This is a genomic window from Comamonas sp. GB3 AK4-5 (assembly GCF_041320665.1).
GTDB lineage: Bacteria > Pseudomonadota > Gammaproteobacteria > Burkholderiales > Burkholderiaceae_C > Comamonas.
On sequence record NZ_CP166730.1, the window covers coordinates 1,202,636 to 1,257,095 of the forward strand.

A 54,460-nucleotide genomic window follows, 5' to 3' on the forward strand; every position below is an offset into this window, starting at 1 on the left:
CGGCTGCTGCAGGACGCAGGCATTGTGCGCCACCGCGGCAAGATCGAAGCGGTGATCAACAATGCCCAGCGCGCCATTGAGATGGTGGCGGCTGAGGGATCGCTGGCTGCGTTTTTCTGGCGCTACCAGCCTGCCGTGCCCTCCACCGGTGCAGAGTTTGTGGCCCAGAGTGCCGAGTCCCAGGCCCTGTCCAAGGAGCTGAAAAAGCGCGGCTGGAAGTTTGTGGGCCCCACCACCATGTATGCGCTGATGCAGGCCATGGGCCTGGTCAATGACCATGCCCCGCATTGCATCACCCGCGCGGCGGTGGAGCAGGCGCGCAAGGTGTTTGCGCTGCCCAGATAAGAAAGAGGGGGTGCAGCGCAGCCGCTGTCTGCGCGGCCTAGCTTGCCTACAGCGACGTCCCCGTGGCGTAGCTGTGCGCCACTTCCAGTCCGCCGTCAATGACGAATTGCACGGCCATGCACACCAGCAAAAAGCCCATGACGCGGGAGATGGCCTCGACGCCGCCGGCGCCCAGCAGCTCGGCAATGCGGTCGGCAAAGCGCAGCACCACCCAGAACAGCAGGCCCAGCAGGGCAAAAATCAGCAAGGGCGCCACCGTCAGCACCCAGGGCGCATAGCCGTCCGTGACCGAGGGGCGCAGCGAAGCCGCGCCGCTGATGATCATGGCAATGGTGCCAGGGCCTGCAGTGCCGGGCAGTGCCAGGGGCACAAAGGCGATATTGGGTGGTTTGCGCTTGCCTTGTTGCTGCGATACGGCATCGGCCTCGGGCGTCTCATCCAGGCGGGAAGAGGGGAAGAGCATGCTGAAGCCAATGCTGGCCACGATCAGGCCACCGGCAATCTGCAGGCTGGGAATGGAGATGCTGAAGGTCTGCATGATCCACGAGCCGCCGTAATAGGCCACCAGCATGATGCCCACCACATACATGGTGGCCTCCTTGATCTGGCGCTGGCGTTCAATATGGGGCAGTTGCCCGCCCAATGACAGCAGCAAGGTCATGGAGGTCAGGGGGTTGGCCAGCGGCAGCAGCAGCGCCAGTCCCAGACCCACCAATTGGATCAGCTGGGTGATTTCTTTCATTGCGTCACTCCTTCAATGCAGCGCGTAAAAAAGCAACGCCGGGCGAACCCGGCGTTGCACAGTCAATGAGACCGATGAGGTAGGGGATGAAGAGATTTACAGCGTCTTGAACACTTCGCGTGCGGCTTCGATGGTGCGGTCGATGTCGTCGTCGGTATGGGTCGCGCTGACAAAACCGGCCTCGTACAGCGCGGGTGCAAAGTAGTGGCCGCGCTCCAGCATGCCGTGGTAGAACTTGTTGAAGACCTTACCATCGGTCTTCATGACCTCGGTGTAGGTCGTGGGCAGTTCGGGCAGGAAGTAAAAGCCGAACAGGCCGCCTTGCCAGTCCACCGAGAAGGGAATGCCGGCGGCGCGGGCTTCGGCCTTGAGGCCTTGCATCAAATGGCCGGTCTTGAGGTGCAGCTCGGCGTGAAAGCCGGGGCGGCTGATCAGCTCCAGGGTCTTGAGGCCGCAGGCCGTGGCAATGGGGTTGCCCGACAGCGTGCCGGCCTGGTAGACCGGGCCCAGCGGCGAGAGCTTTTCCATGATCTCTCGGCGTGCGCCAAAGGCCGCCATGGGCATGCCGCCACCAATCACCTTGCCCATCACCGTGATGTCGGGGGCAAAGCCGGGGATGTCCTTGGCATACACGCTTTGCGCGCCGCCCAGGGCCACGCGAAAGCCCGTCATCACCTCGTCGTAAATCATCAGCGCGCCATGCTCGCGCGTGAGCTCGCGGATGCGGTGGGTGAAGTCCAGGCTGGCGCGCACAAAGTTCATATTGCCGGCAATGGGCTCCATGATCACGCAGGCGATGGTGCTGCCCATCTTGGCAAAAGCCTCTTCCAGCTGGGCCACATCGTTGTACTCCAGCACCACGGTGTCCTTGGCCACATCGGCGGGCACGCCGGCCGAAGACGAGGCGCCGAACGTGGCCAGGCCCGAGCCGGCCTTGACCAGCAGGGCGTCGGCATGGCCGTGGTAGCAGCCGTTGAACTTGATGATGGTGTTGCGGCCGGTGTAGCCGCGTGCCAGGCGCAGCGCGCTCATGCCGGCTTCGGTGCCGGAGCTGACCAGGCGCACCATGTCCATGCTGGGCATGAGTTCACGGATTTTTTCGGCCAGCACCACTTCGCGTTCGGTGGGGGCGCCATAGCTGAAACCTTCCAGCACGGCGGCCTGCACGGTGGCAATCACCTCGGGGTGGCCGTGGCCCAGGATCATGGGCCCCCAACTGCCGATGTAGTCGGTGAACTGCTGGTCGTTCTGGTCCCAGAAATGGGCGCCCTGGGCACGCTTCACAAAGCGCGGTGTTCCGCCCACGGCGGCAAAGGCCCGCACGGGCGAGTTCACGCCGCCGGGGATCACGCCCTTGGCGCGTTCGAACAAGGCAATATTGAGATCAGTGTTTGGTGTCATGGGGTGGCATCACAAAGCCCTCCAGTGGCTGGGGGGTCAAGGCATTGGGCGCGGCTGCGTCGGTGTCGGAGGATTCGTCTTCTTCGCCATCGGGCTGGGCCCAGAACATACGATCCGGCAGGAAATGCCCCATGCCGGGGCGGAAACCGTGGTCCAGGCAACGGTCCAGGTATTCCAGCGCCTCGTCGGTGGCGGCACCCAGGTCGTTGCCCGTGGCCAGCAGGGCGGTGAGTGCGGCCGACAGCGTGTCGCCCGCGCCCACAAAGCTGCCGTCAAACAGCTCGAATTTGCTGCTGCCCAGCACCGTTTCGGGCGAGGCCAGCACGTTGTCTACATATTGCTCGGGCAGGGGGATGCCGGTGACCAGCACATAGGGCACATCTTTTTCCTGCGCGGCACGGGCCAGGTCGCGGGCCGTGGGGGGGCGGCTGTGTGTCCAGTCGGGCAGCAGCCAGCGCCACAGCGTGCCGTGGTTGCCCACCAGCACCGAGGTCTGGGGCAACACCAGCTCCTGGAAGGCGTCCAGATACTGGTCCTGCAAATCATCTTCCCACCACGACAGGTCGGGCATGTAGCTGATGATGGGGATCTCGGGGTAGTCGGAGGAAATCTCGGCAATCGTGCTGAGGATTTCGGGCGAGCCCACAAAGCCCACCTTGATGGCGCGCACCGGCAGGTCTTCCAGCACGGCGCGGGCTTGTTCGTTCACCCATTCGTCATCGAGGCGATGGTGGTCGAAGATGCGGTTGGTGTCGCGCACATAGGTGCCGGTCACCACGGCCAGAGGGTGGCCGCCGACGCTGGCGATGGTGGTGATGTCGGCCGTCAGACCCGAGGCACCGCAGGGGTCGCAGGCATTGAAGGTCAGCACGCACACCGGGTCGGTGGAGACCGGTTCGGTGTCGTCCACAGGCGTTGGGGATGCGGGGGGTGAAGAAGTGAGAGCCATGTGCGGTCCGGGTGGCAGACCCCTCAAGAACAGCACCGGCCGGCGCTGCATAGGGTCCAATGCATTCTATGTGAAGGACTTCTGTACCGTGGGCGCCTCGCGGGCGGGAGGGCCGGGGGCTGGCACATGGCCCGGGGAGGGGGCTGCCAGGGCCGCCGGAACGGTGTATGGCGTAAACCATAGCATTGTCAGCTTTTGTATATTGAGTTTCATGCGGTTTTAAGTCGGAGAATGAAGCCGCAGGCGCTATGGTTGCTCCTGTTTTTGGGCGACGGCCATGACCCCATGTCCTGCAGCGGCTGCTGCAGCGGGCGGCGCAGCCTTCGTACGTTCACCGCTAAAATCCCCATATGCCCGCTGAATCTGCGCCTATCAATCTGACGCACCACTTCCTGATCGCCATGCCTGGCCTGGAGGATGAATCTTTCTCTCGCAGCGTGGTGTACCTGTGTGAACACAGCGAGCGCGGAGCGCTCGGACTGATCATCAACAAACCCATGGAGCTGAGCCTGGAAGGGCTGCTGCACAAGATCGACCTGCCCATGGGGCGTGACGATCTCAGCGCCGCCCCGGTCTACCAGGGAGGCCCGGTGCAGACCGACCGGGGCTTTGTGCTCCATGATCCCATCATTGTCGAGGGGGCTGAGCCGGATACGGCCATCTACGCCTCCACCATGACGATTCCCGGCGGCCTGGAGATGACCACCTCCAAGGACGTGCTCGAAGCCCTGTCTACCGGCGCCGGCCCGCGCCGCGTGCTGGTCACGCTGGGCTATGCGTCCTGGGGTGAAGGCCAGCTGGAATCCGAGCTGGGCGAAAACGCCTGGCTCACCGTGGCCGCCAACGCCGATGTGATTTTCGACACCCCGCCCGCACAGCGCTACGACAAGGCCCTGGGCCTGCTCGGCCTGCAGGCGTGGACGCTCTCGCCCGACGCGGGGCACGCATGAACCATTCCACGCCAGACACCCGGCCCGGCAGCGCAGCTGCCCCGGCCGTGGCATTGGCCGCGACCCCCTCGGCCGCACCGGCCCCTGTGCCGGCTGCCCCTGTCGTGCCGGCGCATTTCCAGCAGTTCCTGGCCTTTGACTTTGGCACCAAGCGCACGGGCTGTGCCTCGGGCAACCGGGTGCTGGGCGGAGCCAGTCCGTTGCGCACCATACAGGCCGAAGGCGCGGATGCGCGCTTTGCTGCTGTGGAAAAGCTGATCAAGGAATGGCAGCCCCAGGCCCTGGTGATTGGCGTGCCCTACCACCCCGATGGGGCGGCGCATGAGAACACGGCCCGCGCCAAGAAGTTCGGCCGCCAGCTGCATGGGCGTTTTCGCCTGCCTGTTTACGAAGTGGATGAGCGCTACAGCACCACCGAGGCCCTGGCCGGTGGTGCCAAGGACGCGGATGCCGCCTCCGCCTGCATCATCCTGGAGCAATTTTTGAGGAGTCTTTCATGAGCGTTTCCGTCGCCGGTTCTGCCGGTTCCCTGGTGCTGGATGCCGAGGCCCTGTACAAGGAGCTGCTGCGCGGCGTGCGCAGCCTGATGGGCCCGGCCACGCAGCTGGTGGGCATTGCTTCGGGCGGCGCCTGGCTGGTGGAGCGCCTGCACCAGGACCTGGGCCTGTCGGGTACGCCCGGCGTGCTGTCCTCGGCCCTGCACCGCGACGACTTTGCCCAGCGCGGCATGGCACAAAGCGTGCAAACCCAGCTGGACTTCGATGTGAATGGCGCCGACATCCTGGTGCTGGACGATGTGCTCTACACCGGCCGCACGGTGCGCGCCGTGCTCAACGAGCTGTATGACTATGGCCGCCCAGGCTGCGTGCGCCTGGCCGTGCTGGTGGACCGTGGTGGCCGCGAGCTGCCCGTGGCCGCCGAGTTCGCCGCCGCCCGTGTGGCGCTGCCCGCCAGCCAGTCGCTGGCCCTGGTGCGCGCCGAAGACGGCACCTTCCAATTTGCAGTCAAAGAGGCCTGAACGTGCTGTACAAGCGCAATCCCCAGCTGAACAAGAACGGCGAGCTCATCCACCTGCTCTCCACCGAAGGGCTGTCCAAGGACATCCTCACCCATATCCTGGACACGGCCAGCAACTTCGTCAGCGTCAACGACCGCGAAGTGAAGAAGGTGCCGCTGCTGCGCGGCAAGAGCGTGTTCAATCTGTTCTTCGAGAACAGCACGCGCACGCGCACCACCTTCGAGATTGCCGCCAAGCGCCTCTCGGCCGACGTGTTCAATCTGGACATTGCCCGCAGCTCCGCCAGCAAGGGCGAGACCCTGCTGGACACCATAGACAACCTCTCGGCCATGGCGGCCGATGTGTTTGTGGTGCGCCACAGCGAGTCGGGCGCGCCCTACCTCATCGCCCAGCATGTGGCCCCGCATGTGCACGTGGTCAACGCCGGTGACGGTCGCCATGCCCACCCCACCCAGGGCCTGCTGGACATGTACACCATCCGCCACTTCAAGCAGGACTTTGCCAATCTGCGCGTGGCCATCGTGGGTGACGTGCTGCACTCGCGCGTGGCGCGCTCGGACATCCATGCCCTGACCACGCTGGGCGCGGCCGAGGTGCGTGTGGTGGGCCCGCGCACCCTGGTGCCGGCCGATATGGCCAGCATGGGCGTGCGCGTCTTCCACAACCTGGAAGAGGGCATCAAGGACTGCGACGTCATCATCATGCTGCGCCTGCAAAACGAGCGCATGAGCGGGGCGCTGCTGCCCTCCAGCCAGGAATATTTCAAGAGCTTTGGCCTGACCGAAAAACGCCTGGCCCTGGCCAAGCCCGATGCCATCGTCATGCACCCCGGCCCCATCAACCGTGGCGTGGAGATCGACTCCGCCGTGGTCGACGGCCCGCAGGCCGTGATCCTGTCGCAGGTCAGCTTTGGCATTGCGGTGCGCATGGCGGTGATGTCTATCGTGGCGGGCAACGAGGCTTGATGCGGGCATCAAGCCACCCCCTGAGGCGCTGCGCGCCTTCCCCCTCTCTGCTTCGCGGAGGGGGACGACACCGGCGCTGCGGGGCGGCCCTTGCGCGGTGTCTCCTGCGAAAGTGGACGCTGGAAGCGGCAGGGCGGGGTAGAGGGCCGTGTGGTGATGAAGTCTTGCTTGGTATGTTTTTGATAGCTGTTGGTGCTTGTGTATCAAGCGTTGGCAGCCAATTTGGTGTGAAACCATGAAAATCTTGATTCAAAACGGCCGCGTCATCGACCCGGCCCGTGGGTTTGACCAGGTGTGTGATGTGGCGCTGGCTGCCGGCCGGGTGTTGGCCGTGGGCCAGGCGCCGGCGGGTTTCGAGGCCGATCGTGTGATCGATGCCACGGGCCAGTGGGTGGTGCCCGGTCTGGTGGACCTGGCCGTGCGTCTGCGCGAGCCGGGTTATGAGCATGAAGGCATGTTGGCTTCCGAAATGGCGGCCAGCGTGGCTGGCGGCGTGACCAGCCTGGTCTGCCCGCCCGACACCGATCCCGTGCTGGATGAGCAAGGCCTGGTGGAAATGCTCAAGCTGCGAGCCGAGAAGCTGCACCAGTCACGCCTGTTCCCCATGGGCGCGCTGACGCTGGGCCTCAAGGGCGAGGTGCTGACCGAGATGGCCGAGCTGACCGAGTCCGGCTGCGTGGCCTTTGGCCAGGCCGATGTGCCGCTGCCCAACATCCAGACGCTGCAACGCGCCATGGCCTATGCCAATACCTTTGGCTATGCCGTGTGGCTGCGCCCGCAGGACAAGGACCTGGGCAAGGGCGTGGCGGCCAGCGGTGCGCTGGCCACGCGCATGGGCCTGGCCGGTGTGCCGGTGGCGGCCGAGACCATTGCCTTGCACACCATCTTCGAGCTGATTCGCGGCTCGCAGACCCGCGTCCACCTATGCCGCCTTTCCAGCGCCGCCGGCGTGGCCCTGGTGCGCCAGGCCAAGGCCGAGGGCCTGAACGTGACGGCCGATGTGTCCATCAACAGCCTGCACCTGACCGAAAACGACATCGGCTATTTCGACAGCAGCGCCCGCCTGGTGCCGCCGCTGCGCCAGCAGCGCGACCGCGACGCGCTGTCGGCCGCGCTGGCCGACGGCACCATCGACGCCCTGGTGTCCGATCACTGCCCGGTGGATGCCGATGCCAAGGTCCTGCCCTTTGCCGAGTCCGAACCCGGTGCCACCGGTGTGGAGTTGCTGCTGTCCCTGGCCGTCAAATGGTCGCAGGACCAGGGCGTGCCGCTGCTGCGGGCCCTGGAAGTCGTCACTGCTGCCCCGGCCCATGTGTTGGGCGGAGCCCTGGGCACGCTGCAGGCCAGCCTGGGCCAGTTGGTGGAAGGCGGTGTGGCCGATCTGTGCGTGGTCAACCCTCAGGCCGCCTGGACGGTGGGTGCGGGCGAGCTGCTCAGCCAAGGCAAGAGCACCCCCTTTGCCAGCTACGAGCTGCCGGCCCGTGTGCAGCTCACCGTGGTGGGCGGCTATATCGCCTTTGAACGCAGCTAAAGCCACCATGCCCAAGCCATTGCGGGCCATGGCCCGCGCACTGGGCCTGCTGGGCCATGTGCTGTCCGGCATCTGCACGGTGTGGGTGCGCTTTCCTCGGATGACCCCGGCCGAGCGCCATCAGCGCGTGCAGGCCTGGGCCGGCGCCATGCTGGTCAAGGTCGGCATCCGGCTGGAAGTGATAGGCCAGCCTGTGGCCAGTGGCCCGGCGCTGCTGGTGGCCAACCACATCTCGTGGCTGGACATTCCCGTCATGCATGCGGCGCGGTTTTGCCGCTTTGTCTCCAAGGACGAGGTGCGCAGCTGGCCGCTGATTGGCCGCCTGGCCTCGGCGGCCGATACCCTCTATATCGCCCGCAGCTCGCGCCGCGATGCTTCGCGCATGGTGCAGACCATGGCCGACAGCCTGGCCCAGGGCGATGTGCTGGCGGTCTTCCCCGAGGGCACGACCAGCGAAGGTCTGGGCTTGCTGCCGTTTCACAGCAATCTGCTGCAATCGGCCGTGGTGGCCGATGCCGTGGTGCAGCCCGTGGCGCTGCGCTTTGTGACGGCTGCCGACGGCCAGACCAGCACTGCGCCCAGCTATGCCGGCGATACCGCGCTGCTGACCTCTATCTGGCGCACATTGTGCGCCGACCAACTGGTGGCCCAGCTGCATTACGGCCCACCCCAAAAAGCCCAGGGCCGTGACCGGCGTGCCTGGGCCGAAGACCTGCATGCCGAGGTGAATCGGCTGCGTCAGCCTGTATCCATGTCTTGTTCTGCACCCCCCGCGCTGCGCCTGGCCGCGTCCGACGATGCCCAGGCCTTGCGAGCCATTTTGTGGGCCACCTACGAAACCACCTGGAAGCCCGAAGTCACGGCCGCCAAGCATGCGCAGATCTGCGAGCAGGACAAGCCCGCAGCCTATGTGCAGTCGCGCGGGGAGCTGTTCTGGCTGGCCGAGTGCGACGGCGTGGTGGCCGCCATGGTGGACTGGGAGGATGACTTCGTACACGCCCTGCATGTGCTGCCCGGCTTCCAGGGGCGTGGCCTGGGGCAGGCTCTGCTGGTTCATGCCGAGGCCGCCATGCGTGCGGCCGGCCATGCCAAGGCCAGGCTGGAAACCGACACCTTCAACCAGGCCGCCATTGGCTTTTATGAGCGCCATGGCTACCAGTGCGAAGCCACCTACCCCGATGAGGAATGGGAAAGCGGGCTGACCACGGTGCTGATGACCAAGGCCTTGTAAACACACTCCTTGGGGATCTTTTCGTCCCAGGGGATGTCGTACCCTGTGCGGATGCTGCGGCATCGGGAGGGCTTGCTGCGAAAACAGTGAGTCCATCCACCAACCAAGGAGTGCGATATGGGAGTGAATGTGCAAGTGGATGTGGCCGTCATCGGCGCAGGGACCGCGGGCATGAATGCCTACAGCCAGCTGCGCAGGGCCGGGGCCAGCAGCGTCATCATCGACCAGGGCCCGTTGGGTACCACCTGCGCCCGCGTGGGCTGCATGCCCTCCAAGGCCGTGCTGTTGGCCGGCAAGCGCTGGAGTACCTTGCGTGGTCTGCTGCCTGCTGCCGACCGGGAGCACGCGCTGGAGGCACTGCCTGCCGGCAGCACCAGCCCGCAGCAGCTGTGGGAGCAGGCCCTGGCCACGCGCGATGAACTGGTGGGTGGCAATGTGCGCCAACTGCACAGCCTGGCGGGCGACGCCCTGCTGATGGGCCAGGCCCGCTTCACCGGCCCGCAAACCCTGCAACTGGACAATGGCAGCACCGTAGAGGCCAAGGCCTTTGTGCTGGCCACCGGCTCCGAAGCCGTGCGCCCCCAGGCATTGCAAGACGCCCTGGGCGACCGCCTCATCACCACCGATGAGCTGTTCTACCTGCCCGAGCTGCCGCGCAGCATGGCCATTGTGGGTCTGGGGCCGATTGGCCTGGAAATGGGCGTGGCCCTGACTCGCCTGGGCAGCCAGGTGGTGGGCAGCAACCGCTCGCCCAAGTTGGGGCAGATGGATGACCCCGAGGTGAATGCCGCCGCCATGGCGCATTTTGGTGCCCTGTTTCCCATGGTGTTTGGTGAGCCGGTGCAGGCTGGCCGCCGCAGTGCAGGGGGCGTGGATTTTCAGGCCGGCAGCCTGCAGGCCCAGGTGGACTGGGTGCTGGCCGCTGCAGGCCGTGCCCCGCGTGTGGGTGCGCTGGCGTTGGAGCAGGCCGGTGCACAGTGGGACGACAAGGGCAGACTGCGCTGGGATGCAGCCACCCAGCAGCTGACAGGCATTCCCCTGTTCCTGGCGGGCGATGTTTCGGGCGACCGGCCCTTGATGCACGAAGCCGCCGTGGGCGGCACCATGGCTGCCCAGCATGCGCTGCGGCATCTGGGCCTGATGGGCACAGACCAAGCCCTGCGCCAACGCGCTGCGCCGCTGTCCATCGTCTTTAGCGATCCCGATCTGGCTTGGGTGGGCCAGCGCTTTGCGCAGCTGCCGCCCGATGCCGTGGTGGCCACCACCCAGGGCAGCGGCAATGGGCGTTCCAAGATCATGCAGGCGCCTGAGCATATGCTGCGCCTGTATGCCGACGCCAGCAGCCGCAAGCTCCTGGGCGCCAGCATCTTCTGCGCCGGCGGCGAGCATCTGGCCCACCAACTGGCCTGGGCCGTGCAGCGTGGCGAAACCGTGGAGAGTCTGCTGGACCTGCCTTACTACCATCCCACGGTGGAAGAGATGATTGACAACGCGCTCAAGGCGCTGCGCCGGGAATTCCAAAAGCGCAACCCCAGTACAAAGGAATGAATGCCATGAATGGACGGGTATGGATGGTGCTGGCAGGCCTGCTGGGTGCCGTGGGTGTGGGCATGGGGGCTTATGCCTCGCATGGCCTGGGTTTTATCGCCGACGCTGCGCTGCGCGAGGCCATGCGCGCCACGCTGCAGCAGGCGGTGCAGCAGCAGCTGTTCCACGCGCTGGCGCTGTTGGGCGTGGGTGTGCTGGCGCAGCGGGCCGAGGCGGCCACGAGCCGCTGGCTGGCCCTGTCCGGCCTGCTGTTCGCCGTGGGCGTATTGCTGTTCAGCGGCCTGATCTATCTGCGCATTCTGGGCGGGGTGGACAGCCTGCGCGCCTTGGTGCCCTGGGGCGGCACCAGCCTGATTCTGGGCTGGCTGGCGCTGGCCGTGGCAGGGTGCAAGATGCCGCGCTCGCATTGAGCATTTTCTGCTTTCGCCACATGCTGCGTAGGAGTGGGGCAGGGCCTACACTCGCGGCATGAGCGACATCACCATTTTTCACAACGCCCGCTGCAGCAACTCGCGCGGCGCGCTGGCCCTGCTGCAGGAGCGCGGCATAGAGCCCAATATCGTCGACTACATCGCCACCCCGCTGACCGCCCCTGAACTGGCCGAGCTGGTGGAGCATCTGGGTGTGCCGGTGCGTGATCTGCTGCGCAGCAAGGAAGCCATTTACAAGGAGCTGGGTCTGGACCAGCCCGGGATCAGCGATGCCCAGATCATCCAGGCCGTGGCTGCCCACCCGGTGCTGTTGAACCGCCCCATCGTGGTCACGCCCAAGGGTGCGGCCCTGTGCCGGCCGCCGGAGAAGGTGCTGGAGCTGCTGTAACCCCTGATCCGGGTCTACTGGTACGTCATGGTGAAGGTCAGCGCTGCATTGGCGCTGCCCGGCGTGACCGTGGCGGCGGTCTGGCGGTAAGCCGCTTTCAGCGGTACTTTGTAGGAACCACCGGCCGCGCTGTTGTAGCCCGTCAAGGTGTACTGGGTGTTGAACTTGAGCGGGGCATCACTGCTGTCTTTGAGCTGCAGGGCAATGCCTGTGGCAGTGGCGGTGCTGGAGAGTGCAAGCAAGCCATTGTTGGCATCAATCACCGCATTCACCGGTATGAATTGGTACTGGATTTTGGTGAGACTACCGGCGGGACAGGCGTTGATGCTGACATCAAAGCTCACCACGGGCGTGGAGTAGCCGATTCCCGTGAATTTCGACAGCTGTTGCTTGCCCATGTTGACGGTCACATTCGGCGTTTCGCAAGCAGCGATGTTGATGATGGTGGGCGTGAGCGAGATGAACTTGTGAAAGCTAGACTGCACGGCATAGGTTCCCGTCTGAAACCGACCGACCCAGGCAGTTTCTGAGGCTGCGCCGCCTGCGGTGGTGCCCGGGGTCACGGCGCCGGTTTTGACATAGGCAAACTCCATCTGGAAGCCGAGGTTCATGACATCGCTTCCATTGTTGGAGGTGCACGCTTGGTATCCCCAGCTTGCGTCTGCGTGCAAAGAGACCCAGGCATACCAGCCGCTGCAGGCACTTTTTTGCGTGAGGATATAGGAGCGTGCGCCTATCGCCACCCCAATGCCGGGCACGGTGGTATTCCAGACTTGGTAGGGCACTCCGGTAGAGCCGTTGACAGTCATGCCCACGACGGGGGTGAGTAGGGACTTGTAGGCTGGGCCGACCCCAGCATTGGTGACCGGGCAGCTGTAGTAGTTGGTGGCCGCCGGCGTGGAGGTCCACGGCGTCAGTCGGGTGCCGTCCACTGCATCACGTGGCACGGTGATGGAGGCCGGCATGGCAACGGAAATGGTCTCCGCGGCGCCGTTGCATGAAAAGCTTTGTGCCAGCGCTGTTTTGCAGGCAAGACCAAGCACCAGGGCTGTGACCAGCAACAGGCATCGTGCCAGCCCGCTTTGGCCGCTGGATGCCTGGGCCGGAGGGGAGGATGCCAATGTTGCAGCAACCGCAGGCCGTGTCTTTTTCAATTGCGGCATATTGCCTCCATCTGGGTCCACGGCTGCGTGCCTGGCGGGTTTTCTTTGGGCAAGGTGTACTGCAGCACACAGCGCTCTGTCGCGGCCTCTCCCCACAGGATGTGCAGCGTGGCCGCATCGCTGCGTACCCCGCGCAGCACAATGCGGCCGGTTTGCGCCACGGTGCCAACGTTGTGGGCCTGGGCATCCAGCACCTGGGCGCCAAAGGGCACGGGCTGGCCATCGGCCAGGCTGGCGCGCAGCAGCACGGCGCGGCCTCCGCCATCCACCTCGAACTTGAGCGGGACCACGGCGCCGGCCGTTGGGGCCACACGCTGCGTGGTGGACTTGAGTTCCACGCTCAGGGGCAGTCCCTTGGGGTCAAGCTCTACCTCGTTGCTGGCAAAGGGTGTGAGGCCCGAGACCAGTGCATGGCCGAAGCGGTCCACACGCAAACCGCTGCCGGCGGTCACGCGTGCGCCGCTGGCGCCTTTGGCTTCCACAATGCCTACCGTCTCGCCCACGGAAGGCGTGAGCACCACGCCGCCGCCATAGACCACCGCGCTGCCAGAGATGCCGGCGCCATATTGCGTGTAACCGGCGCCCTTGGAGGCATTCGCCGTCAGGGCGGCATAGGGCGACAGATAGGACAGATTGGCGCCCACTGTGTTGGTGGTGGGCATGCTGTCATTGCTGTCATTGCTGGCGCGGCTGGCGTTGACGCCATAACCCAGGGTGTTGTCCACGCCCAGAGAGCCCGACACAGACTGCTGGATCTGGGTCTCTCCGTTGGAGCTGCGCTGCAGATTGGTGGAGGCGTAAAGGTGGCGCTCGCCCAAGCTCAAGGGAACCGAGACATTGAGCATGATCCGGTTGTCCCAGCGGTTGCGCATGGCATCGAACTGGCGCCCCGCCGAGATGCCATAGCTTATGGAGCGGTAGCTGTTGTTGTAGCCGGCCTGGAACTGGATGTCTCGGCTGCTGCGATCCCAGTAGTCCACCGCAGAGCCTGTGAGGTAGAACGAGCCCCAGCCGGCTTGCAGGCTTTGGTTGAGCACGGCCTGGAACTGGCCACGGCGAATGCCGCTGTGTCCCATGTAGGAGGGGTAGTCCAGGTTCTTGCTGCTCTGCTGCAAAAGAGCGTCTTGCAGGCTCATAAAGCCCTTGCTGGAATAGCGGTAGGCCGCCAGGGTGACGTTGGTCGCGGTTGGGGCAATGAGCTTGCTATAGGAGAGTTTGATGCTGTGGCCGTTGTGCCGCTCTTGCCCGGGCAGGCTGGCGAAGGCGTGGGTGATGTCCAGGCCCAGGGCCCCGAACGTGGTGTTGAAAGCGGCGCCAACCAGGGCAGAGGCGTAGTGCCTGGCAAACGTCAGCCCCCCATAGCCGGTGAACAGATTGCTGAAGCCATGCTTGATGCCCCCCTGGACCAAGCCGGCGTTGCTGGTGAAATAGGCGTTGCGATACTGGCCGGCAGAAAGGCTGTATTGCGTGACGTCGGGACGCAGTGCATTCACGACCGTGGCGAATGGGACCTTGAAGCTCTGGATGCGGCCGTCGGCCTCGGTCACGCTGACATCCAGGTCACCGCCATAGCCCGTGGGGTAGAGGTCGTTGATCTCGAACGGGCCGGGGGCCACGTTGGCGGTGTAGATGATGTTGCCGCTCTGGCGGACCTGCACCAGGGCGTTGCTGTAGGCCATGCCGCGAATCGTGGGGGCATAGCCGCGTTGCGACTCGGGAAACATGCGCTCGTCGCTGGCGAGCTGCACGCCGCGAAAGCCCACGCTGTCGAACATGCTGCCATCGGTGAAGGCGTCACCAAGCACCAGACGCGACCGTATGCTGGCCAGGGAGCGCTGCAGCGAGGTTTGTGAACCCTGGTAGCCAGAACCGTTATAGGAGGAGTGGCTGAAGTTACCGCTGTGGCGCAGACGCCAGGGGCCCAGGTTCAGGCCTGCGGTCACACCCACAAAGACCTGTGTGTTGGAGCGGCCCACGCCCTCGCTGCGGTAGATATTGGTGTTGTACTGCAGCAAGGTAGCGGGCACTCCATCACTCCAGAACTGGGGATCGACATAGCCTCGGGCCGAGCGTCTGGTGATGGCCTGTGGCAGGCTGGTGTCGAGCCGCTGCTCGCCATTGTCGAATGTGGCGCTGGCATTGGGAATGAGAGCGTCCAGGGGCAGGCAGACATGGGTCTTGTCTGTCAGCAGTTGCATGGCCTCGGGGGAGAGCTTGCTCAGATCGACACCGATATGCAGCAGCAAATGCTGGTCGAAACAAGGATGGACGTTGTTCGGGTTGGCATCGACCTGGCGCAGCGTGATGGTGCGTCGGCCCAGCCAGGCATTGTTGACAAACAAATCGCTGCTGTATTCGCCAGGTGTGGCCAGATTGCCTTGCTGAAAGCGGCTGGCATCGATGCGGAATCCGCTGGGTTGCTGGAGAAACTGTTCGTTGAATTCGACCTGTGCCAACTGCGTCGTCCCGGTCGACGCTTCTGCGGCCATGCCTATGGGGGTGAGTGAGTACAGGGCGAGCAGGCTCCAGGCACCAAGGCTTCTGGAAGCGGACAAGTGCAGCAAAAACAGGTTCTCCACAGACCGCCAGGGAGGCGAGAAGCTGGTTGTGAAAGAAGGTGTGGATGCCCAGTACACGGTGGAGAAGATGAGCAGGTCAAAGCCAAGGCGGGTCTGCCAGGCTTATGGCGGCGGGTTCTTGGCGTGGGGGCGCAGCAAGGTCTCGCCCTCTATGGGGCCGCCGTAGTCGTTCAGCGCGCGGTGGCGCACGCTGGCTCCGGGGGTGTCGGCGGCCTGGCCCTTGAGCGGGAACACCCGGGTCTTACCGGGGCCGACCATGTCGCCCTCATCGAAGCTGGCAACCTGGCCGTCGGAGTGCACATGGACTTCGGTCAGTGAGACATGAAAAGGCGTGGGGTTGTGGGTCTGGATGGCGAGCTTGCCGTCCTTGTGAATGAGCTGCCAAGAAAGCTGGGCGGGTGCTTCCTCGGGCTTGCCTTTAAGCCCTATGGGGCGAAAGAACAGCTTGATGCGCGTGCGAAACGCCAGCTGAATCTTGTTGGAATCGGCCTCCTCGGCGCTGGGCTTGGGCGGGATGTCCAGCACATTGAGCCAGAACACCGATTCGCGGTCCGTGGGCAGAGGCTCGCCCGTGTAGACGATGCGCAGGGTCTGGGCCTTGCTCGGGTCTATGCGCGACATGGGCGGCGTGACGATGAAGGGGACATGGACATTCGAGGGCGCACTGCTGGTGTCGCCCGAATCCACCCAGGCCTGGACCAGGGCGGGGGCTGGCCCCGGGTTGGTCAGCCTGAGCGTGACCTCGGGCTCCTTGGCCGCATAGATCACGCGTGTGGCGCCTATCACCACGGAGGCCTGCGAGAGCGTCGGCATGCCGCCCAGCCATGCCAGGCCTGCCGCAGTGATCACATGTCTGATGGTTTTTCCGATGTTCATGGGTGAGAGGCTGGGCGGTCGCTGGTGCCGCGGGTGCAGATGAAAAAAGGCGGACGCGCGTCCGCCCCGGGTGGGGAGCGCGCCCATCCATGCGTTATGGGTAAATCAGCGTGTAGCGCACGCTGGTGTTGACCGGGCCGGTACCGGCTGCACCGGCGAGGGCGTTGTATTCGGCAAAGTAGGGCAGCGTTGCCGTGCCTGTACCGCTGATAGGGACGGTCTGGGAGTTTTGGGTGGTGCCCGGAGTGGAGCCGTCGGCGGCGCCAATCTTGATGTTGCTGAAGTCGGCGTTGAGCAGGCCGATTTCCACATTGGTCACGGCGGTGGTCAGCCGGCCCGTGCCGAGATTGACCGTGGGGCCCGGTTCGAAATAGGTGCGGACATTACCGCCGGTGGGGTTGCAGGCCGTCAGTGCTATGTTGAATGCGGTGCGGCCCGCCACATGCTCAGGGGCTGTATTCAGCGCCGTGGCCGATACCCTTGGCAGAGTCACGGTGAAGTTGTTGCTGCCACCATTGCCGCTGATGGTGCAGGTGTTGCTGGTGACTTCGCCCGTAAAGGTGATGGTGCCGTCAAATGCAGAGGCGAGGGTGGTGACTCCACAGAGGACCAAGGCGGTAAGGATTTTGGATTTCATAGTGGCAGTGGGTTAACAGTGGAGTCAGCACAAGGCTTGCGGCCTTCTGGGGCACGCAAAGTGCGGTCTTGTGCCAGCGTGGCTGGTCCGCCGCAGTGCCCGGTCCTGTGTATCCATGCCCTGCAATGCAAGAGCGCACTGATGAAGCCCGGCGCTGTGCACACTGCGGCGGCAAGCGCTGCTTCACTCTAGGCGCAGGCAAGCAATAAGTTGTTACCGCTGAAGCGTTTGAGAACGACCGGGTAGGCTGCGTTACTCGATGAAATCCTGCTTTTATGCAATGCACAAGCGCTTGTATAGCTATGCTTTTGATATCTTCCGCGCATCCGGTTCGGGGCGGGAACCCACCACCCAGCGGTGCAACGTGTTCCGGTGGTGGCTTAAGTTCGATTTAAGTCGGGGCTTTCACACTGCAGTCCATTCCCACACCGGCTATTGCAGCCAGGACTTTCAGGAGAAACCGTGATGGACAAGCTGCTCTCTACCCCCCGTCGTCTCGTATTGGCCCTGGTGGCCGCAGGTGCCATAGGTGCTGCGGGTGCCGGCCTGGTTTCCGGCATGCACCACAGCGCACAGGCCAGCACGCCGGTGGCTGCGGCCACGGCCACTGCAGCCTCGGCAGCAGCCCCCGTGCCCACGGTGGGTATGCCTGACTTTGCGGCCATCACCCGTGCCAATGCCCCGGCCGTGGTGAACATCAGCGTCGTGGGCGATGCCCGAGCCATGCAGATGCGCGGCGATGACAGTGCGGATGACGGTGACAGCGGCGCAGGCCCGCAGATCGACCCCAACGACCCCTTCTTTGAATTCTTCCGCCGCTTTGGCTTGCCTGGCATCCCGGGCATGCAAGGCGGCCAGGCCCAACCGCGCGACACCCCGGCGCGGGGTGAGGGCTCGGGCTTTATCGTCAGCAGCGACGGCCTGATTCTGACCAATGCCCATGTGGTCTACGGCGCCAAGGAGGTCAGCGTCAAGCTCAACGACCGGCGCGAATTCCAGGCCAAGGTGCTGGGCCTGGACCCCAAGACCGATGTGGCCGTGCTGCGCATCCAGGCCAAGGATCTGCCCGTGGTGAAGCTGGGCAATACCAAGGACTTGCAGGTGGGCGAATGGGTGCTGGCCATTGGTGCACCCTTTGGCTTTGAGAACAGCGTCACCGCCGGTGTGGTCAGCGCCAAGGGCCGTTCGCTGCCGGATGACAGCCTGGTGCCCTTTTTGCAGACCGATGTGGCCATCAACCCCGGCAACTCTGGCGGCCCGCTGTTCAATGCTCGCGGCGAGGTGGTGGGCATCAACAGCCAGATCTACACCCGCTCGGGTGGCTACCAGGGCGTGTCCTTTGCCATCCCCATCGAGCTGGCCTCGCAGATCCAGCAGCAGATCGTGGCCCATGGCAAGGTGGAGCATGCTCGCCTGGGCGTGGCCGTGCAGGAGGTGAACCAGGGCTTTGCCGACTCCTTTGGCCTGAGCGCACCGGAAGGGGCATTGGTGTCCTCGGTGCAGGACGGCTCGCCCGCCGCCAAGGCAGGCCTGCAACCCGGTGATGTGGTGCAGACCGTGGACGGGCAGCGCATTGTTTCCTCGGGCGACCTGCCGGCCTATGTGGGCCTGCGCCAGCCCGGCGACAAGCTGCAACTGCAGGTGTGGCGCCAGGGCAAGGCCGTGCAACTGACGGCCACGCTGGCCAATGCCGATGATGGCAAGACCCAGAAGGCCGCCAAGGCCGAGGCTGAGAAAGGCAAGCTGGGCCTGGCCCTGCGTCCGTTGACGCCGCAGGAGCAGCAGCAGGTGGGCGTGCAAGGCGGCCTGTTGATCGGCCAGGTCAGCGGTCCGGCCGCCCAGGCCGGTGTGGCCCCTGGTGATGTGCTGCTGTCCATCAACAACCAGGCGGTGAACAGCGTGGAAGCCGTGCAGACCGCCATGGCCAAGGTCGGCAAGACCGTGGCCCTGCTGGTGATGCGGGGCGGGGACAAGATCTTTGTGCCCGTGCACCTGGGCTGATGGCGGTTGTCTCCACGCTATGCTTGCTTCATGCGACTGTTGCTTGTTGAAGACGACCCCATGATCGGCGAAGCCGTGCAAGACCTGCTGCGTGGCGAAGGCCATGCGGTGGACTGGGCGCACGACGGAGTGCAGGCCGACACCGCCTTGCGCGGCACGGCCTATGACTTGGTGCTGCTGGATCTGGGCCTGCCCAAGAGGGATGGTTTGGACGTGCTGCGCGCCCTGCGCGCCCGCAAGGACCGCACGCCAGTGTTGGTGGCCACGGCCCGCGATGCCGTGGCCCAGCGCATTGCCGGTTTGGACGCGGGGGCCGACGATTACATCGTCAAACCCTATGACCTGGACGAGCTGCTGGCCCGTATGCGCGCCCTGCACCGGCGCAGCGGCGGCCGGGCCGAGCCTGCCTACTGCCATGGCGACGTGACGGTGGAGCCTGCCACCCGCAGCGTGACGCTGCAGGGCGCCAGCGTGGCCCTGTCGGCCCGCGAATGGGCGGTGCTGGAGGCGCTGACTGCCAGGCCAGGTCAAGTGCTCAGCCGAGCCCAGCTGGAGGACAAACTCTACGGCTGGGGCGAGGAAGTGGGCAGCAATGCGGTGGAGGTTTATATCCACGGCCTGCGCAAAAAGCTGGGGGCCGAATTGATTTTGAATGTGCGTGGACTGGGGTATATGGTGCCGAAAGACTGACCCCCCTGAGCCGCTTCGCGCCTTCCCCCAGGGGGACGACACCGGCGCGGCGGGGCGGCCCTTGCGCGGTGTCCTGGCAAAAGGGGCGGGGCAGGCGGCAGGGGCACATTTCCCCCTTGTCTTGGGTGTTGCCCCTTCCCCCGCCGGGGGAAGGCGGGGATGGGGGCCTGCCTTCCTGTTTTTCTCCCTCGCACCGAAGGGGAGAGGGCAGGGGTGAGGGGCTGTCCCAGCGATTGGAATGCTGGGGCATCAAGAATGGAAAAATGCTATGACTTCGCTGCGTTTGCGGCTCATTGTGTTGATGGGGCTGGCCATTGTGTTGGCGGCGGTGCTGCAGGGCGCGCTGGCCTATCGCAATGCCTTGCAAGAGGCCGATCTGCTGTTTGACTACCAGATGCGCCAGACCGCGCTGGCACTGCGCGCCGGCCTGCCGGTGGATGCGCGTGCGGCCTCACCTTTGTTGCCGCCCGAGGACGAGAACCACGAGTTCATTGTCCAGGTCTGGACCAATGAGGGCCTGCGCATTTTTGAATCCGCCTTTGGCGCCGCCTTGCCGCAGATGGCGGTGCTGGGCTTTGCCGACGTGCGTGTGCGCGGCAGCATCTACCGGGTGTTTTCGCTGCAGTCACCGGCCCAGGTGATCCAGGTGGCGCAAGACCTGCAGGTGCGCAGCCATATGGCGCGTACCCTGGCCTGGCGCACGGTGTGGCCCATTGCCTTGCTGGCCCCCTTGCTGGCGCTGGCCGTGTGGTGGGTGGTGGGCCATACGCTGCGCCCGGTGGACCGCGTGCGCCGCGAGTTGGCCGAGCGCGATGCCACCTCGCTGGAGCCGGTACAGGAAAACGATGTGCCGCAGGAGGTGCAACCCCTGGTGCAGGAGCTGAACCTGTTGTTTGCCCGCGTGCAGCAGGCCTTTGAAAGCCAGCAGCATTTTGTGACTGATGCTGCCCATGCCCTGCGCTCGCCACTGCAGGCGCTGAAGCTGCAGCTGCAAGGCCTGCAGCGTGCTCCTGATGATGCCGCCCGCCAGTTGGCACAGCAGCGGCTGGCAGCCGGCATAGACCGCGCGGCCCAGCTGGTGGACCAGCTGCTGCTGCTGGCCCGCGAAGATGCCCAGCAGGGCGCACGCAACCCCACGCCCGCGTCCAGGGTGGACCTGGCACCCTTGGTGGCCCAGCAGCTGGCCGACATGGCGGTCCAGGCCCAGGCGCAAGGTGTGGATCTGGGCTTGGGCACAGGCAGCGCAGCCGCTGCCTGGGTGCGGGCCGAGCCCGCGAGCCTGCAGGTGCTGCTGCGCAACCTGGTGGACAACGCCGTCAAATACACGCCCGCAGGCGGCCAGGTGGATGTGCGCCTGGAGCTGCGGCCCGCTGCAGAGGGGGCAGACAGCACGCCGGCCCAGGTGCTGTTGGTGGTGGAAGACAGCGGCCCGGGCATTCCCGAGGCCGAACGCGACCATGCGCTGGAACGCTTTGTGCGCGCCGAAGGTGCGGCTGCCTCCGGTATCCAGGGCAGCGGCCTGGGTCTGGCGATCGTACAAACCATTGCCCAACGCCAGGGCGCGCAGGTGGCGTTGCATGGCTCCAAGAGCTTGGGTGGCCTGTGTGTGCAAGTAACCTGGCCGGCAACGCAACCCGTGGCTTAGCGCCGCGCTAGATGCTCATGGTTTGATAGCTTCTTCAGTGCTATCTGTCTATGTCTCAAGGCTTTTTCTTGAGTGACTTCACAGTGGCTTGCGTGCCGCGCTGCACCGCATCGGCGGCGCGGGCGGTGTGGTCGGCCACCTGCAACGTGGCTTGCTGCAGCTTGTCTGTGGCCTGGTCCACCCAGGCCCCTGATGTGCTGGCGGCCGAACGTGCCACGCCCTTGGTGGCGTCGACCACACCCTGGCCGGCCTGGCGCACGCTGTTCACGGTGGACTGGGCCGTGTGGCTGACGGCATCGCGCATGCGGCCATAGACGGCCTGGCTGACACGGCTGCCCACTTCACGCACCAACTGACCCAGCAGGCTGGCGGCATGCACCGTAGCACTGTGGCGCACACCGGCGCGCTCGGGCTGCAGCAGCGGTGCGCAATAGGCCTGGGCCACCAGGCCCACGCGCAGCGTCAAAAAAGCATTGGCGGCGCCACTGGCCAGGCTGTTGGTCAGCAGGCTGCCCACGGCACCCAGGCCGGGCACGCTGGCCAATGCGGCGGGCGTGGTGGCCTGCACCAGCGGGGCGGCCAGCTCGGCAAAGTCGATGGCGTCCATGCTGCTGGCCACCAGCATGCAGGCGCCCACATTGCCGTACAAATAGCCCAGCTGGCGCAGCGAAGGTCGCAGACCGTAGATGCGCGCCACCCGCCACACCAGTCGGACCTGGGTGGCCAACACCACCAGGGCGTCGAGCTTGCCGTTTTGCAGCAAGGCGGTGCTGGTCAGCACGGTGGTGGCCAGGCTGCGGGTTTCGGCCTCGGCCAAGGCTTGCAACTGCTGCAATGCCTGGGCGATGTCGGCCTCGCTGTCCAGCGGCTGATTTGCCAGGTGCGGGTTGCGCGCCAGGTGCTGGCGCAGCCGGGCCTGGTAGGCGACCTGAGCGGCAGCATCGTCGCTGCCAGGGGGCTTCAGGGCCGGCGGCAGGCGCAGCAGCCAGAACGTGGGGAGCAGCACCGCCACGGCCAGCAGGCCCAGCAGCCCTACAAAAGTCCATTGCCCCGCCCCTGCATGGATGCGGTCGGCCGCATCGGCCAGCTGCGAGACCATGGCTACAGTAAACACGGCCATATAGGCCAGAAAGGCCAGCAACAAGGCCAGCAGAATGCGGCGGGTGGTGCGGTGCATAGAGTGGGCTTTCAGGTATCCATGTCCTTGCGTTGTACCGGCGGCTGCTGGGCGTTTTTGCGGCTGGCACCGGCGCGGCCGGCCTTGCTCCAGTCGTAGCGCTCGCCATCGGGGGTGTGCCCGTCTTCCACGGCTGCCACGCCCACGGGGCCGACCATGTCGCGCAGCTCCGAGGAAATGGTCACATGGGCATGGTGTGGGTCGGCGCGCAGGCGCTGGCACTGGGCCAGGGCTTCGCCCATCTGGGCGTCGGTATAGGGCAGGCAATGCGGCAGCCAGGCCGGCTCCTCGCCCTCGGGACAGGTGTTTTGCAGGTAGTAAACAACAATGCTCATGGCGCCATTTTCAGGGTTTTATGTGCTTGTACCCCAACTGGGGTGATGCGGTGCAAGACAGGGCTGGGCCTGCTTTCCTGTGCTTCAATGGTTTCCATGACTTCTTCTGCCCTGGTGTGGCTGCGGCGCGATCTGCGCTGTGATGACCATGCCGCGCTCTACCATGCACTGCGCCGCTTTGAGCGGGTGTATTGCGCCTTTGTGTTTGACACCGAGATTCTGGACGCTTTGCCCAGCCGGCAGGACCGGCGCGTGGAGTTCATCCACGCCAGCGTGCTGCAGCTGCATGCGGCGTTGCAGGATCTGGCGGCGCGCAGCGGGGCCGAGGGCGGCGGCCTGATCGTGCGCCACGGCGTGGCGTTTGAGTGCGTGGTGCAGCTGGCGCGCGAGCTGGGCGTGCAAGAGGTGCTGGCCAACCGCGACTACGAGCCCCAGGCCATGGCCCGCGACCAGCAGGTGGCCCGTGAGCTGCAGGCCCTGGGCATTGCTTTCAGCGACTACAAAGACCAGGTGCTGCTGGACCGCGACGAGGTGCTGACCCAGCAGGGCCGTCCTTACAGCGTGTTCACCCCCTACAAGCGCGCCTGGTTGCAAAAGCTCGATGCCTTCCAGCTCAAGCCCTATCCGGTGGAGCGCCATGCCCGCCACTTGGCTGCCCTGCCTGCGGGCGAAACCCTGCCCAGCCTGCAAGACCTGGGCTTTGCCCCGACCAATCTGGCAGCGCTGCCCCTGCCAGTGGGCATGCAAGGCGCACAGCAGTTGCTGGCCGATTTTCTGCCGCGCATGGAGGCCTACCAGGAGGCACGGGATTTTCCGGGCCGCAAGGGCGTGTCCTATCTCTCGGTGCATCTGCGCTTTGGCACCGTGTCCATACGCCAGCTGGCCAGGTTGGCCCAGCAGCGGGCGTTGCAAGGTGATGAAGGTGCCCAGACCTGGTTGTCCGAGCTGGCCTGGCGCGACTTTTATTTCATGATTCTGTGGCATCACCCCCATGTGCTGACCCAGTCATTCCGTGCGGAATATGACCGGGTGCTGTGGGACGATGCACCCGAGCTCTGGCAGGCTTGGTGCGAGGCCCGCAGCGGCTACCCGCTGGTGGATGCCGCCATGCGCCAGCTGCACCAAACCGGCTATATGCACAACCGCTTGCGCATGGTGGTGGCCAGCTTTTTGACCAAGGACCTGGGCATTGACTGGCGCCGGGGCGAGCGCTATTTTGCCGAGCACCTGAACGACTATGACCTGGCCGCCAACAACGGCGGCTGGCAATGGGCGGCATCCACCGGCTGCGATGCACAGCCCTGGTTTCGCATCTTCAACCCGGTCACGCAGTCACAGCGTTTTGACCCGGATGGGCGCTTTATCCGCCGCTATGTGCCCGAGCTGGCGCGGCTGCCGGACAAGCACATCCACTTCCCCGCGGGCATGAAGCCGCTGGAGCTGCAGGCCTGTGGGGTGGAGCTGGGGCGGGACTATCCCCAGCCCGTGGTGGACCATGCCAGCGCGCGGCAGCGCACGCTGATGCGCTTTCATTTTCTGCAGCAGGACGGGCTATAGGCGCAGCAAAGAGAGGGCTAAAGCACGTCTGCTCACGGCGATCTGGATCTTGTTTTTTGTGTTGATTCAATATTTCAACTATTATTGAATTATGAATGAAGAGCAAGTCATCAAATCACTGGCAGCGCTGGCACATCCGGTGCGGCTGCGTGTCTTTCGCGCGCTGGTGGTGGCAGGGGCAGAAGGGCTGACGCCTTCTGTTCTGGCGGAGCAGCTGGAGGTGGCATCCACCGCGCTGTCCTTTCACCTCAAAGAGCTGGTGAACGCCGGCCTGGTGACGCAGGAGCGCATCAGCCGCAACCTTTTCTACAGGGCCGACTTTAGCCAGATGGATGGAGTCCTCGGCTATCTGACGGAGAACTGTTGTGCCGGTGCCGGCTGTGGGATTTCTGCACCCAGCTGCTGCCCCACCCACGACCAAGGTGGCCAAGCATGAGCACACATATTTTGGTGCTCTGCACCCACAACGCGGCGCGCAGCGTGCTGGCGGAAGCCATGTTCAACCACTGGGCCAAGAAGCTGGGCGTGGATGCCAAAGCCTTCAGCGCAGGGGCAGCGCCCAGCGGCCGCATCCACCCCCAGGCCCTGCTGGCCCTGGATGCCGCAGGCGTGGAGCGTGCGGGCCTGGCCAGCAAACACATGGACTTGTTTGCCCAGGCAGGCGCACCCGAGATGCGGGTGGTTCTCACGGTATGCGACAGCGCTGCAGCGCAGCCCTGCCCGATATGGCCTGGCGCGCCGGTGCGTGGCCACTGGAGCTATCCCGATCCTTCGGCCGCCCCCGCGCACGAACAGGCCCAGCGCTTTGCGCTGACGCGCCAGGCCCTGGGCTACCGCATGCTGCAGCTGGTGCAGCTGCCTTTTGCCAAGCTGGACAACCAGGCATTGCAGGCGCTGGTGCAGCGCATAGGGGAGTCTTGACATGCAAGCTTCCGCTCCAGCTCCTGCCAAGCCCGCCATGGGCTGGTTTGAACGCTACCTCACGCTCTGGGTGCTGCTGTGCATAGGCGCGGGCATTGCCTTGGGCCATGGCTTGCCCGAGCTGACCCACGCCGTGGCCGCCATGGAAGTGGCCAAGGTGAACCTTCCGGTGGGCATGCTCATCTGGGTGATGATCATTCCCATGCTGGTCAAGATTGACTTCTCTGCCCTGTCGCAGGTGAAGTCCCATGCGCGCGGCATCGGTGTGACCTTGTTCATCAACTGGGGCGTCAAGCCTTTTTCCATGGCCTTGCTGGCCTGGTTGTTCCTGCGGCATCTCTTTGCCCCATGGCTGGACCCGGCCCAGGTGGACAGCTATGTGGCGGGGCTGATCTTGCTGGGCGCGGCGCCTTGCACGGCCATGGTGTTTGTCTGGAGCCAGCTGTGCAAGGGCGACCCGTATTTCACCCTGTCCCAGGTGGCCTTGAACGACGCCATCATGCTGCTGGCCTTTGCGCCCATCGTGGCCTTGCTGCTGGGTATCTCCTCCATTACCGTGCCATGGGCCACCTTGCTGGTTTCGGTGCTGCTCTACATCTTGGTGCCCGTTGCCTTGGCGCAAATGCTGCGCAAGCATTTGTTGGGCAAGGGGGAGGCTGTTTTTCAGCGGGCCACGGCCGCCATGGGGCCGATGTCCATGCTCGCATTGCTCACCACGCTGGTGCTGCTGTTTGCCTTCCAGGGCCAGTCCATTCTGGCCCAGCCCCTGGTGATCGCCTTGCTGGCCGTGCCCATCCTCATTCAAGTGGTGCTGAACTCGGGGCTGGCCTACTGGCTCAACAAAAAACTGGGCGTGGCCCATTGCGTGGCCGGACCTTCGGCCTTGATTGGCGCCAGCAACTTTTTTGAGCTGGCGGTTGCCACCGCCATCAGCCTGTTTGGCCTGCACTCCGGTGCCGCGCTGGCCACCGTCGTGGGGGTGCTGATTGAAGTGCCTGTCATGCTGGCCGTGGTGGCCGTCGTCAACCAATCCCGGCGCTGGTACGAAGGCCAGCTTCCAGCCGTACAACCCTGAGCACCACCATGTCCCTTGAATCCATGGCCTCCCATGTGGATGCTGCCAGCTTTCACATTCCCACTTCGCAAGTGCTGCAGGCGCTGCAATCGCGCAATGCCTCGGCCCATGGGCCGCGCATTCTGATGCTTTATGGCTCGCTGCGTGAGCGTTCCTACAGCAAGCTGCTGACGCAAGAGGCCGCGCGGTTGCTGGAGGGCATGGGGGCCGAAGTGCGCATCTATGACCCAGAGGGGCTGCCCCAGCCCGATGCGGCACCGGTGGAGCATCCCAAGGTGCAGGAGTTGCGTGCGCTGGTGCGGTGGAGTGAAGGCATGGTGTGGACATCGCCCGAGCGCCATGGCGCTATGACCGGCATCATGAAGACCCAGATCGACTGGATTCCGCTGTCGGAAGGCGCGCTGCGCCCCACCCAGGGAAAGACGCTGGCCGTCATGCAGGTGAGCGGCGGTTCCCAATCCTTCAACGCAGTCAACCAGCTGCGCATTCTGGGCCGCTGGATGCGCTTGCTCACCATCCCCAACCAAAGCTCGGTCGCCAAGGCCTACCAGGAGTTTGAAGAGGATGGCCGCATGAAGCCCTCCTCCTTTTATGACCGGGTGGTGGATGTGATGGAGGAGCTGGTGAAGTTCACGCTGCTCACGCGGGACGTCGCCCCGTATCTGGTGGACCGCTATAGCGAACGCAAGCAAGCGCGTGCGCTGCAGCCTGCCCGAATGCCAGAGCTCTAGTACCGCCAAGACCACCGTCGATACGTTGTTGTGCGCCCGCAAGAGCGGGCGCGGCTGCTCAGCTCCGCCGGGCGAAAGCCGCCTTCAGGCGCTGCAGCATGTCACGGTTGAGGCTGCGCTGCTGGCTGCTCCAATGGGTCATGGACTTTTCCAACTCGGCCTGCAACTGGTCGGCGGTGCGCCAGTCACCTTGCTCTGCGGCCCAGATGGCGTATTCGGCCGTGACGTCAAAGCTGCTGGATTGCTGGTGGGCGAACGCAAAAGACTTGCGCGCCATTTCCTGGTCGCCCAGGGCCGCATAGGACTTGGCCACCAGCAGGCCCACGGGCTCGGCGCGGTAGTGGATATCGGTCTGGGCAATGGCCTGCAGATGGCGCAGTGCCACCTGGGGCTGGCCGGCCTCATACGCGGCCTGGGCCGTGCCCCAGCGTATGTCCAAATCGTTGGCAAAAGGCCCCTTCATGCTGGCCTCAAAGTGCGTCAGCGCGGCCTGGGCCTGGCCGGTGGTCAGCAGGGCCTGGGCCAGGCGGATTTCGTTTTGCGCGGTGGGGCTGTAGTCGAAGGCAGCCTGGGCTTCACGCACTTCACGCTGCGGGTCCAGCGCCCGCACGGCGCTGCTGGTCAGCTGGCGCGCCTGGTGCTGCAGGCGCGAGTTGGGCAGGTAGACCGCAAAAAAATACACCACGCTGCCCAGAAAGGGAAAGGCCAGGAGGATGAAAATCCAGTAAGTGTTCTGGCCCGAGCGCACGGCGTGCACGGCAAAGAAAATGGCAATGATGATGTGCAGGCCAAGTCCGGCGAATGGCATGAAATTCCTTGTTATGCGTGTGCCGGAATTGTAAGAGCGTGCTTGCGATCTCTACGTTGGCGGGGCACGAGGAGCGCGCTGCAGAGGCTTTGCTTTCGCCTGGCTGCCGGCATCGCTGCGGCGAACCCTGTTGAATAATTGGACTGACTGGTCTATATTCATTGCATGCACCATGCACCCACCTCCAAACCACGGCGCGGCCGACCCCCCAAATCGCGGGGGGAAGATGCCGACACACGCGAGCTGTTGGTGCGTGCCGGCCTGGAAGTGCTGACCGAAAAAGGCTTTGCCGCCGCCGGCATCGACGAAATTCTGGGCCGGGTGAACGTGCCCAAGGGCTCGTTCTATCACTACTTCGCCAGCAAGGAAGCCTTTGGCCTGGAGCTGATCGAGCGCTACGCCACCTACTTTGCCCACAAGCTCGACAGCCACTTTGACAACCAGGCCGCTGCGCCGTTGGCCAGGCTGGAAGGCTTTATTGCCGATGCGGTGAGCGGCATGGAGCGCTTTGCATTCAAGCGGGGCTGCCTGATTGGCAACCTGGGCCAGGAAATGGGCGCGTTGCCCGAGTCCTTTCGCACGCGGTTGGTCGAGGTTTTTACCGACTGGGAGCAGCGCACGGCGGCCTGTCTGGAGGCCGCCAAGGCGCAGGGGCAGATTGCGCCCCATGCCGACTGCCAAGCCCTGGCCACGGCCTTCTGGATTGGTTGGGAGGGTGCCGTGCTGCGGGCCAAGCTGGAGCGCAGCGCCCAGCCGCTGAGCGCATTTGCCCGTTTTTTTCTCTCGGGTCTGCCCAGGGCCTGATTTTTTGCCTTTAACTAGACGATGGGTCTAAACAAACAGGAGTGTGGATGTTCCAAGCCATCTTGATCGCCAAGGACGACGCCGGCTACCAGGCCCGCTTGCAGCGTCTGGAGGAATCCCAGTTGCCGGAGGGCGATGTGCTGGTGCGCGTCTCGCATTCGACGTTGAACTACAAGGACGCGCTGGCCATCACCGGCAAGGCGCCGGTGGTGCGCCAGTTCCCCATGGTGCCCGGCATCGATCTGGTGGGCCAGGTGGAATATTCCGCGCATGCCGGCTACCAAAAAGGTGACTGGGTGTTGCTCAACGGCTGGGGCGTGGGCGAGGCCCATTGGGGCGGGCTGGCGCAAATGGCACGCCTGAAAGGGGATTGGCTGATTCCGCTGCCCGCCGGGCTGACGCCGCAGCAAGCCATGTCCATCGGCACGGCGGGCTATACGGCCATGCTCTGCGTCATGGCGCTGGAGCGCCATGGTCTGCAACCCGGCGATGGCGAGATCGTGGTGACCGGCGCGGCCGGTGGTGTGGGCAGCGTGGCCATCGCCATCCTGGCCAAGCTGGGCTATAGCGTGGTTGCCATCACCGGGCGCACCGAGGACGCAGCCTATCTGCAAGGTCTGGGCGCCACCGAAGTACTGCCGCGCGCCCAGTTCTCAGCTCCCGGCAAGCCCCTGGCCAAGGAGCGCTGGGCCGGTGCGGTGGATGTGGTAGGCAGCCACACCCTGGCCAATCTCTGCGCCACCACACGCTATGGCGGTGTGGTCACGGCCTGTGGGCTGGCCGCCGGCATGGACCTGCCCGCCAGCGTGGCCCCCTTCATCCTGCGTGGCGTGACCCTAGCCGGCATAGACAGCGTGATGCGCCCGCGCGCGGACCGCATTGCGGCCTGGGGCCGATTGGCCCGCGATCTGGACCTGGACAAGCTGGCCACCATCAGCCAGGAGCTGCCGCTGTCCCAGGTGATTCCGCTGGCAGCGGAGCTGCTGCAAGGCCGCGTCAGAGGCCGCATCGTGGTCGACGTGAACCGCTAAGCCACCGATATTTTTTTCACCATCGCATCCACAACAGGAGACAAGACATGCACCCCAGCGACACCGCCGCCATCAGCCGCTTTCCCATTCCCCGGCTGGAAGACATGCCCGAAGACATACGCGCCCGCATCGTGGCCGTGCAAGAAAAGTCGGGCTTTATCCCCAATGTGTTTTTGACGCTGGCCCACCGCCCCGACGAGTTTCGTGCCTTCTTTGCCTACCACGACGCCCTGATGGAGCGCCCCAGCAAACTCACCAAAGCCGAGCGCGAAATGATCGTGGTGGCCACCAGCGCCGTGAACCAATGCCAGTACTGCGTGATCGCCCACGGCGCCATCTTGCGCATACGCGCCAAGAACCCGCTGATGGCCGATCAGATCGCCACCAACTACCGCAAGGCCGACATCAGCCCCCGCCAAAAAGCCATGCTGGACTTTGCCATGAAGGTCTCTGCCAGCGCCCATCTGGTGGGCGAGGCGGACTTCGAGCTGCTCAAGCAACACGGCTTTGACGATGAAGACATCTGGGACATGGCCGGCGTGTCCGCCTTCTTTGGCATGTCCAACCGCCTCGCCAATGTGACCAATATGCGGCCGAATGCGGAGTTCTACGCCATGGGACGGGGGTGAGGGGAAGGGCCATGTGATGCGCTGCTGCGGTGGTGCATCGCACAGCCCAGTCTGTGATGCCTCTGAATATTTAGCCGCAGTCCACCTGAAGACGGCTGAAGTCCTTGGCGCGTAGCTTGTCGTCCTCCACAAAGGCCATCAGCCGCGCGCCATCCTGCCAGCACCAGTTGAATGCGTCGTGCGACTGAAGCGTCAGCAGCGAGCGCCAGTGCGAGCTGCTGGGGTGCTCCTCCAGATTCGGCGTGGGGTCATAGCCCAGGCTGTCCCAGGAAGGGCGACCCAGCAGATAGTCGCGCGGCAGATCACCGCTTTCTTCCAGTGCATCGAACCAGTCGTAGAGTTCGTCAAAATCCATGGGCCAATCGTTGCGCAGTTCTTCGTGGCGCGGAATGTCGATGCTGGTTTCAAACAGCAGTTCGCAGCTGTCCGTGACCCAACGGTGGGGTACCTGAATTTCGTGCAGATCGCGGGTGTCGGGCCAGTAGAAAGCCTTGAGATAGTTCTCATCACGCCAGAAGATGGCGTCGTCCTCGTCAAAGCCATAGAACAGCGACAGCAGCCCGCTGGTGGGCAGCTCTGCCGGGCGATCGGGCCCATCGGGTAGCTCTGCAAAATTGATCTGTCCGACAAACAAATAGTGGCCGTCCGGATGCTCGGGCCAGGCAAAGCCTGCGGGCACCATGGGCTGGCCGCCAAAGCGGCTTTGCAAAGGCTTGCCCTTGGTGCCTCCCAAGCGAATGGCAATAGCAGGCCGGGCCAGGTTCAAGAAATATTGCTTGTGCGCTTGCAGCGGCGGCGAGGCATCAAGGTGTTTTGCAAGCGTGTTGAGATCCATGTCGCTTTGGGCTGTGAGATTGCAGGCCATTCTGGCTCAGACCGCACTCAAGCTCAGCCAGATGCCGCCTGCCAGACGCAAAAAATCGTCTCCCTGATTCTGCCTGCGGCATTGCCATTTGTAATTTTCTGGGGCCGTCATCAATCAAGTCGGATGACGGCGGCGACCAGATGGATGCGAGCAACACAGCAGCAGCTTTGAGGTCTGGTCTAGGGCCGCCGATGTGGCCAGACCTTTGAGTGGAAGGTTTTTAACTTGCTCCTACTGGCGGTCAGTCAAAGTGTATATACGAGTCGTGCTGCATATAACGTAGCGCGGCAACTATTCGCAGGCATACCCTAAGAAGCAATTGAAGAAAACGATTGGCCGGGCTGGGAGGCCATGCAGCATCAAAGCGGCGGCCGCTCCAGTGCAAGCCATTGCTGTACCGAAGGCCTCTCCCATTGGCGAGCGGCATAGCTTGCCAATTTGGTTGGCACCTTGTCACCGTTCAGAATGAGGCGGTTGAGCATCAAGGCCAAATCGGTGTCGGCAATACACCATGCGCCAAAAAGATGCGATGCCTCTTGCGAGAGCAGCGCATCGGCTGCAAAAAAGAGCTTGTGGGCCGCGGTCTGGGCTGCGCTCGATAGTGGCGCTGCCGCTCGAGCGTAAAAAATGACCTCGGTGGAGCGCTCTTGCCGGATGGGCATGAGGTCGCTCCTCAACCAAGCTTGAAGTTGGCGAGCTCTGGCACGGGCTTGCAGATCCACGGGATAGACCTGTGTTGCTGGAAACGCTTCATCGAGGTACTCGGAAATGGCCGATGACTCAGACAATGCAAAGTCCCCGTGGACCAGCGTTGGCACACGCTGCGTCAACGAGGTCGTGGCATAAAGCCCGGCGACATTTTCTTGTCGGCCAAGATCTATCGTGGAAAGGTCAAACGGCAGCTGCTTTTCTTGCAATGTCACAAAAACAGACATGGCATAGGGGCTGGCAAATTGCGCATCGGCATAGAGATGTAGTGGGCTGAACTGCATATCACTCCTCCATGAAAGATTTGGCATGGTGGCTGTTTGCGCTGACTTCGGTGTGACAGCTTGCTGCAGGGCCTGTGTTTTTGAAGGCGGCTGCAACCGCTTTGCTTGATAAGCCAGCGACAAAAAAGGCCGGCAGGTGATACACCTGCCGGCCTTGCGTTTGGTCCCTCCAACAGGAATCGAACCTGTATCTAGCGCTTAGGAGGCGCTCGTTCTATCCATTGAACTATGGAGAGGGAAGCCGGCCATTCTACCTGGGTCTACCTCGCGGCTTGGGGAAGCTGAAGGCCCAGACCAAGGAACCCACGAGGGCCTTGAGCGCGGGTGAGGCGGCATAAAACCGACGCAGCCCATGCCAGGACACCGCGCAAGGGCCGCCCCGCCGCGCCGGTGTCGTCCCCCTGGGGGGAAGGCGCGTCAGCGACTCAGGGAGTGCTTATTTCAATCCCTCCGCATGGTGTAGATCAAATCCACCGCGGTCTGCTCTCCGGTCTGGGCGCGCAGCGTGAGGCGGCGCGAGAGGTCGTAGAGCACGTAGAGCGTGCCCATGGCGCCGTTCAGGCTTTGCTCGTAGGTCACGTACAAGTCCTTGGACAGGCGCTTGCCCACCGTCAGCGCGGCGCCGGAGTTGGCGTCGTTGGGGTCGGCAGAGCCCTTGAAGCCGATTTCATCCAGGCCCACGCGGCCGGCAAAGTTCTCGCTGGTGCCGCCGCCGCTGAGCAGGGCCAGGGCGGCCTGTTGCAGCAGCGCAGCCTCGGCACCGCCATTGGTGGTGTCGCGGCCCATGACGATCCAGGAGAGCTTTTCGGCGTCCGACATTTCCGGGTCGGAGAACAGCGTGACTCGCGGCGCCGAGGCGCTGCCGGTGACGCGCACGCCGGCGCGCACGGTGATGTTGGGGCGGATGGCGGTGATGTCCAGCGAGGGGTTGTCGTAGGGGCCGTTGAAGCGGATCAGGCCGGTTTCCACGTCCAGCGACTGGCCCCAGGCACGGTAGCGGCCTTGTTCGGTGTGGATCTCGCCGGTGATCTGCGGCGGTGCGGTGAGGCTGTTGCCGCCGCGCACCTGCAGCTGGCCCTTGAGGCGGGTGGTGATGCCAAAGCCTTGCAGGGCAAAGTCCTGGCCCAGATCCAGCTTGAGCAGAATGTCCGGCACGCGGGTCGTGGTGGGCGTGGCGCCTTTCTCGGCCTGGGCCTGCTGGGCCATTTGTTTGGCTTGCTGCTTGGCCTCTGCTTCGCGGCGTTCGGCTTCGAGCTTGCGGGCGGCGGCGGAGCGCACCACCACATCCTTGTCCAGCGAGGGTGCGGATTCATCGGGCAGCAAGATGGCGGCCCGGTCGACGGTGAGGTCGCCGCGCAGCACAAACTGGCCTTGTTCCAGCTTGGCCTGCATGCCGCCCGAGGTGCTGAGCTGGCGGTCGGCCCGCACCAGCACCTGCAGTTTTTCGGCCTTGAGCTGCAGGTCCATGCGCATGCCGGACTGGCCTTCCGGTGCCTTCGGATCCCAGGCGATGTAGCCGCTGCCGCTCAGTTGGCCGCCTTGCTGGGGGGCAGGCGTGAGGTTGCCGCTGTAACCCAGGATGCGGGCCGTGCTGCCCTTGCCGCCTTGCAGGGACAGCTCGGTGATGTCCAGGCGTGTGCCTTGCAGGCGGGCGCGCAGGCGGCCGTCTTGCAGGTCCAGGCCGTCGAGCAGCGAGACGATGGAGAGCTGATCGGCGCCCAGATTGCCATCCCAATGCGGGGCATTGCGCGTGCCGCTGATGCGCACATCGGTCTGCAGGCTACCGGTCACGCGCCAGCCTGGCGGAGCAAACATGGCCCAGATGCCGATATTGGGTAGCTCGGCCTTGGCGCTGCCATTGAGCGGGGCGTTTTCCGGCCAGCTCCAGCCTTCGGCCTTGTGCTGCAGGCGGGTGCGCAGATCGGCGCTGAGCTGGCCGGCGCGCTCGGTGTCCCACAGGAACTGGGCGCGCACTTCCTGGCCCTCGGTCTGCAGTTGCAGGCGCAGATTGCGGATGCGGGCGCGCAGCCCACGGCCGGGCACACGCTCGGGGCGCACGCTGCCATCGGCGCGGCGGGTGACCACGCCTTGCGAGCGCACTACGGTGACGCTGGCGTGGCTTTCCTCTTCCACCACGGCCAGGCGGATGTCGCCGCTGGCGCGTTCCAGCACCACGTCGGTCACCGGCGTACGGGCCATGGTGTCGATGTTCCAGTGGCCTTGCAGGCTCAGGTCGCCACTGATGCCCGCGGTTGCCAGCGGGCCCTTGCTGGGGTCGGCGCTGAAGGCGTCTGCCCAGGCCAGGGGGATGCCTTGCAGCTTGCCCTGGCTTTGCAGCTGCCAACTGCCATTGCCGCTTTGGCGCAGCAACGTGGGCTGCCATTGCACACCGGCCGGGGCGTTGCCCGTGGGGGCGGTTACGCGCAGCTGGCCTGCGCTGGTGTCGATGCGCTGGCCGCGCACGGTCTGGCCGGTGCTGCGTTGGCTGACCGTCAGGGGCTCGGCCAGTTCCACCTTCCAGGTGTTGGCATCGCCGGCATTGGGGCTCCACTGGGCCTGCAGGCGTTCCACACGGGCCTGCCAGTCCAGGGCTGCGGCGCCGCGCTGGGTCAGCAGGCCAGCCTGGAGTTGGGTGTCTACGGCCATGCGTTGCGTGCCCAGCTGCAGCTGGCTGCGCAGGCTGGCCTGCATCTGCTCAGGGCTGCCTTGCAGCTCCAGTGCCAGCTGGGTGATGCGTGTGCTGCCAGCCTGGGCGCCTGCCGGCGTCCAGCTCAGGCCATCGCTGCGCAGCTGTGCCACCAGGCGCAGGCCCGAAGCGGCAATGGGAGCAGCGGGGTTTTGCAGCCGCTGCTGCAGCTTGCCCCAGCCGCCTTTCCATTGCAGCTGGGCGTTGGCCGTGCCTTGCAGCTGGGCGCCTTTCAGGTCGTTGCCCATGCCGGGCAGTTGTTGCAGCCATGCCAGCAGCTGGGGCGCGGAGGCCAGTTGCAGCGTGGCCTGGCCGTTGCCTTCGTCGGGGCTGATTCCGCCGCTCAAGGTCAGTTGCACGCCGGGCACCTGGGCGTTGATGCCCGGGGTGTGCAGGGCCAGGGTCTCGGTGTTGAAGCTCAGGGCCTTGCTGTCCAGTTGGGCCTTCAAGGCCTGCAGGTGCACATCGTGCAGTGACAGCAGCGGTGCTTTCCAGTTGCCCTGGGCACGCACGGTGTCTATGCGCAGGGCCGATGCGGCCTGGGCGGTGCGCCCCACACGGCCTGTGGCCGGGCCGCTGGTGGTGGCCAGGTCCAGGGTGAATTGCACGCTGGCGGTCTGGCCTGCGGCCGATGGGTCTGCCGCCTGGGGGCCGGCCGGGGCTGCGGTCTGGGCGGTGAGCTGGCCCTTGAGGGGCGTGGGGTCCAGCGTGCTCCACAGCGCGGCGGGGCTGACCTGGTGCAGCATGACCGCGCCCTGCACGGCCTGGCTGTCGCTGTCGTAATTGCCCTGCACGCTCAGGTGGCCGGTGCCCAGGTTGATCTGGGCTTCTTCCACGGTCCACTGGTGGCCGTCCTGGCGCACATCGGCCTCAATCTGGTGCACCGGCAGGCTTTGCAGGTCCCAGGGGCCGGGGATGGCGTTGCGCAGATCGGCGCGCAGCTTCCAGCCACCATCGACCGGGCCGGCCTGCACCTCACCGCTGAGCAAGGTGTGGGGCCCCGCAGGCCAGAACATGGACACATCCACCTGGCTGAGCTGGGCCTGGGCGGCTTCCAGCGGCTGGGCTTGCCAGGGGCGCACGGTGGCCTTGACCTGAGCGCGCAGTGTCTGGCTGTCGGCAATGTCTTCGGTGTCCTGGGCGCTGGGCAGAGACAGCTCTGCCAGGGAGTCCGATTGCACCAGGTCTTTGGCATAGGCCTGGGCCTGCAGCTGCAGGCGGGCATCGGCCCCGGCCAAGGTGCCGTTGATATGTACCGTGGCCAGGGTGTGCAGCTGCATGTCCTGGTCGGGCAGCTCGGTTTTCACGGCACCACGCAGATTGGCTTCCAGCTCCATGGGGGCTGCGCCTTGCAGCTTGAGCTGGGCGGCATAGCGGCCTTCAGCCCATTGCAGCTGGTTGATGGCCAGTTGGTGGTGACCGCCGGTGTAGCGGTAATGGCCTTGCAGCGTGCTGGCCTGCACATCGGGCGTGCCCTGCCAGACCAGTTGGTCCACTTGGAAAGGCAGGTCTATGCGCAGCGGCAGCTTGAGCGATTCCAGAGGCTGCAGGGGCGTGCTGTCGGTGGGGTCGGGTGTGCTGCGAAGGCGTAGGCTGGCAATGTGGACCAGGCCCAGGCGCAGCTCACCGGCCAGCAGGGGGCGCAGCAGCCATTCGATCTTGGCCTCTTCCACCTCCACCTGCATGGTGGGGCTGGCCCAGCGCAGCCAGCCTATATGGCCGCCGTTGCGCAGCGTGCCTTGCACATCGCGGGCTTCCAGATGCTGGCCTTCCGGCAGCCAGCCGGCGACGCGTTCCAAGGTGGTGGCCAGGGAGTCGCTTTGGCCCATCCACCACCAGGCGCCGCCGAGCAAGGCCGACACCGCCAGCAACAGGGCCGCGGCACTGGCCAGCAGCCACCGCAGCCAGCGGCGGCGGGCAGGTGCAGAAGAGGGCGCAGGGGCGGGAGAGGGGGCACCCGCAGGCGCAGAGGAAAGAGTGGATTCGGTCACTGTAGGGTCTGCCATGCTCAGAACGTGAAGCCCATGCGCAGATGCAGGCGGAATTGCTGGGTTTTGATGCCGTAGGCCAGGTCGGCCTGCACCGGGCCCACCGGGCTGGCCCAGCGGATGCCGGTGCCCACGCCGGTGTAGAACGTGAGCTGATTGGGTTTGTCGGAGACGCTGCCGGTATCCAGGAACACGGTGTGCTCCCAGTCGGAGCGGTTGCCAGCCACGGTGATGGGGCGCTGCCACTCCACGCTGCCGGACACCATGTAGCGGCCGCTGATGAGCAGGCCTTGGTCATTCTCCACGCCAATGGATTGGTAGCGGTAGCCGCGCACCGTGGTGTCACCACCGGTAAGGAAGAGCTGGGTGGCGGGAATGTCCACATCGTTCTTGGCGAGGATGGCGCCGCCTGCCGCGCGCAGGGCCAGCCGGCTTTGGCGGTGGCCGGGCTGGTCGGCATCACCCAGGCCGACCAGGGTCAGCCAACGGGCCGAAACCCGACCAAAAGGCTCGCGTGCCGGTGTCAGCGTGGTGCCCGCACCCGCTTCCCAGGCAAAGCCAAAGCCGCTGGTGGGTGCGGTGGGGTTGTTGAAGTAGCGCCCCGTCCAGCCGTAGTTGGCCGTGATGGAGGAGCTGCTGGGTGGTGCATCCAGGCCTTGCAGCTTGGCAAAGTCGTACTGCAGATAGTAGTTGCGGTCGATGTGGTCTTCGTTCTTGATGCGGCCAAAACGCAGCTGGGCGCTATTGGCCTTGTAGTCGCCCAGGGTGGCGCGCTCGAGCTTGGCGCTGGTGAACCAGGCCCAGCCGTTGTCGTCGGGCAGGTCCACGAGGCGGGTGGACAGCAGTGGGTTCTTGGTGTCGAGCTGCAGCTTGCTCACGGCGCGCCAGCCCAGCCCCGGCACCCGGTTGTGGATATGGTCTACGGACAGGCGCGGGCCGGTGTCGGTGCTGGCGCCCACACCGAACACCCATTTCTGCAATTGGGCCTCGCGCACCTGGGCCAGCACCGGGGCGTGGACCTCTTGGTCGCCGGGTTGGGCGCTCTCGGTGTCCAGCGTGAGGAACACCGAATCGAAGTAGCCGCTGCTGGCCAGGCGCTGCTGGGCGTCGAGCAGCGAGGTCTGCTTGTACTCCTTGCCCACGGGCAGGCGGGCAATGCGGCGCATGCCGTCCGGGTCGTAGCGGGGTATGGGCTCGGCGCCGGGTTTCTCATCGCTGGGACGGGTGCTGTAGCTCAGCTGCAGCGGGCCAAAGTAATAGGCTGGGCCGGGGGTGTAGTCAATGGACAGGTCGGCCAGCTGGGTGTCGGCATCGATGTCGGCCAGGCTGCTGGTGATGTGGGCCGTGGGAAAGCGCTGGGCCTGCAGCTGGCGCAGACCCTGGCTCTTGGCGCCAGCCCAGGCAGACTGCGAGAAACGATCGCCCTGCGTCAGACTCCATTGGCGGCGCACGGCCTCGCGTTGCCAGGCGCTGTGCTCTTCGCCGGCGGTGGGGCCGGAGAAATCAATGCGTGCGCTCTGTACGGTGGTGGCCGGGCCGGGGTCTACCAGCACGGTCACGGCCATGGGGGCCTTGGCGTCTTCTCCGGGCGTGTCTTCCAGCTTGAGCGAAATCTTGGGCGAGAAATAACCCAGCGTGCCGATCAGGTCACGGATGTTGGCGTCTGCGGAATTCAACAGGCTCAGCACCTCGCGGCGGCGCAGCTCCGGGTGTTGGGCAAAGCGCTGCAGTTCCAGGTGTTTTTCCAGCAGCTTGCGCACATCGCTCGGGGCTTGCACGTCGACCGTGAAGCTGGGAGGGCCTGATGCAACAGAGGCGGCGGCAGCATCCACGGAACGGTCTTTGGACAAGATGCTGCAGCCGCTGAGCATCAGCGAGCCGCTTAACAAAAACGCCGACCCTAGGGCCGGCGCGGACGCTGGAAAAAGCTTGGACATCCTCTTATTTTGACAGCAGCCTCATCGTTTCCTCCAAACCCTTCAGTGACAAAGGGTACATCCTGTCACCCATTAGGCTGCGAATGAGGTCAATGCTTTGTCGGTATTCCCACACGCCCTGGGGCTCGGGGTTGACCCAGGCATGGTGGGGAAAGGCATGGGTCAGGCGCTGCAGCCACTCGGCTCCGGCTTCCTCGTTGTGGTATTCCACGCTGCCGCCGGGCTGGTTGATCTCATAGGGGCTCATGGTGGCGTCGCCCACAAAGATCAGCTTGTAGTCCTTGTTGTATTTGCGAATGATGTCCCAGGTGTCGAACTTCTCGGCAAAGCGGCGTTTGTTGTTCTTCCACATGAAGTCATAGACGCAGTTGTGGAAGTAATAGAACTCCAGGTGCTTGAACTCACTCTTCACCGCGCTGAACAGTTCTTCCACGCGCTGGATGTGATCGTCCATGGTGCCGCCCACATCCATCAGCAGCAGCACCTTCACATTGTTGTGGCGCTCGGGCCGCATTTTGATGTCCAGCCAGCCGGCGTTGGCGGCCGTGCTGCGTATGGTGTCGGGCAGGTCCAGCTCCAGCTCGCCGCCCTGGCGGGCGAACTTGCGCAGTCGGCGCAGCGCCACCTTGATGTTGCGCGTGCCCAGCTCCTGCGTGTCGTCGTAGTCGCGGTAGGCGCGCTGCTCCCACACCTTGACGGCGCTGCGGTTCTTGCCGGGGCCGCCAATGCGTATGCCCTGCGGGTTGTAGCCACCGTGGCCAAAGGGGCTGGTGCCGCCGGTGCCAATCCATTTGTTGCCGCCTTCGTGCCGGCCTTTTTGCTCTTCCAGGCGCTTTTGCAGCGTCTCCATCAGCTCGTCCCAGCCCATTTTCTGGATGGCGGCTTTTTGCTCGTCCGTCAGCTCACGCTCCAGCATCTTGCGCAGCCATTCGGCCGGCAGCTCCTTGGTGAAGTCGGTGAGCATTTCCACGCCCTTGAAATAGGCGGCAAAAGCGCGGTCGAATTTGTCGAAGTGTTTCTCGTCCTTGACCAGGGTGGTGCGGGCCAGGTAGTAGAAATCGTCCAGGCTCCAGCCGTCTTCGCTGCGGGGGCCGACCACGCCTTTTTGCAGCGCTTCGAGCAGGGTCAGCAGCTCCTTGACGGAGACCGGCAGCTTGGCCGCACGCAGGGTGTAGAAAAACGCGATCAGCATCTTTTGACTCTCTGGCGCTTATTCCATGCGCATGTGCTGCTTCAATTTGTCTAGCAGCTGGATGCGGCTCTCGGGCCATTCGCCGGCACGCAGGCTGTACATCACGGTGTCGCGGATGCTGCCGTCGCGGCGCATGGCATTGCCGCGGATCACGCCGTCCTTCTTGGCGCCCAGGCGTTCGATGGCGCGCTGGCTGGCAAAGTTGAAGTTGTCGGTGCGCCAGCCCACCACATGGCAGCCCAGGGTGTCGAAGGCGTGGCCCATCATCAGCAATTTGGCGGTGGTGTTCACATGGGTGCGCTGGCAGCGCTTGGCATACCAGGTGAAGCCGATCTCCACGCGCTTCACGGCCGGCAGGATGTCGTGGTAGCTGGTGCTGCCCAGCACCTCGCCGCTGGCCGCATCGAGCACCACAAACGCGAAGCGGTGGCCATCAGCGCGGCCCTGCAACGCGGTTTCGATATAGCTGCGGGTCTGCTCGGGCTCGGGCACCGAGGTGACGCGGATATTCCACAGCTGCCCGTCGGCAGCGGCTTCGCGCAGGCCTGCTTCATGCTGCAGTTCCAGGGGGACCAGGCGCACGCCATGGGCTTCGAGTGTGACCGGGGTGACAAAGGCAGGGCTGTCCATGGGGTGCTCAGGCAATCAAGGGGTCAAGAAAAGTGCAGGCCGCAGAGGTCTGCCATCAGCTGTGGGGGGATTGTTCGGTGCGCGCAGCCTTGGCTGCCCGCCAGCGCCGCGCCAGGTGCAGTCCCAGGCCGCCGCCCAGGCCCACGCAGGCAATGCCCAGCAGGCTGGTGGCGCCATAGCCCTGGTCAAAGATGTTCCAGCCTGCGGCCTGGCCCAGCCAGTAACCGGCCAGTGCGCCGCCCATAAAGCCTGTGGCGTCGCTCAGGCCTTCCAGCAGCAGTTTTTTGGCGGTGGTCATGTGCATATCTCCCTGTATGTGTGTTGTGCGGAAACGATAGCAGGGTGGCGCAGCAGGTGGGAGCGGGAATGCCCTTCAGCGGTTGCGCTGGTTCATGAAGACCAGCTTTTCGAACAGGCTGACGTCCTGCTCGTTCTTCAGCAGCGCACCCACCAGCGGCGGCACGGCCACCTTGTGGTCGGCGGACTGCAGGGCTTCGGGCGGGATGTCTTCGGCCAGCAGCAGCTTGAGCCAGTCGATCAGCTCCGAGGTGGAGGGCTTTTTCTTCAGGCCAGGGATGCTGCGGATGTCGTAGAAGGTCTGCATGGCCGCCGTCAGCAGCTCGCTCTTGAGCGTGGGGAAATGCACCGCCACGATCTGGCGCATGGTGTCTGCGTCGGGGAACTTGATGTAGTGGAAAAAGCAACGGCGCAAAAAGGCGTCGGGCAGTTCTTTTTCGTTGTTCGAGGTGATGAACACCACGGGGCGGTGCTTGGCGCGGATCATCTCCCGCGTCTCGTAGCAGTAGAACTCCATGCGGTCGAGTTCACGCAACAAGTCGTTGGGGAATTCGATGTCTGCTTTGTCGATCTCATCAATCAGCAGTGCTACGGGCTGGTCGGCCGTGAAAGCCTGCCACAGCACACCTTTGACGATGTAGTTCTGGATGTCCTTGACCTTCTCATCACCCAGCTGCGAATCGCGCAGGCGGCTGACGGCGTCGTACTCGTACAGGCCTTGCTGGGCCTTGGTGGTGGACTTGATGTGCCACTGCAGCAGCGGCAGCTTCAGCGCATCGGCCACTTCCTCGGCCAGCATGGTTTTGCCGGTGCCAGGCTCGCCCTTGACCAGCAAGGGGCGCTGCAATTGAATGGCCGCGTTGACGGCCAGCATCAGGTCTTGGGGGGCGACGTAGTTCTCAGTGCCTTGGAATTTCATGGTCTTGTATCAGCGTAAACATTGATTAAGGCGCTTGACGGTTCTCGCCATAATGAATTTGTGTGAGCCAAATCCCAGTTCAAACTTCCCAAGGATTGTGCGCGCAATGAAACAATATCTGTCCATATGGGGTGCCCTGCTTGTCGCTTCTGTGACCCCGGCTGCCCTGGCCCAGGAAATCAAGGCGGACGCCCAGGCGGGCGCTGGCAAGGTGGCCATGTGCATAGGCTGTCACGGCATTCAGGGTTACCAGGCCAGTTTCCCTGAGGTCTATAAGGTGCCCAAAATCTCCGGGCAGAACGCACCCTATATCGCCTCTGCCCTGCAGGCCTATAAAAAAGGCGAGCGCCGCCACCCCACCATGCGCGGCATTGCCGACTCACTCAGCGACCAGGATATTGCCGATGTGGCGGCCTATTACGCCAACCAGGCGGAGCAGGGCGGTCAGGCCGGCCAGGGGAGTGCCGTCACCGCCAAGGCGCATGACCCTTCGCCGGATGTAGCGGCCTTGATTGCCAAGGGCGCTTGCTTTTCCTGCCACGGAGAGGGCTTTGCCAAGCCGCTGGACCCCAGCTACCCCAAGGTGGCCGGGCAGTACGCGGACTACCTGTTCTCCGCCCTCAAGGCCTACCAGCATGAAGGCAGTGGCAAGCTGGTGGGGCGCAACAACCCGGTGATGGCGGGCATGGCCAAGCAGTTCACCACGGCCGAGCTCAAGCAGTTGGCCGGTTATATAGGCTCCCTCCCCGGCCCCCTCCAAACCATTCCCGAGCAACGTTTTCGTTGATGTGATCTTTCGCTTGGGTTCGCCGTCTTGAGGCGGCCATACAGCGCTTGATGCTTTGTTGCCTGCCCTTGCCGTATCGACATACTGTCTGCGGGCACGCGCCGCGCCTCAAGCGCTGTCTGGCCGTTGGGGCTGTGCACGAGCGCCCGCTGCGCTGCTCAGGCCCGCTCTGGCAAACCCACTGCCTTTCGTTTTTGTATGAAAAAGGCCTGCAGCGCAGGCCCTATAAGCTATTGCAGCTATCAAAATTAGGGTGTTTGTCCGCTGCGTAAAGCGCCACTTCTATTGCTGGTGACTGGCGCAGTCCATGCCAGGGCACCGCGCAAGGGCCGCCCCGCCGCGCTGGTGCCGTCCCCCTCCGGCGCGTAGCGCCAGAGAGGGGGAAGACGCGAAGCGGCTCAGGGGGAGCTCTCAGTCCCGTGTTGCCCGGCGCTGCACCGCCGCCACATAAGCATTGCCATCGGGCGGTCGGCCGCTGCGCTGGCTTTCCCACAGCATGGAGCCCAGGCATTCCATGACCTCGTGGTGGGCCTCGTGCAGGTCGTGCTTCTTGGCCAGCAGTTCCACGGCCTGGCGTATGCCGCGGGGCGAGTCCACGCTGCATTGCTCGCTGATGGACAGGTGCATGGACAGGTGAAGAAACGGGTTGGTGCGCTCGGGCTCGGCGTCGTAGTTGCGGGCCACGGCGGCGTCCACGTCATCCAGCTCGGCAAAATATTCGGGGTGTTCGGCAATCCACAGGCTGGCCAGCGTCTCGATGGCCTCCATGGGGGATTCGCTCTTCATCTTGGCGCGCACGCTGCAGAAAAAGCGTCGCACGTCCGCTTGCGAAGGGTTGAAAATCATGGCGGCAGATTAGCATGCCCCCGCCAGGCGCTGCGGCTGCACGGGCATGGGGGCGGGCGGTACCTGCTGGGCTCGCCCCCGGTCTCGCAGATACCAGTTGCAGCCACCGCCTTGCCCGACGAGGACGTAAGATGCTGCGCTTTTTGGGGTGTTGCCGATGGCAACGCCGCATGCAGGCGACAACAACAGGCAGGTGACGCATGGACGGGCAGACATGGTGGGCTTTCTTTATGGCGTGTTGGCTGATTGCCTTGTCGCCGGGGTCGGGCGCCGTGCTGTCCATGAGCCATGGCCTGAACTACGGCCTGCGCAAGACCAGTGCCACGGTCTGCGGTCTGCAGCTGGGCTTGCTGTTGATCTTGCTGGTGGCAGGGGGCGGTGTGGGCACGCTGCTGATCGCCTCGGAATGGGCTTTTTCAGCGGTGAAGATTCTGGGCGCCTGCTATCTCATCTACCTGGGCTGGAGCCAGTGGCGCAGCGTGGGCAATGGCCTGGACATTGCTCATGCCCAGGGCGCGCCGCATATGCCCTGGCGCCAGCGGGTGCTGGCCGGCTTTCTGACCAATGCCACCAATCCCAAGGGCATCATCTTCATGGTGGCGGTGCTGCCGCAGTTCCTGACGGAGCAGCGCCCGCTGTGGCTGCAGCTGGCCATCATGTCGGCCACCTGCATAGGCGTGGATTTGGTGGTCATGCACGGCTATGCGGCCAGCGCCTCGGCTCTGCGCCGCTGGATGCGCAGCCCCGAAGCCATGCGCGGACAAAACCGCGTGTTTGGCGGCCTCTTGATGCTGGTGGGCGTGGGTCTGTTTTTTGTGCAGCGCGGCGCTGGGCACTGATGCAAAAACCATAGCTTGCTATGCCATGGGATAGCGCGGTAGCGCCTGATTGGGCTGGATGAAGCACCGTTTCAGGCATTGTGGTGAGGTGTGTGGGTTGAGACCCGAGTGAGGGGTGCAGGCGCGGTTTTAGTACATCCACTTCTTCACCAGTGCGGAGCCCAGACGTTGACGGAGCATGGCCTCGGCGCGTGCATCGCCATCGTCCTTGCCATCGGCAGTTGCATGCGCAAGACACAGTGCCATCAAGGCCAGTGCATCCAGGTAGTCGCCCGCATCGTCAAAGACACGTGTCAGCAAAGGGCCGCTGTCGTGATCCAGGTACCAGACCGAGCCATCGCGGCGGTCAAAACACCAGAGGTTTCCATTCCCCAGGTAGTCGCCGAAAGCCACCAACGCGTCCAGTGCAGCCATCAGGGCCGGCGCTTGTTGCGGCTGGCTGATCTCCACGATATCGCTGATGCCCGGAAAGACCACATGCACCGGGCCTATGGCGTCCATATCCGTGTCAGGCGCGCTTGGATCAAAGCGCGGATTCAGTAGGCGCTCGCTCCAATCCAGTACACCCAGCTGTAGGTAATAGCCACGCAAGGACTGGGGCAGCGAGCAGCCCAGCCGCCACTCGCACAGGCGGAGCTCGGCCAGGCTGCAGGGATTGGCTTGCACAACCTCTTCGTTCATCCATGCATGGGCCTGCAAACCCTGGTGCCAGTAGGCCAGGCGCTGGTCTGCAGATACATGGGCGGGTGGCCAGTGTGGGTCGGGAACATCCTCCTCTGCCCACATATCCTGCGGCTGGGCAAAGTGCAGGCCGCGTCCAAACTCGGCCTGCAGAAGCTGAAACCATGCCGTGATGTCCGATGGCGTGGGCCAGTTCATCTGGCGCAGCACAGCCACCGGTAGCCAGGGCGTATAGCCCATGCGAGGCGCCTCATCCCTGTCGCGCACCACCAGGCGCAATGTGGGCTGCTCCAGTACATCTGCGGGAGAAATCTGGCCCTGCGCATTCAGCAATGTCACAGCATGGGCAGGCAGGTCCACCCAGTCGCCCGTGGCCAGATCAGGCAATGCCTGCACCATTGCAGCCAGGTTTTTGAAAATTTTCATGCTGGCATTATTTCCTGCGCAGCACCTTGGACAGGGCGCCCTATATTGGTGCCTGAGCCTGTTCTGAAGTCTGGGCTCGTGCTTGAGGGGCGATGGACCCGGAAATATCCCTGGCCTGTCGCTCTGCCGACAAAGCCTGCGCATGGCGCTGGCTACAGTGGCAGGTATGACGAAAAAAAGCTTTGCCTCCTATGCCGAGGTGTTGGCCGCTGTGGGCCAGGATGTGGCCCTGACGGACTGGGTCACCATCACCCAGGAACAGATCAATCTGTTTGCCGATGCGACGGGTGACCACCAGTGGATACATGTGGATCCGGAGCGTGCCAGCCAGGGCCCGTTTGGCGCGCCTGTGGCCCATGGCTTTCTGACGCTGTCGCTGCTGGCCAGGTTTCTGCAGGAATCCACGGGTGTGGAAGGCGCCAAGGTGGGTGTGAACTACGGCCTCAACAAGGTGCGCTTTCCGGCACCTGTGCCGGTGGGCAGCCGGCTGCGTGGCCATATCAAGCTGCTGGCGGCCGAGGCAGTGGCGCCCGATGGCATGCAGATGACCTGGGGCGTCACGGTGGAGCGCGAAGGCAGCGACAAGCCGGTGTGTGTGGCCGAATCGCTGAGCCGCAGCTACGGCGCCGCCATGGGCTGAGCACGGTCAACAAAAAGCCCCGCGGGCTTGCGCCAGCGGGGCTAGATGGTTTGAACGAGCTGCTGACGCAGGATGCGTTCAGAGGGCTTAGAGCGTGTTCACGATCTCCTCGCGACGCGCCAGTGTCTTTGCGGGATGGGGTACAAGGCGCGATACCGCAGCAATAGCCGCGCTATTGCGAGGATTCGCAACGACGTAGACCGCCCGCAAAGGCACTGGCCCGCAGGGTTGGAGCGAAATCGGGCGATTTCTTCGCGCTGAAGCTTGCTTGCACCCCGGTGCAAGCTGTGCCCCATCACTTCGAACTCATCCCGATTGCGCTTCAACGCGCCTGCGTAGAGATCGTGAACACGCTCTTATTCACCCCAGACGATGCTGCCCTCTTTGAGGGCAGCTTGGGTTTCGGCACGCACGGCCTCGCGGCTCACGGCTGAGTTGATGGCCAGCTCGTCGGCGCGCAGCTGCACCTGGTTGCCATTCATGGCCATGCGGTGCTGCTGGCGTGCGGCCTGCAGCTCGGCCACGACTTCGGCACGGGTCAGCGTGCTGTGGCTTTCCACTGTGGGGGGCCAGGGTTGTTCGCCCTGTGGGGCTGGAACGCCTGCTGCCTGTGCGCCCAGGGCGGCCAAGGACAAAGCGGCTGCAAGACCCAAAGTGTGAATGTTTTTCATGGTTGATCCTTTCCTGTCATGAACCGGTGCATGGCCTCGCCGCACCGTGTGACTTGAATGTAGATCGTCCCAATGAAGAAGATAAGCCTGCAATGCTGCGACTTATTGTTCTGATTTTGTGATGAATTTAGCCTGAACTTGTGCCGCTTTTGCGGCTCTGATGCGGCAGGCTTCGAGTCTTATGGCGTGGCAAAACCGTTCTGGCGCCAGGCCTCAAACACCGTCACCGCCACGGCGTTGGACAGGTTCAGGCTGCGCTGGCCGGCCCGCATGGGCAGGCGCAGACGCTGGCTTTCGGGAAAGCTGTTGCGCAGATCGGGCGGCAGGCCCCGGGTTTCGCAGCCAAACACCAGCCAGTCACCGGGCTGGAAAGCCAGGTCAAAGGCCGGGCGGCTGCCATGGGTGGTCATGGCAAACATGCGCTCGGGGGCAGGCTGCATGGCGGCCACAAACGCCTCCCAGTTGGCATGGCGGCGCACCGCTGCGTACTCGTGGTAGTCCAGACCGGCACGGCGCATATGGCGGTCTTCCATGGAAAATCCCAGGGGCTCGATCAGGTGCAGATCGCAGCCGGTGTTGGCGGCCAGGCGGATGACGTTGCCCGTGTTCGGGGGGATCTCGGGCGTGACAAGAACAATGTGGAACATAAGCCGCGTATTGTCGTGCCCTGCGTGCACACCTGTGTGGCCTGGGTTTATGGGGTGCGGGCCAGCGCCACGGCCGCCACCTGGAGGGCGCCGGCCTGCAGCAGGGCATGGGCTGCCGCATTCAAGGTGGCGCCGGTGGTGATGACATCGTCCACCAGCAGCACGCACTGCCCGGCAATGCGTGTGCGGGCCGCATCGGGCACGGAGAAAGCCCCGCGCAGATTGCGCAGCCGGGCGGCCCGCCCCTGTCCCGTTTGGGCGGGTGTGTGGTGCAGGCGCTGCAGGCCCTGGGGCAGAACCTGGGGTGCATCCAGGGCGCGGGCCAGCAGCAGGCTTTGGTGATAGCCCCGGGCACGCAGGCGCTGCACCGACATGGGAATGGGAATGCTGAGTGCGCATTGCGCGCGCAAGGCCAGCCACTGGGGATCTGTCTGCATCCATTGCGCGAGATGGCGGGTGAGGGCGGGCTGGGCGCCGTATTTCCACTGGGTCAACAGCCGTGACCAGGGGTAGCCATAGTCCACGGCCACCACGCAGTGGGACAGCGGTGGTGGCTGGCGCAGACAGGCGCCGCACAGGCCCTGGGGATTGTCGGCAGGCAGTTGCAGGGCGCAACTGCGGCAGCGCGGTACGGGGCAGGCAAAACGCGCCATGCAGTCGCGGCACAGCGGCTGGGCTGGCCAGCGCAGGCACAGCAGGCACTGGCTGGGCCAGAGATGGGATAGCCATGCCGAAAGCGGTGAGCGCATGGAGTCAATATACTGCCCGCCGCAGTGTCATGGCCTGGGGGGCCGAGCCTCCGGTCCATGCACTGCGCCTTTCTTTGCCTTGTTCTCCCTTGGGTTTCGTCCATGTCTACCGCGCTGCCTCCCACCATCGACCCCATTGCTGCCGCACGCTGGCAGGCCCGCGCACCTGCGGCTTCGCCCTGGCTGCATGAAGAGGTGGCGCGGCGCATGGAGCAGCGTTTGCAGTGGATGGCCAAGCCCCCCACATCCTGGCTGGACTGGGCGCCGGTGCGTGGCGGCCTGCAAGGCCATGGCCTGGTGGCCGAGCGCTATCCCCAGGCCCAGCGCTGGGTGCATGAGCCCCAGCCGCAGCACGCCGAGGTGGCACGCAAGGCGCTGGGCAAGTCCTGGTGGGATGTGCAGCGCTGGTCCGGCAAGCAGCCGCGCTTTGGTCTGCCTGCTGTGGGTGAAGAAGTGCAGATGCTCTGGGCCAATATGCATTTGCACCAGGCGGCCGACCCCCAGGCGTTGCTGGCGCAGTGGCTCAAGGCCTTGGCCGTGGATGGCTTTGTGATGTTCTCCTGCCTGGGGCCGGATACGGCGCAGGAGCTGCATGCGCTCTACCAAAAAGCGGGCTGGCCGCCCGCAGGCCACAGCTTTACCGACATGCATGACCTGGGCGACATGATGGTGCAGGGCGGTTTTGCCGAGCCGGTGATGGACATGGAGCACATCACACTCACCTTTGCCACGCCCGAGCGTTTGCTGCAGGAGCTGCGCGAGCTGGGCTGCAATCTGCACCCCCAGCGTTTTGCGGGTCTGCGCGGCAAGGCGTGGCGGCGCGAGCTCTTGGCCCAGCTCGATGGTTTGCTACGAGTCAAGGAGCAGGACGGACAGTTGGCGTTGACCTTCGAAGTGGTCTATGGACATGCTTACAAACCGATGCCACGGGTGCGTGCCTCGGGGGAAAGCATGGTGGCGTTGGACGACATGAAGGCCATGTTGCGGCAGGGGCGCAACACGGGTTTGCGATAGCACGAAAGGCGCGTCAGCTCTTTTGATTCTGCGCAAAGCCTTCTACAATTTTTTCAACGACTGACACAGCAGCTCTCCCCGGATCGCAGGAACTTAGGCCGGGGAACCGTGCCACGGCCCTATGCCGTCAGGAGGGAAGAATTGGTGTTTCGCATTGCCTTGGAGTCAGGTCGGCACCTGTTGCGTGCCAAGGCCTGCATGCTGAAATTTTTCACCCCGCAGCGGTCTGACCACGGTTTTTTCGACAGGGTCTGGTGGGCGCAGTCTCACGCCGTTGCCAGGATGGTGGCGCCTGCTGCGCGCCACTGCGCTGCGCCACATGCCCTGCTGCATGCTCGGCAGCATGCGCTGACACACAACCCCGCGCCACGCGCAGTTCCCCGTCTCACCAGGCAATCGGTATGGAGCGTGCGCTTTGCACGCGCCTGCAGGAGAGGGCGCGCCCGCGCCAGCGCCGCCCCCTGACGTCTGCCGCAAGGGCTGTTCGCAGCGACAGCGAACCGGCCCCATAGCTTCCCAGGTTTCCGTGGCCCACGACTTGAGCGAGAACTATGAAAAGCATCACATCCCGGCCTCTTTCACTGACGTTGCTGTCTGCGCTGGCATGGCTGTCGCAGACGGCCCACGCCGTGCAAGATTTGCCCGGCGGCCCTTCCGTGCGCCAGATGAACCTGGCCCCGCCGGTGACCCGCATTGCGCAGGAGCAGCATTTTCTGCATTGGATGATGCTGGGCATCTGCAGCGTGATCTTTGTCGGGGTGTTTGCGGTGATGTTCTATTCCATCTGGAAGCACCGCCGTTCCCAGGGCGCCAAAGCGGCCAACTTCCATGAGTCGGCCGCGGTCGAGGTGGCATGGACCGTCATCCCCTTCATCATCGTCATCCTGATGGCCTTGCCGGCCACCAAGGTACTGGTGGCGCAGAAAGACACGACCAATGCCGATCTGACCGTGAAGGTCACAGGCTACCAGTGGAAATGGGGTTATGACTACCTCAAGGGCGAGGGCGAGGGCCTGAGCTTCATCTCCACGCTGGACAGCAGCCACCGCGCCCTGTCCAGCAGCGGCGATGTGAAGAATGCCCCCAATGATTACCTGCTCAAGGTGGACCAGCCCCTGGTGGTGCCTGCCGGCAAAAAGGTGCGCATCATCACCACGGCCAACGATGTGATTCACTCCTTCATGGTGCCGGCCTTTGGCATCAAGCAGGACGCCATTCCCGGCTTTGTGCGGGACACCTGGTTCAAGGCCGACAAGCCCGGCGACTATTACGGTCAGTGTGCCGAGCTGTGTGGCAAGGAACACGCTTACATGCCCATTCACGTGAAGGTGTTGGCGCCTGGCGAGTACAAGAGCTGGGTGGAGGAAGAGGGCAAGAAAGCCGCGGCCAAGCGCGATGACCCGAACAAGGTCTGGAAGCTGGAAGAGCTGGTGCAGCGTGGCGAGAAGGTCTACGCCGCCAACTGCGCCCTCTGCCACCAACCCAATGGCAAGGGCGCGGGGCCCATCAAACCACTGGATGGCAGTGCGGTGGTGCAGGGGCCGCTGGCCGAAGCCATGCATGTGGTGCTGGAAGGGCGCAACAACGGTGCCATGCCGTCGTGGAAAGCACTCAGCGATGTGGAGTTGGCGGCGGTGCTGACCTTTGTGAAAAACCACTGGAGCAACCAGACGGGCCAGCTGGTGCAGCCCAGCCAGTTCAAGGATGCGCGTGGTGGCAAATTCCCCGAAGGGGGGGCTGCTGCGGCCGCGCCCGCACCCGCGCCAGCTGCGGGTGAGGCTGCAGACAAGACGGCCGCAGCGCAGACAAGTCCGTCTGCCGCGCGCGTGGACATGGTGGCGGCGCAGTGATGCGGGCCTGATGGCGACTATCCGGAGACAAAGCATATGAGCGCTGTTTACCCCCCTTCGCACACCCCGGGCTCCGATGCGGCGGCGCCTGGTGCGGGCCATGAGCCTCACGACCATGGCCACCATGGTGATCACCACCATGCCACGCCCACGGGCTGGCGCCGCTGGCTTTACGCCACCAACCACAAGGACATCGGCACGCTGTATCTGCTGTTTGCCTTCACCATGCTGATGGTGGGCGGCGTGCTGGCGCTGCTGATTCGCGCCGAGCTGTTCGAGCCGGGGCTGCAAATCGTCAACCCCGAGTTCTTCAACCAGCTCACCACCATGCACGGGCTGATCATGGTGTTCGGCGCCATCATGCCGGCCTTTGTGGGCTTTGCAAACTGGATGATTCCGCTGCAGATCGGTGCATCGGACATGGCGTTTGCGCGCATGAACAACTTCAGCTTCTGGCTGATGATTCCCGCCGCCATGATGCTGGTGGGATCGTTCTTCATGCCCGGTGGTGCGCCGGCTGCGGGCTGGACGCTGTATGCCCCGCTGACGCTGCAGATGGGCCCGTCCATGGACACCAGCATCTTTGCCATGCACATCATGGGTGCCAGCTCCATCATGGGCTCCATCAACATCATCGTCACCATCCTGAACATGCGCGCGCCGGGCATGACCTTGATGAAGATGCCCATGTTCGCCTGGACCTGGCTGATCACGGCCTACCTCCTGATTGCCGTGATGCCGGTGCTGGCCGGCGCCATCACCATGACGCTGACGGACCGCCATTTCGGCACCAGCTTCTTCAACCCCGGCGGCGGCGGCGACCCGGTGATGTACCAGCACATCTTCTGGTTCTTTGGTCACCCCGAGGTCTACATCATGATCCTGCCGGCCTTTGGCATCATCAGCCAGATCGTGCCGGCCTTCAGCCGCAAAAAGCTGTTTGGCTACACCTCCATGGTGTATGCCGTGGCGGCCATTGCCATCCTGTCCTTCATCGTCTGGGCCCACCATATGTTCACCACCGGCATGCCGGTGACGGGCCAGCTGTTCTTCATGTACGCCACCATGCTGATCTCGGTGCCCACGGCGGTGAAGATCTTCAACTGGGTGGCCACCATGTGGCGCGGCTCCATGACGTTCGAGACCCCCATGTTGTTTTCCGTGGGCTTCATCTTCGTGTTCACCATGGGCGGCTTCACCGGCTTGATTCTGTCCATGGCGCCCATAGACATCCAGCTGCAGGACACCTATTACGTGGTGGCGCATTTCCACTATGTGCTGGTGGCGGGATCGCTGTTTTCCATGTTCGCCGGCTACTACTACTGGGCACCGAAATGGACCGGGGTGATGTATTCCGAAACCCGTGGGCAAATCCATTTCTGGGGCTCGCTGATCTTCTTCAACGTCACCTTCTTCCCCATGCACTTTCTGGGGCTGGCCGGCATGCCGCGCCGCTATGCCGACTACCCCATGCAGTTTGCCGACTTCAACGCCGTGGCCTCGGTCGGGGCTTTTGGCTTTGGCCTGATGCAGGTGTATTTCTTGCTTGCGGTGTTGCTGCCCGCCATGCGCAAGCAGGGCGCCCCGGCACCGCAAAAACCCTGGGACGGTGCCGAGGGACTGGAGTGGGAAGTGCCTTCGCCCGCGCCTTTCCATACCTTTGAAAACCCGCCCAAGCTGGACGAAACCGCGACCCGCGTGATTGGATAAACCATGCATACCTTGCACCACCACCATAGCAACCACAACACTTCCTCCGGCATGCCGGACCGCTCCACCGCCTACCAGTTGCAACGCCGCAAGAATTTGCGCCTGGCGCTGATCCTGGCATCTGTCGCCCTGGTGTTCCTGCTGGGCTTTGTGTTCAAGATGGCCTGGTTGAGATGAAGCAGCATCGCCCTGAGGCACGGCCTGCCTGCCCCTCGCTTTCGCATCGCTGGGCGATGCGGGAAGGGCTGCGTCATCGGTGTCTCGGGACGGTTCTTGCGCGGCTGCCCCGCCATAGGGCATGCCTGTTGGGCGTGCCGCACTCTGCTGGGGTATGCCAGCTGGACAGACTGAGCATGGCGCACAGCGCCATGGATCACGGATAGGAAGCGCCATGGCTTTGCACCGAGACAATCTGCGCATGGTGGGCAAATTGGCCGTGGTGGCCGTGGGCATGTTTGCCTTTGGCTACGTCCTGATTCCCATCTACAAGCATGTGTGCGAGGCCCTGGGCATCAATGTGCTGGCTGTTTCAGAGCGCCAGGTGCCGGGCAACTCGGTGGGTTCGCCGCTGAACACGCAGGTGGACAAGAGCCGCACCATCACGGTGGAGTTCGACGCCAACACGCGTGGCCCCTGGGAGTTCAAGCCCGCACAGCGCTCGCTGCAGGTGCACCCGGGCGAGCTGGCCACGGTGATGTATGAATTCCAGAACGTGCAAAACCGGCGCATGGCCGCACAGGCTATTCCCAGCTATGCGCCGCGCAATGCCGCGCCGCATTTCAACAAGCTGGAGTGTTTTTGCTTCAACCAGTATGAGCTGGCGCCCGGTGAGAAAAAGGAATGGCCCGTGGCCTTTGTGATCGATCCGCGCCTACCCAAGGATGTGAGCACCATCACCCTGTCCTATACCTTCTTTGAAGTGGGTGGTGCCATGCCAGCGGCACCCAGCACCACCCCGGCGCCGGTCGCCCATGTGGCGGTGGAGAAGGGTCAGTCATGAACCACAAGGCAAAGGCAGAGCTGAAGGCAGAACCAGAAAACCGCGCCTGGTGGCGTTCCATCAAGGCTGTGGCCTGGGCCATGCTGGGGGTGCGCGATGGTGGCGAATACCAGCGCGATTTTGCCCAGCTGCACCCGCTGCAGGTGATTGCCATCGGCCTGGTGGCGATTTTTGCGCTGGTGCTGGGGTTGATCGCCCTAGTGCACTGGATGGTGTGAGTAAACCCAGGCCGGGCGCCCAGGGCGCCCGGCTGAGCAAGGTCTATAACGACAGGAGCAGAGACATGAGTGCACCCACCTCTGGAACCACGCCCTACTACTATGTGCCGGGCGTATCGCACCACCCGATCTGGGCGGCGGCAGGCCTGTTTTTTGTGGTGCTGGGCGCAGGCAACTGGGTCAACGGCCACAGCTGGGGCATGTGGTCTTTTGGGTTTGGCCTGGCCTGGTGGGCCGTGGTGCTCTACCAGTGGCTGCGTGATGCCGCACGCGAAAGCGAGGCCGGGCTGTTCGGCCGCAAGATCGACCTGTCCTACCGCTGGAGCATGAGCTGGTTCATCTTTTCGGAGGTGATGTTCTTCGGTGCCTTTTTCACCGCCCTGTGGTGGGCGCGGGCGCACTCCATACCGGCCCTGGGCAGCCTGGACAACTCCCTGCTGTGGCCGGAGTTCAAGGCGGCCTGGCCCAGCATCTCGCCGGGCGCCACCACCTCGCCGGCCGGCACCGTGGAGCCCTTCGAGACCGTGGGCCCGTTCTGGTTGCCCACCATCAACACCGCGCTGCTGCTGAGCTCGGGCGTCACGCTCACCATCGCCCACCATGCGCTGCGCGCCGGCCAACGTGCCAAGACCGTGGGCTGGATGTGGCTGACCGTGTTGCTGGGCCTAGTCTTTTTGTGTGTGCAGGCCTATGAATACCACCACCTGTATACCGAGCT

At 64.2% G+C, this 54,460-nt stretch carries 54 protein-coding genes, 1 tRNA gene and 1 pseudogene (2 of these 56 cut by a window edge); 32 read left to right on the forward strand and 24 right to left on the reverse strand.

From position 1 onward, the window contains the following. Positions 1-345, forward strand: partial view of a DNA-3-methyladenine glycosylase I gene (locus tag ACA027_RS05310; RefSeq protein WP_370681366.1) — the 3' portion only. Its footprint begins 267 nt before the window's first position; the window shows 345 of its 612 coding nt (coding positions 268-612); its start codon lies off the left edge, out of view; its stop codon occupies positions 343-345. Between the two features lie 46 nt (positions 346-391). On the opposite strand, the gene ACA027_RS05315 is transcribed toward ACA027_RS05310, so the two are convergent. The 3 genes from ACA027_RS05315 to ACA027_RS05325 form a co-directional block, all read right to left on the reverse strand. Next, the gene (locus tag ACA027_RS05315; protein ID WP_370681367.1) at positions 392-1,087 is read right to left on the reverse strand and encodes a MarC family NAAT transporter; all 696 of its coding nucleotides are present in this window, start codon (positions 1,085-1,087) and stop codon (positions 392-394) included. A 96-nt stretch (positions 1,088-1,183) separates the two neighbouring features. After that, complete coding sequence (gene hemL / locus ACA027_RS05320) at positions 1,184-2,488, reverse strand: glutamate-1-semialdehyde 2,1-aminomutase (RefSeq protein ID WP_370681368.1); 1,305 nt, start codon at positions 2,486-2,488, stop codon at positions 1,184-1,186. Continuing rightward, entirely contained in the window at positions 2,472-3,437 is a 966-nt protein-coding gene (locus ACA027_RS05325; RefSeq protein ID WP_370681369.1) for a hydroxymethylpyrimidine/phosphomethylpyrimidine kinase, read from the reverse strand. Before ACA027_RS05325 ends, hemL begins: the two co-directional genes overlap by 17 nt. Positions 3,438-3,787: 350 nt before the next feature. On the opposite strand from ACA027_RS05325, the gene ACA027_RS05330 reads away from it, so the two are divergent. The 10 genes and pseudogenes from ACA027_RS05330 (at position 3,788) to arsC (ending at position 11,499) form a co-directional block, all read left to right on the forward strand. Then, positions 3,788-4,387 carry a YqgE/AlgH family protein gene (locus tag ACA027_RS05330; RefSeq protein WP_370681371.1) on the forward strand — a complete coding sequence of 200 codons (600 nt, stop codon included), beginning with the start codon at positions 3,788-3,790 and terminating at the stop codon, positions 4,385-4,387. Next, on the forward strand, positions 4,384-4,887 hold the full coding sequence (gene ruvX / locus ACA027_RS05335) for a Holliday junction resolvase RuvX (RefSeq protein ID WP_370681372.1): 504 nt from the start codon (positions 4,384-4,386) through the stop codon (positions 4,885-4,887). Before ACA027_RS05330 ends, ruvX begins: the two co-directional genes overlap by 4 nt. Beyond that, on the forward strand, positions 4,884-5,405 hold the full coding sequence (gene pyrR, locus ACA027_RS05340; protein ID WP_370681373.1) for a bifunctional pyr operon transcriptional regulator/uracil phosphoribosyltransferase PyrR: 522 nt from the start codon (positions 4,884-4,886) through the stop codon (positions 5,403-5,405). The genes ruvX and pyrR overlap by 4 nt, the downstream gene beginning before the upstream one ends. Before the next feature lie 2 nt (positions 5,406-5,407). Then, positions 5,408-6,370 carry an aspartate carbamoyltransferase catalytic subunit gene (locus tag ACA027_RS05345; protein ID WP_370681374.1) on the forward strand — a complete coding sequence of 321 codons (963 nt, stop codon included), beginning with the start codon at positions 5,408-5,410 and terminating at the stop codon, positions 6,368-6,370. Positions 6,371-6,605: 235 nt separating this feature from the next. Continuing rightward, a complete protein-coding gene (locus tag ACA027_RS05350; RefSeq protein ID WP_370681375.1) occupies positions 6,606-7,901 on the forward strand; it encodes a dihydroorotase in 1,296 nt (431 codons plus the stop codon). A 7-nt stretch (positions 7,902-7,908) separates the two neighbouring features. After that, positions 7,909-8,643: pseudogene (locus ACA027_RS05355) on the forward strand (lysophospholipid acyltransferase family protein); the annotation flags it as partial. A 9-nt stretch (positions 8,644-8,652) separates the two neighbouring features. After that, on the forward strand, positions 8,653-9,132 hold the full coding sequence (locus ACA027_RS05360; RefSeq protein ID WP_370682513.1) for an N-acetyltransferase family protein: 480 nt from the start codon (positions 8,653-8,655) through the stop codon (positions 9,130-9,132). Between the two features lie 117 nt (positions 9,133-9,249). Beyond that, positions 9,250-10,680: a dihydrolipoyl dehydrogenase gene (locus tag ACA027_RS05365; RefSeq protein ID WP_370681376.1), complete on the forward strand. Its 1,431-nt coding sequence runs from the start codon at positions 9,250-9,252 to the stop codon at positions 10,678-10,680. A 5-nt stretch (positions 10,681-10,685) separates the two neighbouring features. Further along, positions 10,686-11,090, forward strand: coding sequence for a DUF423 domain-containing protein (locus ACA027_RS05370; RefSeq protein ID WP_370681377.1), 405 nt, complete (start codon positions 10,686-10,688; stop codon positions 11,088-11,090). A gap of 58 nt (positions 11,091-11,148) precedes the next feature. Continuing rightward, positions 11,149-11,499: an arsenate reductase (glutaredoxin) gene (arsC, locus tag ACA027_RS05375; protein ID WP_370681378.1), complete on the forward strand. Its 351-nt coding sequence runs from the start codon at positions 11,149-11,151 to the stop codon at positions 11,497-11,499. Between the two features lie 14 nt (positions 11,500-11,513). Here the strand turns inward: arsC and ACA027_RS05380 are convergent, their stop codons facing one another. The 4 genes from ACA027_RS05380 to ACA027_RS05395 all read right to left on the reverse strand — a co-directional run bounded on the left by ACA027_RS05380 (position 11,514) and on the right by ACA027_RS05395 (position 16,754). Next, a complete protein-coding gene (locus ACA027_RS05380) occupies positions 11,514-12,464 on the reverse strand; it encodes a fimbrial protein (RefSeq protein ID WP_370681379.1) in 951 nt (316 codons plus the stop codon). 185 nt (positions 12,465-12,649) lie between these two features. Further along, positions 12,650-15,217: a fimbria/pilus outer membrane usher protein gene (locus ACA027_RS05385; protein ID WP_370681380.1), complete on the reverse strand. Its 2,568-nt coding sequence runs from the start codon at positions 15,215-15,217 to the stop codon at positions 12,650-12,652. A 126-nt stretch (positions 15,218-15,343) separates the two neighbouring features. Next, positions 15,344-16,117, reverse strand: a complete 774-nt coding sequence (locus ACA027_RS05390; protein ID WP_370681381.1) for a fimbria/pilus periplasmic chaperone — start codon at positions 16,115-16,117, stop codon at positions 15,344-15,346. 94 nt (positions 16,118-16,211) lie between these two features. Then, positions 16,212-16,754 (reverse strand): fimbrial protein, encoded by a 543-nt coding sequence (locus ACA027_RS05395; RefSeq protein ID WP_370681382.1) that lies wholly within the window; start codon positions 16,752-16,754, stop codon positions 16,212-16,214. A gap of 465 nt (positions 16,755-17,219) precedes the next feature. Here ACA027_RS05395 and ACA027_RS05400 point away from each other — a divergent pair, with 465 nt between their 5' ends. The 3 genes from ACA027_RS05400 (at position 17,220) to ACA027_RS05410 (ending at position 21,090) form a co-directional block, all read left to right on the forward strand. Then, entirely contained in the window at positions 17,220-18,755 is a 1,536-nt protein-coding gene (locus ACA027_RS05400; RefSeq protein WP_370681383.1) for a Do family serine endopeptidase, read from the forward strand. A gap of 30 nt (positions 18,756-18,785) precedes the next feature. Further along, complete coding sequence (locus ACA027_RS05405; RefSeq protein WP_370681384.1) at positions 18,786-19,445, forward strand: response regulator transcription factor; 660 nt, start codon at positions 18,786-18,788, stop codon at positions 19,443-19,445. A gap of 268 nt (positions 19,446-19,713) precedes the next feature. Continuing rightward, positions 19,714-21,090, forward strand: coding sequence for an ATP-binding protein (locus ACA027_RS05410; protein WP_370681385.1), 1,377 nt, complete (start codon positions 19,714-19,716; stop codon positions 21,088-21,090). Between the two features lie 55 nt (positions 21,091-21,145). Here the strand turns inward: ACA027_RS05410 and ACA027_RS05415 are convergent, their stop codons facing one another. Then, a complete protein-coding gene (locus ACA027_RS05415; protein WP_370681386.1) occupies positions 21,146-22,267 on the reverse strand; it encodes a DUF697 domain-containing protein in 1,122 nt (373 codons plus the stop codon). 11 nt (positions 22,268-22,278) lie between these two features. After that, the gene (locus tag ACA027_RS05420) at positions 22,279-22,602 is read right to left on the reverse strand and encodes a hypothetical protein (RefSeq protein WP_370681387.1); all 324 of its coding nucleotides are present in this window, start codon (positions 22,600-22,602) and stop codon (positions 22,279-22,281) included. Positions 22,603-22,698: 96 nt separating this feature from the next. Between ACA027_RS05420 and ACA027_RS05425 the strand changes: the two genes are divergently transcribed. The 5 genes from ACA027_RS05425 (at position 22,699) to arsH (ending at position 26,886) form a co-directional block, all read left to right on the forward strand. Next, positions 22,699-24,159 carry a deoxyribodipyrimidine photo-lyase gene (locus ACA027_RS05425; RefSeq protein ID WP_370681388.1) on the forward strand — a complete coding sequence of 487 codons (1,461 nt, stop codon included), beginning with the start codon at positions 22,699-22,701 and terminating at the stop codon, positions 24,157-24,159. A gap of 91 nt (positions 24,160-24,250) precedes the next feature. After that, positions 24,251-24,595: an ArsR/SmtB family transcription factor gene (locus ACA027_RS05430; RefSeq protein ID WP_370681389.1), complete on the forward strand. Its 345-nt coding sequence runs from the start codon at positions 24,251-24,253 to the stop codon at positions 24,593-24,595. After that, positions 24,592-25,080: an arsenate reductase ArsC gene (locus ACA027_RS05435; RefSeq protein ID WP_370681390.1), complete on the forward strand. Its 489-nt coding sequence runs from the start codon at positions 24,592-24,594 to the stop codon at positions 25,078-25,080. The genes ACA027_RS05430 and ACA027_RS05435 overlap by 4 nt, the downstream gene beginning before the upstream one ends. Position 25,081: 1 nt before the next feature. Beyond that, on the forward strand, positions 25,082-26,155 hold the full coding sequence (gene arsB, locus ACA027_RS05440) for an ACR3 family arsenite efflux transporter (RefSeq protein WP_370681391.1): 1,074 nt from the start codon (positions 25,082-25,084) through the stop codon (positions 26,153-26,155). 8 nt (positions 26,156-26,163) lie between these two features. Beyond that, entirely contained in the window at positions 26,164-26,886 is a 723-nt protein-coding gene (arsH, locus tag ACA027_RS05445; protein ID WP_370681392.1) for an arsenical resistance protein ArsH, read from the forward strand. Positions 26,887-26,944: 58 nt separating this feature from the next. On the opposite strand, the gene ACA027_RS05450 is transcribed toward arsH, so the two are convergent. Next, positions 26,945-27,694: a hypothetical protein gene (locus ACA027_RS05450; RefSeq protein ID WP_370681393.1), complete on the reverse strand. Its 750-nt coding sequence runs from the start codon at positions 27,692-27,694 to the stop codon at positions 26,945-26,947. Positions 27,695-27,859: 165 nt separating this feature from the next. Between ACA027_RS05450 and ACA027_RS05455 the strand changes: the two genes are divergently transcribed. The 3 genes from ACA027_RS05455 to ACA027_RS05465 are packed head-to-tail and all read left to right on the forward strand — an operon-like array spanning position 27,860 to position 30,158. Then, positions 27,860-28,498: a TetR/AcrR family transcriptional regulator gene (locus ACA027_RS05455; protein ID WP_370681394.1), complete on the forward strand. Its 639-nt coding sequence runs from the start codon at positions 27,860-27,862 to the stop codon at positions 28,496-28,498. 47 nt (positions 28,499-28,545) lie between these two features. Next, on the forward strand, positions 28,546-29,529 hold the full coding sequence (locus ACA027_RS05460) for an MDR family oxidoreductase (protein ID WP_370681395.1): 984 nt from the start codon (positions 28,546-28,548) through the stop codon (positions 29,527-29,529). A gap of 47 nt (positions 29,530-29,576) precedes the next feature. Further along, positions 29,577-30,158, forward strand: coding sequence for a peroxidase-related enzyme (locus ACA027_RS05465; protein ID WP_370681396.1), 582 nt, complete (start codon positions 29,577-29,579; stop codon positions 30,156-30,158). A 70-nt stretch (positions 30,159-30,228) separates the two neighbouring features. Here ACA027_RS05465 and ACA027_RS05470 read toward each other — a convergent pair whose 3' ends face one another. The 9 genes from ACA027_RS05470 to ACA027_RS05510 form a co-directional block, all read right to left on the reverse strand. Next, positions 30,229-30,993: a YwqG family protein gene (locus ACA027_RS05470; protein ID WP_370681397.1), complete on the reverse strand. Its 765-nt coding sequence runs from the start codon at positions 30,991-30,993 to the stop codon at positions 30,229-30,231. A gap of 389 nt (positions 30,994-31,382) precedes the next feature. Continuing rightward, entirely contained in the window at positions 31,383-32,015 is a 633-nt protein-coding gene (yfcF, locus tag ACA027_RS05475; RefSeq protein ID WP_370681398.1) for a glutathione transferase, read from the reverse strand. Between the two features lie 161 nt (positions 32,016-32,176). Further along, positions 32,177-32,251 (reverse strand) — tRNA-Arg (locus ACA027_RS05480). A gap of 205 nt (positions 32,252-32,456) precedes the next feature. Next, positions 32,457-36,707 carry a translocation/assembly module TamB domain-containing protein gene (locus ACA027_RS05485; protein WP_370681399.1) on the reverse strand — a complete coding sequence of 1,417 codons (4,251 nt, stop codon included), beginning with the start codon at positions 36,705-36,707 and terminating at the stop codon, positions 32,457-32,459. A 2-nt stretch (positions 36,708-36,709) separates the two neighbouring features. Further along, positions 36,710-38,626: an autotransporter assembly complex family protein gene (locus ACA027_RS05490; protein ID WP_370681401.1), complete on the reverse strand. Its 1,917-nt coding sequence runs from the start codon at positions 38,624-38,626 to the stop codon at positions 36,710-36,712. 4 nt (positions 38,627-38,630) lie between these two features. Next, entirely contained in the window at positions 38,631-39,818 is a 1,188-nt protein-coding gene (locus ACA027_RS05495; RefSeq protein WP_370681402.1) for a VWA domain-containing protein, read from the reverse strand. A gap of 18 nt (positions 39,819-39,836) precedes the next feature. After that, positions 39,837-40,448, reverse strand: coding sequence for a GNAT family N-acetyltransferase (locus tag ACA027_RS05500; RefSeq protein ID WP_370681403.1), 612 nt, complete (start codon positions 40,446-40,448; stop codon positions 39,837-39,839). A gap of 55 nt (positions 40,449-40,503) precedes the next feature. Beyond that, the gene (locus ACA027_RS05505) at positions 40,504-40,746 is read right to left on the reverse strand and encodes a hypothetical protein (RefSeq protein WP_370681404.1); all 243 of its coding nucleotides are present in this window, start codon (positions 40,744-40,746) and stop codon (positions 40,504-40,506) included. Positions 40,747-40,821: 75 nt separating this feature from the next. Beyond that, the gene (locus ACA027_RS05510) at positions 40,822-41,664 is read right to left on the reverse strand and encodes an AAA family ATPase (protein ID WP_370681405.1); all 843 of its coding nucleotides are present in this window, start codon (positions 41,662-41,664) and stop codon (positions 40,822-40,824) included. 106 nt (positions 41,665-41,770) lie between these two features. On the opposite strand from ACA027_RS05510, the gene ACA027_RS05515 reads away from it, so the two are divergent. Further along, on the forward strand, positions 41,771-42,451 hold the full coding sequence (locus tag ACA027_RS05515) for a cytochrome c (protein ID WP_370681406.1): 681 nt from the start codon (positions 41,771-41,773) through the stop codon (positions 42,449-42,451). A 411-nt stretch (positions 42,452-42,862) separates the two neighbouring features. Here ACA027_RS05515 and ACA027_RS05520 read toward each other — a convergent pair whose 3' ends face one another. Further along, positions 42,863-43,294 carry a DUF1841 family protein gene (locus ACA027_RS05520; RefSeq protein WP_370682514.1) on the reverse strand — a complete coding sequence of 144 codons (432 nt, stop codon included), beginning with the start codon at positions 43,292-43,294 and terminating at the stop codon, positions 42,863-42,865. Between the two features lie 203 nt (positions 43,295-43,497). Between ACA027_RS05520 and ACA027_RS05525 the strand changes: the two genes are divergently transcribed. Further along, complete coding sequence (locus ACA027_RS05525; protein WP_370681407.1) at positions 43,498-44,136, forward strand: LysE family translocator; 639 nt, start codon at positions 43,498-43,500, stop codon at positions 44,134-44,136. Between the two features lie 129 nt (positions 44,137-44,265). Here ACA027_RS05525 and ACA027_RS05530 read toward each other — a convergent pair whose 3' ends face one another. Then, positions 44,266-45,243 (reverse strand): SMI1/KNR4 family protein, encoded by a 978-nt coding sequence (locus tag ACA027_RS05530; RefSeq protein WP_370681408.1) that lies wholly within the window; start codon positions 45,241-45,243, stop codon positions 44,266-44,268. Between the two features lie 166 nt (positions 45,244-45,409). Between ACA027_RS05530 and ACA027_RS05535 the strand changes: the two genes are divergently transcribed. After that, the gene (locus ACA027_RS05535) at positions 45,410-45,883 is read left to right on the forward strand and encodes a MaoC family dehydratase (RefSeq protein WP_370681409.1); all 474 of its coding nucleotides are present in this window, start codon (positions 45,410-45,412) and stop codon (positions 45,881-45,883) included. A gap of 356 nt (positions 45,884-46,239) precedes the next feature. On the opposite strand, the gene ACA027_RS05540 is transcribed toward ACA027_RS05535, so the two are convergent. From ACA027_RS05540 to ACA027_RS05550, 3 genes are all read right to left on the reverse strand, one after another. After that, entirely contained in the window at positions 46,240-46,554 is a 315-nt protein-coding gene (locus ACA027_RS05540) for a DUF4148 domain-containing protein (protein ID WP_370681410.1), read from the reverse strand. 179 nt (positions 46,555-46,733) lie between these two features. Further along, the gene (gene trmL / locus ACA027_RS05545) at positions 46,734-47,201 is read right to left on the reverse strand and encodes a tRNA (uridine(34)/cytosine(34)/5-carboxymethylaminomethyluridine(34)-2'-O)-methyltransferase TrmL (RefSeq protein WP_370681411.1); all 468 of its coding nucleotides are present in this window, start codon (positions 47,199-47,201) and stop codon (positions 46,734-46,736) included. A 47-nt stretch (positions 47,202-47,248) separates the two neighbouring features. Continuing rightward, a complete protein-coding gene (locus ACA027_RS05550; RefSeq protein WP_370681412.1) occupies positions 47,249-47,950 on the reverse strand; it encodes a ComF family protein in 702 nt (233 codons plus the stop codon). A gap of 102 nt (positions 47,951-48,052) precedes the next feature. Between ACA027_RS05550 and ACA027_RS05555 the strand changes: the two genes are divergently transcribed. The 7 genes from ACA027_RS05555 to ACA027_RS05585 form a co-directional block, all read left to right on the forward strand. Continuing rightward, positions 48,053-48,964, forward strand: coding sequence for a biotin synthase (locus ACA027_RS05555; RefSeq protein ID WP_370681413.1), 912 nt, complete (start codon positions 48,053-48,055; stop codon positions 48,962-48,964). A gap of 551 nt (positions 48,965-49,515) precedes the next feature. Further along, the gene (gene coxB / locus ACA027_RS05560) at positions 49,516-50,814 is read left to right on the forward strand and encodes a cytochrome c oxidase subunit II (protein ID WP_370681414.1); all 1,299 of its coding nucleotides are present in this window, start codon (positions 49,516-49,518) and stop codon (positions 50,812-50,814) included. 36 nt (positions 50,815-50,850) lie between these two features. Further along, positions 50,851-52,524, forward strand: coding sequence for a cytochrome c oxidase subunit I (ctaD, locus tag ACA027_RS05565; protein ID WP_370681415.1), 1,674 nt, complete (start codon positions 50,851-50,853; stop codon positions 52,522-52,524). 51 nt (positions 52,525-52,575) lie between these two features. Next, positions 52,576-52,701: a cytochrome oxidase small assembly protein gene (locus tag ACA027_RS05570; protein ID WP_370682515.1), complete on the forward strand. Its 126-nt coding sequence runs from the start codon at positions 52,576-52,578 to the stop codon at positions 52,699-52,701. Positions 52,702-52,915: 214 nt separating this feature from the next. Continuing rightward, complete coding sequence (locus ACA027_RS05575) at positions 52,916-53,524, forward strand: cytochrome c oxidase assembly protein (protein WP_370681416.1); 609 nt, start codon at positions 52,916-52,918, stop codon at positions 53,522-53,524. Further along, positions 53,521-53,742 (forward strand): DUF2970 domain-containing protein, encoded by a 222-nt coding sequence (locus ACA027_RS05580; protein WP_370681417.1) that lies wholly within the window; start codon positions 53,521-53,523, stop codon positions 53,740-53,742. The genes ACA027_RS05575 and ACA027_RS05580 overlap by 4 nt, the downstream gene beginning before the upstream one ends. 65 nt (positions 53,743-53,807) lie before the next feature. Next, positions 53,808-54,460, forward strand: partial view of a cytochrome c oxidase subunit 3 gene (locus tag ACA027_RS05585; protein WP_370681418.1) — the 5' portion only. Its footprint extends 229 nt past the window's final position; only the first 653 of its 882 coding nucleotides appear in the window; its start codon is at positions 53,808-53,810; the stop codon falls past the right edge of the window.

Bases quoted from the DNA above. Each gene is read 5' to 3' on its own strand.
- ACA027_RS05465 (WP_370681396.1), top strand. From the start codon at position 29,577: ATGCACCCCAGCGACACCGCCGCCATCAGCCGCTTTCCCATTCCCCGG.
- ctaD (WP_370681415.1), top strand. From the start codon at position 50,851: ATGAGCGCTGTTTACCCCCCTTCGCACACCCCGGGCTCCGATGCGGCG.
- ACA027_RS05330 (WP_370681371.1), top strand. From the start codon at position 3,788: ATGCCCGCTGAATCTGCGCCTATCAATCTGACGCACCACTTCCTGATC.
- ruvX (WP_370681372.1), top strand. From the start codon at position 4,384: ATGAACCATTCCACGCCAGACACCCGGCCCGGCAGCGCAGCTGCCCCG.
- ACA027_RS05405 (WP_370681384.1), top strand. From the start codon at position 18,786: ATGCGACTGTTGCTTGTTGAAGACGACCCCATGATCGGCGAAGCCGTG.
- ACA027_RS05470 (WP_370681397.1), bottom strand. From the start codon at position 30,993: ATGGATCTCAACACGCTTGCAAAACACCTTGATGCCTCGCCGCCGCTG.
- arsB (WP_370681391.1), top strand. From the start codon at position 25,082: ATGCAAGCTTCCGCTCCAGCTCCTGCCAAGCCCGCCATGGGCTGGTTT.
- ACA027_RS05395 (WP_370681382.1), bottom strand. From the start codon at position 16,754: ATGAAATCCAAAATCCTTACCGCCTTGGTCCTCTGTGGAGTCACCACC.
- ACA027_RS05485 (WP_370681399.1), bottom strand. From the start codon at position 36,707: ATGGCAGACCCTACAGTGACCGAATCCACTCTTTCCTCTGCGCCTGCG.
- ACA027_RS05575 (WP_370681416.1), top strand. From the start codon at position 52,916: ATGGCTTTGCACCGAGACAATCTGCGCATGGTGGGCAAATTGGCCGTG.
- ACA027_RS05425 (WP_370681388.1), top strand. From the start codon at position 22,699: ATGACTTCTTCTGCCCTGGTGTGGCTGCGGCGCGATCTGCGCTGTGAT.
- ACA027_RS05550 (WP_370681412.1), bottom strand. From the start codon at position 47,950: ATGCGCTCACCGCTTTCGGCATGGCTATCCCATCTCTGGCCCAGCCAG.
- pyrR (WP_370681373.1), top strand. From the start codon at position 4,884: ATGAGCGTTTCCGTCGCCGGTTCTGCCGGTTCCCTGGTGCTGGATGCC.
- ACA027_RS05490 (WP_370681401.1), bottom strand. From the start codon at position 38,626: ATGTCCAAGCTTTTTCCAGCGTCCGCGCCGGCCCTAGGGTCGGCGTTT.
- ACA027_RS05370 (WP_370681377.1), top strand. From the start codon at position 10,686: ATGAATGGACGGGTATGGATGGTGCTGGCAGGCCTGCTGGGTGCCGTG.
- ACA027_RS05525 (WP_370681407.1), top strand. From the start codon at position 43,498: ATGGACGGGCAGACATGGTGGGCTTTCTTTATGGCGTGTTGGCTGATT.
- ACA027_RS05455 (WP_370681394.1), top strand. From the start codon at position 27,860: ATGCACCATGCACCCACCTCCAAACCACGGCGCGGCCGACCCCCCAAA.
- trmL (WP_370681411.1), bottom strand. From the start codon at position 47,201: ATGTTCCACATTGTTCTTGTCACGCCCGAGATCCCCCCGAACACGGGC.
- ACA027_RS05380 (WP_370681379.1), bottom strand. From the start codon at position 12,464: ATGCCGGCCTCCATCACCGTGCCACGTGATGCAGTGGACGGCACCCGA.
- ACA027_RS05570 (WP_370682515.1), top strand. From the start codon at position 52,576: ATGCCGGACCGCTCCACCGCCTACCAGTTGCAACGCCGCAAGAATTTG.
- ACA027_RS05460 (WP_370681395.1), top strand. From the start codon at position 28,546: ATGTTCCAAGCCATCTTGATCGCCAAGGACGACGCCGGCTACCAGGCC.
- ACA027_RS05390 (WP_370681381.1), bottom strand. From the start codon at position 16,117: ATGAACATCGGAAAAACCATCAGACATGTGATCACTGCGGCAGGCCTG.
- coxB (WP_370681414.1), top strand. From the start codon at position 49,516: ATGAAAAGCATCACATCCCGGCCTCTTTCACTGACGTTGCTGTCTGCG.
- ACA027_RS05540 (WP_370681410.1), bottom strand. From the start codon at position 46,554: ATGAAAAACATTCACACTTTGGGTCTTGCAGCCGCTTTGTCCTTGGCC.
- yfcF (WP_370681398.1), bottom strand. From the start codon at position 32,015: ATGCAGTTCAGCCCACTACATCTCTATGCCGATGCGCAATTTGCCAGC.
- ACA027_RS05450 (WP_370681393.1), bottom strand. From the start codon at position 27,694: ATGCCATTCGCCGGACTTGGCCTGCACATCATCATTGCCATTTTCTTT.
- arsH (WP_370681392.1), top strand. From the start codon at position 26,164: ATGTCCCTTGAATCCATGGCCTCCCATGTGGATGCTGCCAGCTTTCAC.
- hemL (WP_370681368.1), bottom strand. From the start codon at position 2,488: ATGACACCAAACACTGATCTCAATATTGCCTTGTTCGAACGCGCCAAG.
- arsC (WP_370681378.1), top strand. From the start codon at position 11,149: ATGAGCGACATCACCATTTTTCACAACGCCCGCTGCAGCAACTCGCGC.
- ACA027_RS05530 (WP_370681408.1), bottom strand. From the start codon at position 45,243: ATGAAAATTTTCAAAAACCTGGCTGCAATGGTGCAGGCATTGCCTGAT.
- ACA027_RS05360 (WP_370682513.1), top strand. From the start codon at position 8,653: ATGTCTTGTTCTGCACCCCCCGCGCTGCGCCTGGCCGCGTCCGACGAT.
- ACA027_RS05365 (WP_370681376.1), top strand. From the start codon at position 9,250: ATGGGAGTGAATGTGCAAGTGGATGTGGCCGTCATCGGCGCAGGGACC.
- ACA027_RS05350 (WP_370681375.1), top strand. From the start codon at position 6,606: ATGAAAATCTTGATTCAAAACGGCCGCGTCATCGACCCGGCCCGTGGG.
- ACA027_RS05505 (WP_370681404.1), bottom strand. From the start codon at position 40,746: ATGACCACCGCCAAAAAACTGCTGCTGGAAGGCCTGAGCGACGCCACA.
- ACA027_RS05430 (WP_370681389.1), top strand. From the start codon at position 24,251: ATGAATGAAGAGCAAGTCATCAAATCACTGGCAGCGCTGGCACATCCG.
- ACA027_RS05535 (WP_370681409.1), top strand. From the start codon at position 45,410: ATGACGAAAAAAAGCTTTGCCTCCTATGCCGAGGTGTTGGCCGCTGTG.
- ACA027_RS05495 (WP_370681402.1), bottom strand. From the start codon at position 39,818: ATGCTGATCGCGTTTTTCTACACCCTGCGTGCGGCCAAGCTGCCGGTC.
- ACA027_RS05510 (WP_370681405.1), bottom strand. From the start codon at position 41,664: ATGAAATTCCAAGGCACTGAGAACTACGTCGCCCCCCAAGACCTGATG.
- ACA027_RS05400 (WP_370681383.1), top strand. From the start codon at position 17,220: ATGGACAAGCTGCTCTCTACCCCCCGTCGTCTCGTATTGGCCCTGGTG.
- ACA027_RS05315 (WP_370681367.1), bottom strand. From the start codon at position 1,087: ATGAAAGAAATCACCCAGCTGATCCAATTGGTGGGTCTGGGACTGGCG.
- ACA027_RS05580 (WP_370681417.1), top strand. From the start codon at position 53,521: ATGAACCACAAGGCAAAGGCAGAGCTGAAGGCAGAACCAGAAAACCGC.
- ACA027_RS05325 (WP_370681369.1), bottom strand. From the start codon at position 3,437: ATGGCTCTCACTTCTTCACCCCCCGCATCCCCAACGCCTGTGGACGAC.
- ACA027_RS05555 (WP_370681413.1), top strand. From the start codon at position 48,053: ATGTCTACCGCGCTGCCTCCCACCATCGACCCCATTGCTGCCGCACGC.
- ACA027_RS05515 (WP_370681406.1), top strand. From the start codon at position 41,771: ATGAAACAATATCTGTCCATATGGGGTGCCCTGCTTGTCGCTTCTGTG.
- ACA027_RS05435 (WP_370681390.1), top strand. From the start codon at position 24,592: ATGAGCACACATATTTTGGTGCTCTGCACCCACAACGCGGCGCGCAGC.
- ACA027_RS05410 (WP_370681385.1), top strand. From the start codon at position 19,714: ATGACTTCGCTGCGTTTGCGGCTCATTGTGTTGATGGGGCTGGCCATT.
- ACA027_RS05500 (WP_370681403.1), bottom strand. From the start codon at position 40,448: ATGGACAGCCCTGCCTTTGTCACCCCGGTCACACTCGAAGCCCATGGC.
- ACA027_RS05415 (WP_370681386.1), bottom strand. From the start codon at position 22,267: ATGCACCGCACCACCCGCCGCATTCTGCTGGCCTTGTTGCTGGCCTTT.
- ACA027_RS05420 (WP_370681387.1), bottom strand. From the start codon at position 22,602: ATGAGCATTGTTGTTTACTACCTGCAAAACACCTGTCCCGAGGGCGAG.